This window comes from Streptomyces sp. NPDC002676, assembly GCF_053592455.1.
The window spans coordinates 1-53,813 of record NZ_JBSFVT010000031.1 but is presented as its reverse complement, the minus strand read 5'-3'; the positions used below and the strand labels follow the sequence as shown (position 1 = coordinate 53,813).

At 68.9% G+C, this 53,813-nt stretch carries 37 protein-coding genes and 9 pseudogenes; 18 read left to right on the top strand and 28 right to left on the bottom strand.

All coding sequences use genetic code 11. The features are described from left to right. Positions 1 to 511, bottom strand: a pseudogene (locus ACWD3E_RS40250) (hypothetical protein); the annotation flags it as partial. A gap of 449 nt (positions 512 to 960) precedes the next feature. Here ACWD3E_RS40250 and ACWD3E_RS40245 point away from each other — a divergent pair. From ACWD3E_RS40245 to ACWD3E_RS40235, 3 genes and pseudogenes are all read left to right on the top strand, one after another. Continuing rightward, a pseudogene (locus ACWD3E_RS40245) lies at positions 961 to 1,077 on the top strand (transposase); the annotation flags it as partial. A 422-nt stretch (positions 1,078 to 1,499) separates the two neighbouring features. Then, positions 1,500 to 2,462, top strand: coding sequence for a transposase (locus tag ACWD3E_RS40240; protein ID WP_451392444.1), 963 nt, complete (start codon positions 1,500 to 1,502; stop codon positions 2,460 to 2,462). A gap of 223 nt (positions 2,463 to 2,685) precedes the next feature. Beyond that, positions 2,686 to 2,817, top strand: coding sequence for a hypothetical protein (locus ACWD3E_RS40235; protein WP_451392443.1), 132 nt, complete (start codon positions 2,686 to 2,688; stop codon positions 2,815 to 2,817). Between the two features lie 686 nt (positions 2,818 to 3,503). Here ACWD3E_RS40235 and ACWD3E_RS40230 read toward each other — a convergent pair. Continuing rightward, positions 3,504 to 3,686 carry a hypothetical protein gene (locus ACWD3E_RS40230; RefSeq protein WP_451392442.1) on the bottom strand — a complete coding sequence of 61 codons (183 nt, stop codon included), beginning with the start codon at positions 3,684 to 3,686 and terminating at the stop codon, positions 3,504 to 3,506. A gap of 234 nt (positions 3,687 to 3,920) precedes the next feature. On the opposite strand from ACWD3E_RS40230, the gene ACWD3E_RS40225 reads away from it, so the two are divergent. Continuing rightward, on the top strand, positions 3,921 to 7,382 hold the full coding sequence (locus ACWD3E_RS40225; protein ID WP_451392441.1) for a hypothetical protein: 3,462 nt from the start codon (positions 3,921 to 3,923) through the stop codon (positions 7,380 to 7,382). A 219-nt stretch (positions 7,383 to 7,601) separates the two neighbouring features. On the opposite strand, the gene ACWD3E_RS40220 is transcribed toward ACWD3E_RS40225, so the two are convergent. Further along, a complete protein-coding gene (locus ACWD3E_RS40220) occupies positions 7,602 to 8,216 on the bottom strand; it encodes a hypothetical protein (RefSeq protein WP_451392440.1) in 615 nt (204 codons plus the stop codon). A 223-nt stretch (positions 8,217 to 8,439) separates the two neighbouring features. Here ACWD3E_RS40220 and ACWD3E_RS40215 point away from each other — a divergent pair, with 223 nt between their 5' ends. Continuing rightward, the gene (locus ACWD3E_RS40215; protein ID WP_451392439.1) at positions 8,440 to 9,033 is read left to right on the top strand and encodes a hypothetical protein; all 594 of its coding nucleotides are present in this window, start codon (positions 8,440 to 8,442) and stop codon (positions 9,031 to 9,033) included. 542 nt (positions 9,034 to 9,575) lie between these two features. Here ACWD3E_RS40215 and ACWD3E_RS40210 read toward each other — a convergent pair. From ACWD3E_RS40210 to ACWD3E_RS40195, 4 genes and pseudogenes are all read right to left on the bottom strand, one after another. Further along, positions 9,576 to 9,803 (bottom strand): annotated as a pseudogene (locus ACWD3E_RS40210) (IS110 family transposase); the annotation flags it as partial. A 471-nt stretch (positions 9,804 to 10,274) separates the two neighbouring features. Further along, positions 10,275 to 10,538, bottom strand: a complete 264-nt coding sequence (locus ACWD3E_RS40205; protein WP_451392438.1) for a hypothetical protein — start codon at positions 10,536 to 10,538, stop codon at positions 10,275 to 10,277. Positions 10,539 to 10,733: 195 nt separating this feature from the next. Then, positions 10,734 to 15,305 carry an aKG-HExxH-type peptide beta-hydroxylase gene (locus ACWD3E_RS40200; RefSeq protein WP_451392448.1) on the bottom strand — a complete coding sequence of 1,524 codons (4,572 nt, stop codon included), beginning with the start codon at positions 15,303 to 15,305 and terminating at the stop codon, positions 10,734 to 10,736. A 230-nt stretch (positions 15,306 to 15,535) separates the two neighbouring features. After that, positions 15,536 to 16,090 carry a hypothetical protein gene (locus ACWD3E_RS40195; protein ID WP_451392437.1) on the bottom strand — a complete coding sequence of 185 codons (555 nt, stop codon included), beginning with the start codon at positions 16,088 to 16,090 and terminating at the stop codon, positions 15,536 to 15,538. 1,588 nt (positions 16,091 to 17,678) lie between these two features. Here ACWD3E_RS40195 and ACWD3E_RS40190 point away from each other — a divergent pair. Next, a complete protein-coding gene (locus tag ACWD3E_RS40190; RefSeq protein ID WP_451392436.1) occupies positions 17,679 to 18,047 on the top strand; it encodes a hypothetical protein in 369 nt (122 codons plus the stop codon). A gap of 21 nt (positions 18,048 to 18,068) precedes the next feature. On the opposite strand, the gene ACWD3E_RS40185 is transcribed toward ACWD3E_RS40190, so the two are convergent. The 8 genes from ACWD3E_RS40185 to ACWD3E_RS40150 form a co-directional block, all read right to left on the bottom strand. After that, positions 18,069 to 18,443 (bottom strand): LysR substrate-binding domain-containing protein, encoded by a 375-nt coding sequence (locus tag ACWD3E_RS40185; protein WP_451392435.1) that lies wholly within the window; start codon positions 18,441 to 18,443, stop codon positions 18,069 to 18,071. A gap of 21 nt (positions 18,444 to 18,464) precedes the next feature. Next, positions 18,465 to 19,208: a DUF6182 family protein gene (locus tag ACWD3E_RS40180; protein WP_451392434.1), complete on the bottom strand. Its 744-nt coding sequence runs from the start codon at positions 19,206 to 19,208 to the stop codon at positions 18,465 to 18,467. Beyond that, a complete protein-coding gene (locus tag ACWD3E_RS40175) occupies positions 19,205 to 20,392 on the bottom strand; it encodes a hypothetical protein (protein ID WP_451392433.1) in 1,188 nt (395 codons plus the stop codon). The genes ACWD3E_RS40180 and ACWD3E_RS40175 overlap by 4 nt, the downstream gene beginning before the upstream one ends. Continuing rightward, on the bottom strand, positions 20,392 to 20,589 hold the full coding sequence (locus ACWD3E_RS40170; RefSeq protein WP_451392432.1) for a hypothetical protein: 198 nt from the start codon (positions 20,587 to 20,589) through the stop codon (positions 20,392 to 20,394). Before ACWD3E_RS40170 ends, ACWD3E_RS40175 begins: the two co-directional genes overlap by 1 nt. A gap of 79 nt (positions 20,590 to 20,668) precedes the next feature. Continuing rightward, positions 20,669 to 21,526 (bottom strand): class I SAM-dependent methyltransferase, encoded by an 858-nt coding sequence (locus ACWD3E_RS40165; protein WP_451392431.1) that lies wholly within the window; start codon positions 21,524 to 21,526, stop codon positions 20,669 to 20,671. Further along, a complete protein-coding gene (locus tag ACWD3E_RS40160; RefSeq protein WP_451392430.1) occupies positions 21,523 to 23,226 on the bottom strand; it encodes a GH3 family domain-containing protein in 1,704 nt (567 codons plus the stop codon). The genes ACWD3E_RS40165 and ACWD3E_RS40160 overlap by 4 nt, the downstream gene beginning before the upstream one ends. Beyond that, positions 23,213 to 23,908: a hypothetical protein gene (locus ACWD3E_RS40155; protein WP_451392429.1), complete on the bottom strand. Its 696-nt coding sequence runs from the start codon at positions 23,906 to 23,908 to the stop codon at positions 23,213 to 23,215. The genes ACWD3E_RS40160 and ACWD3E_RS40155 overlap by 14 nt, the downstream gene beginning before the upstream one ends. 458 nt (positions 23,909 to 24,366) lie before the next feature. After that, positions 24,367 to 24,711, bottom strand: a complete 345-nt coding sequence (locus tag ACWD3E_RS40150) for a hypothetical protein (protein WP_451392428.1) — start codon at positions 24,709 to 24,711, stop codon at positions 24,367 to 24,369. Position 24,712: 1 nt separating this feature from the next. On the opposite strand from ACWD3E_RS40150, the pseudogene ACWD3E_RS40145 reads away from it, so the two are divergent. After that, positions 24,713 to 25,358: pseudogene (locus ACWD3E_RS40145) on the top strand (IS5 family transposase); the annotation flags it as partial. Positions 25,359 to 25,425: 67 nt separating this feature from the next. On the opposite strand, the gene ACWD3E_RS40140 reads toward ACWD3E_RS40145, so the two are convergent. After that, on the bottom strand, positions 25,426 to 27,693 hold the full coding sequence (locus ACWD3E_RS40140; RefSeq protein WP_451392427.1) for an MMPL family transporter: 2,268 nt from the start codon (positions 27,691 to 27,693) through the stop codon (positions 25,426 to 25,428). A gap of 175 nt (positions 27,694 to 27,868) precedes the next feature. Between ACWD3E_RS40140 and ACWD3E_RS40135 the strand changes: the two genes are divergently transcribed. The 6 genes and pseudogenes from ACWD3E_RS40135 to ACWD3E_RS40110 all read left to right on the top strand — a co-directional run. Continuing rightward, positions 27,869 to 29,041 carry a sensor histidine kinase gene (locus ACWD3E_RS40135; protein WP_451392426.1) on the top strand — a complete coding sequence of 391 codons (1,173 nt, stop codon included), beginning with the start codon at positions 27,869 to 27,871 and terminating at the stop codon, positions 29,039 to 29,041. Then, positions 29,016 to 29,678, top strand: coding sequence for a response regulator (locus ACWD3E_RS40130; protein ID WP_451392425.1), 663 nt, complete (start codon positions 29,016 to 29,018; stop codon positions 29,676 to 29,678). Before ACWD3E_RS40135 ends, ACWD3E_RS40130 begins: the two co-directional genes overlap by 26 nt. A gap of 279 nt (positions 29,679 to 29,957) precedes the next feature. Next, a pseudogene (locus ACWD3E_RS40125) lies at positions 29,958 to 30,392 on the top strand (IS5 family transposase); the annotation flags it as partial. A 354-nt stretch (positions 30,393 to 30,746) separates the two neighbouring features. Then, positions 30,747 to 31,214 carry a VOC family protein gene (locus ACWD3E_RS40120; protein WP_451392424.1) on the top strand — a complete coding sequence of 156 codons (468 nt, stop codon included), beginning with the start codon at positions 30,747 to 30,749 and terminating at the stop codon, positions 31,212 to 31,214. Positions 31,215 to 31,350: 136 nt separating this feature from the next. Further along, entirely contained in the window at positions 31,351 to 32,337 is a 987-nt protein-coding gene (locus ACWD3E_RS40115; protein ID WP_451392423.1) for an NAD(P)H-dependent flavin oxidoreductase, read from the top strand. Between the two features lie 60 nt (positions 32,338 to 32,397). Continuing rightward, positions 32,398 to 33,128: pseudogene (locus ACWD3E_RS40110) on the top strand (IS5 family transposase); the annotation flags it as partial. Between the two features lie 96 nt (positions 33,129 to 33,224). Here ACWD3E_RS40110 and ACWD3E_RS40105 read toward each other — a convergent pair. Next, positions 33,225 to 33,620, bottom strand: a pseudogene (locus ACWD3E_RS40105) (integrase); the annotation flags it as partial. A gap of 242 nt (positions 33,621 to 33,862) precedes the next feature. Next, complete coding sequence (locus ACWD3E_RS40100; RefSeq protein WP_451392422.1) at positions 33,863 to 35,593, bottom strand: glycoside hydrolase family 6 protein; 1,731 nt, start codon at positions 35,591 to 35,593, stop codon at positions 33,863 to 33,865. A gap of 479 nt (positions 35,594 to 36,072) precedes the next feature. Here ACWD3E_RS40100 and ACWD3E_RS40095 point away from each other — a divergent pair, with 479 nt between their 5' ends. Then, a complete protein-coding gene (locus tag ACWD3E_RS40095) occupies positions 36,073 to 37,191 on the top strand; it encodes a GH12 family glycosyl hydrolase domain-containing protein (RefSeq protein ID WP_451392421.1) in 1,119 nt (372 codons plus the stop codon). 77 nt (positions 37,192 to 37,268) lie between these two features. Here the strand turns inward: ACWD3E_RS40095 and ACWD3E_RS40090 are convergent, their stop codons facing one another. From ACWD3E_RS40090 to ACWD3E_RS40080, 3 genes are all read right to left on the bottom strand, one after another. After that, positions 37,269 to 37,979: a polysaccharide deacetylase family protein gene (locus ACWD3E_RS40090; protein ID WP_451392420.1), complete on the bottom strand. Its 711-nt coding sequence runs from the start codon at positions 37,977 to 37,979 to the stop codon at positions 37,269 to 37,271. Between the two features lie 79 nt (positions 37,980 to 38,058). Further along, on the bottom strand, positions 38,059 to 38,742 hold the full coding sequence (locus ACWD3E_RS40085; protein WP_451392419.1) for a glycoside hydrolase family 11 protein: 684 nt from the start codon (positions 38,740 to 38,742) through the stop codon (positions 38,059 to 38,061). A gap of 240 nt (positions 38,743 to 38,982) precedes the next feature. Beyond that, complete coding sequence (locus tag ACWD3E_RS40080; protein WP_451392418.1) at positions 38,983 to 40,038, bottom strand: LacI family DNA-binding transcriptional regulator; 1,056 nt, start codon at positions 40,036 to 40,038, stop codon at positions 38,983 to 38,985. Between the two features lie 466 nt (positions 40,039 to 40,504). Here ACWD3E_RS40080 and ACWD3E_RS40075 point away from each other — a divergent pair. Together ACWD3E_RS40075 and ACWD3E_RS40070 are read left to right on the top strand one after the other, a co-directional pair. After that, positions 40,505 to 40,825 (top strand): annotated as a pseudogene (locus ACWD3E_RS40075) (carbohydrate ABC transporter permease); the annotation flags it as partial. An 8-nt stretch (positions 40,826 to 40,833) separates the two neighbouring features. Next, positions 40,834 to 42,231: pseudogene (locus tag ACWD3E_RS40070) on the top strand (GH1 family beta-glucosidase). Positions 42,232 to 42,239: 8 nt separating this feature from the next. Here ACWD3E_RS40070 and ACWD3E_RS40065 read toward each other — a convergent pair. The 7 genes from ACWD3E_RS40065 to ACWD3E_RS40035 form a co-directional block, all read right to left on the bottom strand. Next, positions 42,240 to 42,662, bottom strand: a complete 423-nt coding sequence (locus ACWD3E_RS40065; RefSeq protein WP_451392417.1) for a hypothetical protein — start codon at positions 42,660 to 42,662, stop codon at positions 42,240 to 42,242. Beyond that, positions 42,646 to 43,701, bottom strand: coding sequence for an endo-1,4-beta-xylanase (locus ACWD3E_RS40060; RefSeq protein ID WP_451392416.1), 1,056 nt, complete (start codon positions 43,699 to 43,701; stop codon positions 42,646 to 42,648). The genes ACWD3E_RS40065 and ACWD3E_RS40060 overlap by 17 nt, the downstream gene beginning before the upstream one ends. A 61-nt stretch (positions 43,702 to 43,762) precedes the next feature. After that, positions 43,763 to 45,994, bottom strand: a complete 2,232-nt coding sequence (locus ACWD3E_RS40055) for a beta-glucosidase (protein WP_451392415.1) — start codon at positions 45,992 to 45,994, stop codon at positions 43,763 to 43,765. A 52-nt stretch (positions 45,995 to 46,046) separates the two neighbouring features. Next, a complete protein-coding gene (locus tag ACWD3E_RS40050) occupies positions 46,047 to 46,811 on the bottom strand; it encodes a carbohydrate ABC transporter permease (protein ID WP_451392447.1) in 765 nt (254 codons plus the stop codon). Between the two features lie 80 nt (positions 46,812 to 46,891). Beyond that, positions 46,892 to 47,884: a carbohydrate ABC transporter permease gene (locus tag ACWD3E_RS40045; protein ID WP_451392446.1), complete on the bottom strand. Its 993-nt coding sequence runs from the start codon at positions 47,882 to 47,884 to the stop codon at positions 46,892 to 46,894. 6 nt (positions 47,885 to 47,890) lie between these two features. After that, complete coding sequence (locus tag ACWD3E_RS40040) at positions 47,891 to 49,198, bottom strand: extracellular solute-binding protein (protein ID WP_451392414.1); 1,308 nt, start codon at positions 49,196 to 49,198, stop codon at positions 47,891 to 47,893. A gap of 126 nt (positions 49,199 to 49,324) precedes the next feature. Then, entirely contained in the window at positions 49,325 to 50,398 is a 1,074-nt protein-coding gene (locus ACWD3E_RS40035) for a LacI family DNA-binding transcriptional regulator (protein WP_451392413.1), read from the bottom strand. Between the two features lie 564 nt (positions 50,399 to 50,962). Here ACWD3E_RS40035 and ACWD3E_RS40030 point away from each other — a divergent pair. Then, a complete protein-coding gene (locus ACWD3E_RS40030; protein ID WP_451392412.1) occupies positions 50,963 to 52,438 on the top strand; it encodes a GH39 family glycosyl hydrolase in 1,476 nt (491 codons plus the stop codon). 452 nt (positions 52,439 to 52,890) lie between these two features. Continuing rightward, a partial coding sequence (locus tag ACWD3E_RS40025) for a non-reducing end alpha-L-arabinofuranosidase family hydrolase (protein ID WP_451392411.1) occupies positions 52,891 to 53,813 on the top strand: 923 nt, incomplete at its 3' end.

Here is a 53,813-nt window from a genome sequence, read left to right as displayed (position 1 = left end):
TCCCGTTCCATGACGCGGTGTAGACGAGGCCGTCGGCGCCGACAGCGAAAAGGTCCATGAAGTCGTCGTTGCGTGACAGCGCCGCGATGGGGGTCGTCGTGGGGAAGGTCCTGGTGCCGATGGGGGCCCAGCCCCGCCAGGGATTCCCGTTCCATGACGCGGTGTAGACGAGGCCGTCGGCGCCGACAGCGAAAAGGTCCATGAAGTCGTCGTTGCGTGACAGCGCCGCGATGGGGGTCCTTTCCGGAAACGTCCTCGTGCCGATACGGCCCCCGCTCCGCCAGGGATCACCGTTCCACCACGTACTCCAGACCGCACCATCGAAACCAACTGCGAACAAATCCATGAAGTCGGAGTTGCGAGAAAGGAGAGTAGCGGGATTCCCGCCGCCGGAGATACTGGTGCTCGCCCGATACCAGCCGCGCCATGGATTACCGTTCCACCAGTTGCCCCAGATTTTGTCGTCATTGGCCACCGCGAACAGATCCATGTGATCGTCGTCGCGGGACACGGCTGATATGGCAGCGCCGGTGGGAAATTGAATACCGTTCATGGCCTGTGTGGTGCGAGAAAACCGGAATCGACCAGTTATTTTCAGCATAGACTCTTACGTCTTCCTCGCAACCCGCGGGGCTGCTCACTCCCGCTCCGAGGCCACCTGAGCTTGACTCTGTCGGGGATCTTGGAATTTCCCGGTGCGTCAGCATGATCAGCGGGCATGCTCGGGGCTGCTTCGAAGACCGATGCAGTTGTCGAGGTGTCCGTTGTCACTCCGTCCCCGTTCCGGTGAGCAAGTCCCGTCTCTGACCGCGCAGATCGCGCGGGCGAGCAACCCGGGTGGTACAACGGCGATGTGGGTGAGAGACCGCCTCGACGGGCTGTGGTGCGACGAGGACTCCGCGGGCTGGTACCCGCGCGACGGACGCCCCCGCATCTCGCCCGCCCAACTGGCGACCGTGTGTGTTGCAGTTCCTGCTCTGCCTGTCGGACCGCCAGGCAGCGGAAGCGGTCCGCTGCCGCATCGATTTCAAGTACGCCCTGGCCATGGAGCTGGACGATCCGGGCTTTCACCACGGCGTGCTGGCCGACTTCCGCGAGCGCCTCGCCCAGGACGGCCGCGCCGACCGTCTTCTCGATCTGGCGCTCGCGCGCCTGAAGGAGTCCGGGCTCGTGCGTGAGCGCACCACGCAGCGCACCGACTCCACCCACGTCCTGGCCTCAGTGCGCGACCTGACCCGGCTGGAACTGGTCACCGAGGCCGTCCGTGCCGTGCTGGAAGAAGTGGCCAGCACCGCTTCGCACCTGCTGACCGGCCTGGTCGACGAGAACTGGGGGGGCGCCGATACGGCCGTCCGGTCCGCCTCGGCAAGAACCCCACCCGGCCCAAGACCAGGATCCTCGCCGCCGGTGACGACGCCTGTCGTCTGCTGGAGCAGCCCCACCGGCACGGATCCGGCTACCGGCCCGGCCCACAGGCCGAGGCTCTGCGGCAGATCCTCGTGCAGAACTACTACCGTGATACGGCAGGCCGCCTGCGCTGGCGCACCGCTGACGACGGCGGGCTGCCGCCCTCCTCCTCGGCGATCGTCTCTCCCTACGACACCACGGCGCGTTACGTCCGTCACGGGCACATCATCAGCTGGAAGGGGTTCGCCACGCACGTCACCGAGACATACGCCTCCGACAGCGTCAGCGTGATCACGGACGTGGCCACCACCTCGGCCCCCACGAACGACGCCCAGGCACTGCCCGGCATCCACACCCGCCTGGAGCGTCGTGGACTCCTGCCTGCCGAGCACCTGGTCGACGGCGGCTACACCTCTCTGGTCCATCTGGAACGAGCCGCCCGCGAACACCAGGTCACCGTCAGCGGGCCGCTGCCGGGCAACCCCACCCGCCAGCACCGCAGGAACGAAGGCTTCGACCGGGACGACTTCCACATCGACTTCGACCGCCGGCAGGTCACCTGCCCCCGGGGCCAGGTCAGCCAGGGCTGGCACGGCCCCTACCCGACCTCCTCGCCCACCGCGGCGCCCCTGATCGTGGCGTGGTTCACCAAGAGCCAGTGTCAGCCGTGTCCGGACCGTCCTCGGTGCACCAGCTCCCGCGAGGGCGCCCGGAACGTGGGCTTCCCCCCGCGAGAGCTGCGCGACCTGCAAGTCCGTGTCCGCGCTGAGCAGCAGACGCCCGACTGGAAGGCCCGCTACCCGGTCCGCTCCGGAGTGGAAGGCACCATCAACGAGTTCGCCCACGGACACGGCATGCGCCACTGCCGCTACCGAGGACAGCCGAAAGCCCACCTACAACACGTACTCACGGCCGTCGCCGTGAACATCGAGCGACTCAGTGGCCGGTCAGTGACCGAGGAAACCTCTTCCCCGAGACCGCCGACCGCCTTCCAGACCTTCCTGGACCAGCAGGGGATCCCCCGGTCGAAGTCCTGGCGAACCCTCGGCAGCTGACCTCGTCTGTCAAGATCCCCGACAGAGTCAAGCTGAGGTACGCGGCCTTTCTCGAATGATCTGTCAGATCACCCTTCCGGCCGAGTCGGACCAACTGACCGGCCCTCCTGTGCCGTCCCGCGCTGCCGACTTCGACCGGGGCGGAGGAGGGGCTGTTAGAGGTCTATTTGAGCAGGTGGTGATGATTGCGGCGGGTGCGGGTGCCGGGCCTGGGAAGGAAACCATGAGCATCTCGAAGCGGATTGCCGCGCTGGTGGCGACGGCTGTGGCCGCGCTCGGCCTGACCGTCGGCGCTGTCGCCCTCCAGGGCGGCGACACCTCCGCCCAGGCGGGCGTAATCGTCTCCCGTCCGTAGCGGGCGCTGCACGCGGCGCGGTCCTGGCCCTCATCGGCCGCGACCGCGCCGAGTTGCGGGCTCCCGGGAGCCCGGTCACTGCGGTTGCGGGCAGGCCGAAGGCAACGCGGCGCATGAAGTCTCCATGAAGCGTGGGGGGTTGGAAAGACACACATGAGAAAACCGCAGCCTCGGCACCCTCCGCTACGCGCGTCGACCAGCCCCGACAACTCCCCCACGCCACCTTCATCACCACCAGGGCACGGGCCGGAGGCAGGGGCAGGCACGCCGAACCATGGTGACCAGCCCCGCCGCCCACAGGCCCTACCCGGCTGGCAGAGCAGTCCCCCACAACTACGCGATGCCGGTCCGGCAGGCCGGCAGAGGCGTCCAGCTCCGCATGGTTCTTCCAGCTGACCGACGGCGTCGTGGCGAACTGTCCCCGGGCGCCGCGGACATAGGTGACCTGGCGAGCACGGCCTGTTGGTTGCGTTCGCCCACGGCGCCGAGAAGTTCGTCATGCTCTACGAGAGCCCGACCACCGAAGGAGCGAAGTCGCTCAGCGCAAACCGTGGATCGACTTCCCGGGCGACGCCCCCCACCTGCCGGACGAAGCAACCGCGGCGCTCCGGTGCAGCCTCAGACGGGCTCCGTCCTGAGACCATTGAACGGGCGCTCAGACCGTGCAACGGCCATAGGGACACTGGTCACGTGTAGGCGGCGATGGCGGTGAAGTAGACGCCCAGGGCGCTAGCTGCGGCGCCCGCACCGGTGAGGATCGCCTGAGGGATGCCCGCGCCGGAGCAGCGGGCCAGCAAGCTCGCGGTGATGGCGACGTTGAGGGCGGTGGACAGGGCGAGCAGCAGGGACAGGATCTGCAGCGGGCTCATCGTTGTAACTCCCCGTGATGGTGACGGCCCGGGGTGGGCCGTGCGGGATGTGTCCCAAACTGTCTGTCCAGGGGGCCGTCCTACAGGAGTCCGATGGCAGATGGGACACAACGGGCCCATGCGGGCTGATCGGCGCTAAGGTTCACACCGCGGCAGGGCGGGTGTCCGTCCCGGGTGTCCAGGGGCGGTGTGGACACCCGAGCAGGGCAGGGGCCGGTGGCGGGGGGGGTTGTGATGGGGGCATCGGCGGGCCAGGAGCCGACTTTCGACGCGTTGATCGCCGAGCTGGTCGCTTTCCGTCTGGACTGCCTGCAGGGCCGGCCGTCGGACCGCGTGCTGGCCGAGGCTGCCGATGTCAGTCCCACGACGATCGGGAACTGGCTGCGCAAAGGCCAGTTCCCGCAGGTGATCGACCCGCTGCTGGCGCTGGTGCGGGCCGTGCAGGTCCAGGCCGAGAGCGCCGGGCTGGCCAGCGAGCCGACGGCGGTCACACTGCTCGACGTGCAGCGGTGGCGGCGCGCCCATCAGGCCGAGGCGCGTCGGCGTGCGGACACCACGCGCAGTGCGGTCGAGGCCGGGCAGGGCCGGGCGGTGCTGGAACGGATGCGGCCGGGCCGGCCGCTGGCGGAGGTGACCGACCCATTCCAGCTGGAAGTGCACCACGCGATCGACTCCCCCGTCGTGGGTCTGCCGGTGCTTCCGGCGTACGTGCCGCGCGAACACGACCGGGCCCTGGCCGAGGTGGTGGCAGGGACTGTCGCCGGGGACAGCCGGATCGCGGTGCTGGTGGGCGGATCGTCCACCGGCAAGACCCGTGCCTGCTGGGAGGCGCTGAAGCCGCTGCGCGAGCGGGACGAGCCCTGGCGGCTGTGGCATCCGATCGACCCCTCCCGCCCCGGTGCCGCCCTGGCCGGACTGGCCGACCTCGCCCCGTACACGGTGATCTGGCTGAACGAGGCCCAGTTCTACCTGGCATCCGACCAGTTCGGTGAGCAGGTCGCCGCGGGCCTGCGGACCCTGCTGCACGATACGGCCCGTGCCCCGGTGCTGGTCCTCGCCACGTTATGGCCGGAGTACTGGAACACCCTGACCACCCGCACCAGCCCCGACGGGCACGCCCAGGCCCGGGAACTGCTCGACGGGCACAAGATCAAAGTGCCTGATGCCTTCACCGGCGACGACCTGGCCGCACTGGCCGGCAACGCCGGCCGTGATCCCCGGCTCGGCGAGGCCGCCGAACACGCCGCGGACGGGCACATCACCCAGTACCTCGCAGGCGGCCCCGTCCTGCTCGACCGTTACCAGGACGCCCCACCGGCCACCCGGGCACTGATCGATGCCGCCATGGACGCCCGCCGCCTCGGCGCCGGAGCACGCATCCCCCTGGCATGGCTGGCCGATGCCGCCCCCGGCTACCTCACCGACACCGAGTGGGACCACACCGGCGAAGACTGGCTCAAGCAGGCCCTCGACTACGTCACCACCCCCTGCAACGGCATCCCCGGCATCCTCACCCCCGTCAAAACCGGAGCCCCCCGCAACCAGCGCAACCGCCGCACCACCGCTGGCCGCGCCGGCGGCCATCCCACCCCGAGCGGGCCGGGGCCGCTGTACCGGCTGGCCGACTACCTCGACCAACACGGCCGCCACCACCGCGCCGACCACATCCCACCCATCGACTTCTGGACCGCAGCCGCCACGCACGCCCACCCAGGCGACCTGCACACACTCGGCGACGCCGCCTGGGACCGCGGCCTCTACCGCGACGCCGCCCAACTCCTCAAACACGCCACCATCCACGGCAACCTCTACGCCGCGGAAGCCCTCGTCGCCCGCCTGCACAGCCTGCACCCCACCGACCACCGCCCCGCCCAGCACGTCACCGCCCATAGCCCCTTCAACGACCCACACGGCGTGAACCGGCTCATGAACGGGCTGCTGGAGGCCGAGACGCAGAAGCAATCCGCAGCGCTGCTGGCCCGCAGCCTGGCCACCGACATCCCCCTCGACAACCCGGACGCCGTGTACTGGCCGCTAAGCGCACTTCGGAAGACCGGGGCACGCGAACAGTTCATGGCCCTGGCCGAACGGGCCGCCACCCACGCACCCCTCGACGACCCGGATGGCGTGGCCCACGTGCTCAACGGGCTGCGAGCAGCGGGGGCGCAGGAACATGTGGCCGCGCTGCTGGCACGCAACCCCGCCACCCACAGCCCCCTCGACGAACCGGACGCCGTGATCTGGCTGCTGGACAGTCTGTGGGAGGCCGGGGCACACGAGCAGTTCATCTCCCTCGCCGAACGGGCCGCCACCCACATCCCCCTCGACGAGCCGCGCAGCGTGTTCGGGCTGCTGATGGCGCTGCTAAAGGCCGAAGCACACGAGCAAGTAGCCACGCTGCTGGCCCGCAATCCCGCCACCCACGTCCAACTCCACGACCCGCCCAACGTGTGCGGGCTGCTGATCGGGCTGGGGAAGGCTGGGTCGCAGGAGCAGGTCAGGGCTCTGGCCCAGCGATTCACCGCTGACACCTCCTTCGACAAACCGAACTACGGGAGCTGGCTGCTGCACTGGCTGCGGAAGGCCGGGGCGCACGAGGAGGTCACGGCCCTGGCCCAGCGATTCACCGCCCGCATCTCCCTCGACGATCCGGCTGGCGTGATCAGGCTGCTGGACGAACTGGTGGCAGCCGGGGTGCACGAGGAGGCCACGGCCCTGGCCGAACGGGCCGCCGCCCACATGCCCCTCGACGAACCGGCCAGGGTGGGCTTGCTGCTGGACAGGCTGCGGGCAGCTGGGGCGCACGAACAAGTGGCCACGCTGCTGGCCCGCAACCCCGCCGCCCACGTTGCCCTCGGCGATCCATACCACGTCGGCTGGCTGCTGCACAGACTGCGGAAAGCCGGGGCACACGAACAAGTGGCCACGCTCCTGGCCCGCAACCCCGCCACCCACTTCCCCCTCGACGATCCACGCGCCGTGGGCTCGCTGCTGAACAGACTGCGAGATTCCGGGGCACACGAACAAGTGGCCACGCTGCTGGCCCGCAACCCCGCCGCCCACGTTCCCCTCGGCGATCTACGCGCCGTGGGCTGGTCGCTGAACAGTCTGTGGGAAGCCGGGGCACACGAGCAGGCCACGGCCCTGGCCGAACGGGCCGCCGCCCACGTTCCCCTCGGCGACCCGGACGGCGTGGGCTTGCTGCTGAACAGTCTGCGGGAAGTCGGGGCGCACGAGCAGGCCACGGCCCTGGCCCAGCGAGCCGTCGCCCACATCCCCCTCGACAAACCGAACGCCGTGGCCCATCTACTCACCGGGCTACGCGAGGCCGGGACGCACGAGCACGTGGCCGCCTTGCTGGCCCGCAACCCCGCCATCTACGCCGCACTCGACGTCCCGGACGCTGTGGCCAAGCTGCTGAACGGGCTGTGGGAGGCCGGGGCGCGCGACCAGGTCAGGGTCCTGGCCCAGCGAGCCGCCGCCCACGCCCCCCTCGACGGCCGCTTGGACAACCTACTGGAGGCGATGCGGCGGGCCGGGGCAGACGAACAGGTCACAGTCCTGGCCAAACGGCTTCCTGCCGCAAGGCGCTTCCACATGTTCATGGGGATCGATGACCACCAGAACCGATTCAGGTTCGGGCGCGAGCCCGACGGGAGCGCCGCTGCCCCCTGGACGTGGGAAGACCTGGAGTGATCCAGCAACCAGCATTCGAGGGGCGCGCAAGACGGTGACGTCCCCGAAAGCCAGAGAGAGGTCGCCGGCGAGCGAGGTGCTTACCTGGGGTGCCCAGGTCGGCTCGGCACGGTTCCCAAGGGCCTCCAGGGCGCGCCGGTCAGGGCATCGACCAGGGCCAGGACGCGAAGCGTCCAGCCGGTACGGCTCCACAACGCCACGCGGGGCGGCCCCGCAGGGTCAGCCGATTCCGGTGACCTGCAGGGCCGTGGTCCAGCTGGTCTTGATGGCGCTGCGGGCGGCGGACGGGGTGATGGTGCCGGCGCAGACGGCGTTCTTCAGCTTCGTCTCCACTCCGTCTTTGGAGTGCGCGGTCGGGGAGCCGGTGTAGGGCTCGGGCCACAGGTTGCCGGGGTCGCGGGGCGCGCCGCCGAGTTCGAGGGGGACGAGGTGGTCTTCCTCGTAGTCGGCCATGTTGGTGTCTGTGCAGACGTAGTCGATGATGCCCTGGGCCTTGAGGGGGTTGGTGTAGGTGGTCGAGGGGTGGACGGTGGCGGTCCAGCCGGACACGCAGATGGTGCTGTGGATGTTCGACTGGGTGACGTCCGGGTTGTAGGAGCCCGGCGTGCAGGAGGAGTCGGGCAGCGGCAGATAGGCGCGGGAACAGGCCGAGGCCTGGGCGGTGCCGGCCGAGGCGGCGATCAGACCCGCCGCGCCGAGGACAGGGCGCTGAGGGTGGCAGTGACACGACGCATGGGGTTCTCCCGCAGAGTCGGACGGACAGTGGGGTGCCGGGCGGCTGACGGCATGACACCACCACCCGCTTCTATGCGGGTAGATCCGTTGAGTGAACAAGAAACGACCTGCGCGATATTGCCTCTGCCCGGTCAGGACTTTCCGAACTTCCGTGTTTCGCCGCAGAGTTGGACGTCTGCCCGACGGCGCGGCGGCCGAGCCACGGAGCGTGGTGGACGCGGCGGGACCGACGCGTGTGACACCGAAGGGTGACCGGGGGTGTTGTGGCCCGATGAGTAGAAGTACTCATGACGCCCACCGAGCTGCGGGGAAGGATCGGGGGATGACGACGCCAAGGAAGACGAGAACCCGGCTCGGGATGCTGCCGTTGGCGGTGACGGTCCTGCTGGCGGCGGGGTGCGGAACGCAGCGGGCAGGGGATACCGCCGGCGCGTACCGGCGTTCGCATCCCACGCCGACCGGCATATCGACGCCGAGTACACCCGCGGACTTCCCCTGCCCCGGCGAGAGCCCCAAGCCGACGGCGCCCACGGCCGCCACCACCCCGAGCTCAACCGTGCCGCCGAGTGACCACTACGCCGAAAACCACGGCTTCCGAGTTCCTATCCCGCTCCACGGCCAGAACCGCTGCGCCGGCCTCACCGCCGTCACACGCGTCAAGAATGCGCTCGAACCGCTGCGCCGGCGCGGTGACTTCTCTCCGGACAGCGTCCGCACCGCGCTCACCGGCCTCGGCTACTTGGCCGGGAAGGTGCAGGCGTACCAGGACGGGACCGCCAGGGTCGGCTTCCTCATCGACATCGGCGCCTCTCCCTGGTGCGTGGAAGGCACCATGAGCAGTGACTCCACCAAGGCAGATGCCTTCGGCGGCTACCCCGACGGCACCGGCTGCGAGCCCCCCAGCGGCGGCCACTGACCACAGCCCCCGCCAGAGACAAACCACCAACATCCGCCGTCACGAACGGGCAGGACAGCCCGACGTCGTAGTGGACGTCGCCCGTGACAGCGCCAGACGATGACGGCACCCAGCCCGGCCACACCGCATCCGTACGGACGTCAGCGTCCATGATGTGCCGCAGTTCGGCGAAGAGGACCGTGGTACCTCGTCATGAGCCTTTCCGGGCCATGGCCGCCTCAGCGGCTCGGCGAAACCATGTCAGTGAGTTCCTGCCGCAGATCCAGGCAGCAGCGCACAAGCCCCCGACCAGCTAGGCCATTCCACTCGCACGCGCGTGTGAGAGAGTCACGCACATGATCGAGCCCTGGACCCTCAGCGACGGCACCGCGCCAGCGTCGCCCGCTGCGGCTCTGGTGCTGCTTCGAGAGCGAATCGCCACAGGGCATCTGGAGACATGGCTGACCAGTTCACGTGGTCGTTCGCTCGCGGTGATCACCAACAGCGAGCGCGTGATGTTGATGCTGCTTGACGACCACGACGACCCTGGCGAGCACGCCGTCACGCCGCTTGCCGGTCCGCAGCATGGCAACGAGCAGGCCGCGGGACGTCTCGATCGCCACCGAGATCGGGTTCTCCTCGGTGTCACCGTGCTCGGCGAGCAGCTCCATCAGGACCTTGTAGCCGGCCGCGTCGTCGGTGATATGCCGCTTGGCCACCAGAACGCCGGTGTCGTCGACCAGGGCGACATCGTGGGCGCGTTCCGCCCAGTCGATTCCACAGTAGATCAAGCTGTCCCTTCCCCTTCATGCAGGCGTTTGCGCTGGTCACGAGCGCATGCGGGCCACGCGAGCGACCTAATCCAAGGCCTCAACCGCAGATGAGTTGGGCCGACACCTCACTAGCCGTTCGTGGCACAAGCGCACCCCACGGGTCTCGGTCTGCACAGGAGCTCGGAGGGCTCTGGCATTGCGGGAGGTCGCCGTGCGGCGGGCTCGCACCACGGAGTCAACGAGCGAGCACAACTGTTGGTGGTGGCGGCCACGTGGACGCCGGACGCCGCACGGCCTGTCAGGAGGCTTCAGAGAGCCAGGACGAACGCAGGCATCCGCCGACACCCCGTGACCGCCACCACCCTGAGCATCAGACCGCGCTCCGATCTACGCCGAGACGTTCACCGCCCGGATGGTCATAGATGTCACGGTCTGCCAATCGAACATCCCGAGAACCACCTGCTCCCTCGGGACGCCTTTAGTAAGGGATTAGGCTCCCGGCGTGTGCCCCGGCTGGGGTGGGCTTCTCAACGCCCTTCTCGGCAGGACATCCATGCCGAGGTCGTGCATGGCTCGGGAGAGCTGCCGGTGCCCGAAGCGCTCCCAGTCGGCCGCCTCCTGCAGCAGGAGCAAGTCCGGCTGACCCATGCTCAGGATCCGCTCCGCCAGCGAAGGCCACCGGTCCTGCGGATCTCCGCTGCCGGTACGCAGCCCGCCATGGCTCAGGTTCTGCACCACGATCGTCAGCTCCACGCCGCTCCCCTCCCCCGGTGTCCCTCTCTGTAGGACCGCATTTCGCGTGTCCTTTTCTCATTGACGATGGCCTCTGCCCGGCCCAAGGGACAGCACGGTGAGACGAAGCCCTGGCGTCGTTTGGGATGCCGATTATTCCGCTGGGGTGTCGCTGCCAGCTTGTCGAAGCGGGTGAGAGTGACGTCGTTCGCACAACTAGAGCGTGTCTGCCACGGGTACGCCGGGGAGATCGGCGGCGCCGTCTGGGACGCCGATCCACGCGGCAAGGGCGACTGGGTCCGGCGGTGTACCTGTGACAGCGGCTACACGGGCATAGACGGCCCGGACGACCTCCGGACGGTGGGTCAGTGACTGCGCTGCCATAGCAGTGCTGGGATTCCGGAAGGATCCCGCGGCACCGGGCCTGCGCAAGGCGAGTCCGAGCCGAATCCAGGGCTCGTGTCGCTGTGGCCACCGTGCCACCTGGTCGGCAGACAGATGGCGTGCCCACTCGACCTCGCCCAGGAGGCGGGCCACGTCGGCGGAATCGAAAACCTTTTGGGGTGCCCCCGAGACACCGAAAGCAGTGGATAACCGATTCAAGTCGGAGAGGTCGGTAGCTGCTCGGCACAGCAGTTCCGTGTAGTCGTGGAGGGAGGGCACCGTGCGGTCGGGGCGCAGGGCGCTGACGACGTCCCGTATGGGCGGATGGGGCACGCTGGATGACCATGCCTCGGCGAGTTCCGCCACGCTGGCGGATTGAGGGCACAGGTGATGCAGCCGCCATCGCGTGCGGTGGGCCACCACGGCTTCTGTGGCGAGTGTCGTCACGTCGTCGGGCGGGGCAGGATGGTAAGTCCAGGTCGTGGCACTGTCGCCCATCATGCCTGTGAATTCCCGGCCTGCCGCGGTGAGACGGGGAGAGGAGCGCAGCACGGTGTAGGCGTCCCAGGTCTGCATGCGCCAGTGGATCAGCTGGAACTGGGCACGCCGCAGTGCGTCGCCCGTCGCCTCGTAAGTGAGTCGCCGCCAGAAGTCGACCACGCCGAAGAAGGCGAAGACTCCGTGGAAGAAGCCGGATAGGGGGCGTGGGTCGTCACGCCACGGGGCGTAGTACGACTCAGCCTCTGATTCTTCGTCCTCGTTGCCGTACAGGTCCGTGACGTCCAGTACGGCGTTCAACTTCATGTGCCGGAATTCGTGGACCAGGGTGACGGCGAGTTCCACAGCATCCGAGGGAGTGGTAAGGACAACTCCTCCGAACGCGTCAGTGGACGATACGGAGTTCATCACGCCGCTGGGCGTCGCGGGTCGGGGCGTGAGGGTGGTGAGGGCCGCCGCCATTGCTTCGGCCTGCCGAGGGTCGGTACGTGCCAGCAGGTTTCCCGCTTCACGAGTTAGCTGTCGCCAGCGGGTGACCTCTGCCAGGTCCAGCCGGGACGGCGCTACAGGGCCGTCCGTCTCTCGGTAGGGATCCTGGTCGTCCAGGACGAGGTTGAAATGGCTGGGCCCTATGGGCTTTGGCATGCGGTGTATGGGGATCCAGCCATGGGGTGTTCGCTCGGCCGGGCTGGGCAGCCGCACCTCGGTGTTAGCGCTCCTGACCACGGCTGAGCCGTTTGTTGCCACGACCTGCGCCGTGGTGGATCCGGCGGCGCGCAGGTCGGCGGTGCCGAGGGTGGGCAGGAACGCAAAGCCGTCGCGCAGCGGGACTGGGAGGGTGAACGAGAGTCCGGCCCTGATAGCCGTCGCCGCTGCGACAGCGTGTAGGTGCGGAATGTCGGCGGACGGTGGGCCGGATCGCGCGGAAGGCCCGCTGGGGAGGGACTCAAAGGCTCGTAGCGTTTGGCTCATCCACCTGCCTACGGTCGGATGGAGCAGAACCGTGGTGACTGCCTCAGGATCAGCGGAGTCGGCCCGCAGAAGGAGGTCCCGCACCTGCGAAACCACGGGTGTCATGTCCGTGCAGCCGACTGTGACCGCGTCTGCCTGGCGCAGGAGTTCACCCAAAGCCAGCACACGCACGCCGCGGTGGTGAGCCCGCAGTCCTTCGATCAGGGCGAGGTCCTCGTTACCGGTCGCGAGGTCCCTTATGGCGTCGGGGCTGGGGAAGGAGGATTCGGACCTGCGCCTCCGGCCGGTCCGCTCGAAGCGGGGAACGGATGAGGGGCGGTAGGTCTGAGAGGACGGCCTGCCATGGTGTGGAGGCGAATAGCGCCTCTCCGGCACGCTGGTTCCTGAGGAATAGTCTCCGCCCGGGTCTTCGCCGGTACTGGTCTGATGGGGCCGGATGAACCGGGCCAGGATTTTTGCCGTGGCAGGGGAAGATTCGTCGTCGTGGCGCTCGGGTGATAGGGCCTGTTTCAGTGAAAGCTCTGTCAGGTCGGGGGCGGCGGACGCTGGTTGATTCTGGACCTGCCACGGGTTACCCATGGGGGTGGCTCCTCGACCTGGGGCGGCGTCGTCAAGGTTGTCGCGAGTGTCCTCCGTAGCGGGCGGAGAAGCGGCTCGCTGGGCGAGTTCATTGAGCACCATGGTGAGGTTTTGCGCGCAGATGGCGACATTGGGATGGTGGTCGCCCAGCCGTCGCTTACCGGCCTCCAGTACGGCCTGGAAATGCTCGGCGGCCAGGTCGGGGCGGCCGAGGAGGTGCCAGACGGTCGCGAGTTCGTGCCGGGTGGCGATCGTGCCCGGATGGTCCGGCCCGAACTGGCGCTCGTTGGTCCGCCAGATATCGGTGAACTCGTCTCTCGCCCGTTTGAGGAACTCCGGCTCCGACTCGTGGTCCCGGATGATGCGGGCACGCTCGTGGCGGGCGACGAGCACATAAGGATGGTCGGGCGCCAGCACCTTGAGATGTTCGCGTACGACATCCTCTGCAACGCGCTCGGCTTCTGCGGCATGACCTGCGTCGCGCAGGGCTCGCGCGAGGCTGATCCCCATGGCCAGCGCGGCGAGGTCGCTTTCCCCGGCCAGTGCCAAGGTCAGCCTGCGGACGTCGCGCAGCTCGCTGACTGCTTCTTCGAGGTGACCACGTTTGTGTGCGAGCCTGGCCAGGTCGTGCCGAATGCGCAGGATGCCCAGTGGGCCGGCCTGCGGGTTGCGGCGACGCATCGTGAGGGCCGCGCGCAGCTCTGCCTCGGCAGCCTCGTACTGCCCCATCTCCCGAAGTGTGCGCGCCCGACCCGTCCGGGCCGACTGGAGGTAGGGATGCGCGTCCGGCAGACTGCGCTCGCCCACGTCCGCCAGGTAGCCGTACAGGACGTCCGCTTCCGTGAGGTCGCCGTTTTCGCGCAGTGCCCGGGCCAGCTGCAGCCGGGCGGCGATCGTGGCGGGATGCTCGTCACCAAGCAGACGCGCCCGGGCCTCACATGCGGGTGCGAGTTCAGCGACGGCCTCGCCGTACATGCCCACGTAGATGTGGTACTCGGCAGCGCCTACGGCAGGTTCGGTGGCAGCGGCAACCAGAACCGCATCCGTGTCCTCGCCGACGCTGTTCTCGTACGCGGACAGCAGAAGGCGAGCGGCGGCACCGTGGGGTGCGATCGCCCGCCACACCGACCAATACGCAGGATTGCCCGCCTTCAAGGGGCTGGTGACCCGGTGCAGAAGAGCTGCGACGAGACGGAGCATGGCCGGAGCCTGCGCGACGAAATCGGCATGTGCACGGCTGGCGGCCCGGACCATCGGGTGAATGGTGATCCATCTCAGCGGGTCCCCGTCGGAGGCGTCGTGCGTCACTTCGATGGTGATCAGCTTGAGCCCCGCCAGACCCTTCAGAGCCTCCCGGATCTGGGGCTCTGTCGGGTCGCTGAATAACTCGCTCTCGGCGAGCAAGTCCGGAGCGAGCAGTTCCGGGGATGGAATGGGGGCCGGGCCGAAGGCGGACAGCAAGCGCAGGAGAGGGCGGGCCAGGCCGGCGCCCTGCCGGTGAAGCAGATCGAGGGAGAGCTCCCAGGTGCTCATGATCGCCCGACGGCTCCGCTCGGCCGGCCCCAGGTCCGTGTCCGGATCGGACGCCATGTCGGCGAGGCGTACGTTGAGGCTGCGGCGATATGCGGCGAAGGTCACGGGCGTCGACGGCGACGGCAGAGGGTCGTCGACCGCCCGCGCGAGATAGGAGCCTGCGAGGTCGAGCGCCAGCGGGAGGCCCCCAAGGTGCTCGGCGAGTTCCCGGGCCTGAGGTACGGTTCCCGACTGCGGCGCCAGGTCACACAGCACCTGCGCGCCGTCCTCACGGGAGAGCAGGTCGACGCCGACGATGTGTACCCATTGCTGCCCCCAGCGTTCTGCGCGGGACTCACGGCTGGTGATCAGCACCGTCCCCCAGGGGCGCGCAGGCTTCCGAAGCCATCCGACGCCCTCGGCGGTTCGGGCTGGTGCGGCTGCCAGCACTGCGGGATCGTCGACGTTGTCGAGGACTAGAAGCCATGGTGTGGTGAGGGCATCGAGCTGTTTCCACAGCACGTCCGCGGGGTGAGCCCCGCCGAAGTCAGCCGTTCTGGCACCCGCGGCGAACGCCACCGCGCGCAGCGCCCCGGACAGGCCCTCGCCGTCTGCTCCCGATACCCACCACACCTGAGCAGAGGAGCCCGCCAGCCTATGAGCCGTTTCCAGCGCGACCGTCGTCTTGCCGCACCCGCCCATTCCCGACAGCAACCACACGCCCGGCACTCCCGAGTCACCGTCGGCACGCCGCGTCACCGCATCGGTCAGCTGGGCCACCAGTTCCTCGCGCCCCCGCAGTCGGTCCGGTGCGACCCTGCGCTGCGGCACGGCCAAGGGCATGCTCACGGCAGGGACCGTAGGCGCCGCTTGCGGGAGCCAGGGCAGCGTGCCGACCTGGTCCAGAGAGGAGGACCACTGCGATGGCTCGATGTGGTTGTAGGTGACCTGGGCGCCTGGGGCCATCGCGCCAATGGAGAAGCTGCCTTGATCTGCCCGCGCTGTGACGTGCGTCAACTCGGTCTTGGCGGAATGCGTTCTAGTGGGTGGTGGGCCTGGGGTGGCCGGTCCGTTCAGCCCTGGGACGGATCCGGCTCCGTAGGGGTGCCGATCCGGGCACCTCCGTTGATCACGGCCGCGGCGATCGAGTGGTCGCCGGCGTGGATGCCGCCGCCGACAACCAGGCTGCCAGGCCCGGCAGTTGCGCTGCCCTGGTACGTGTACCTCGCGAGCACATCACGCAACCGCGCGGCGGCCTGGTCGCGCTCCGTGCCGTCCAGAGCTTCGAACGCCGCCTCGAAGAGAGCCTGCCAGGAAGCCTCCTGACGAATCCGAGCCCGTTCCAACTCACCGGGCTCAGCGGTCTGCAACGCCGTTGCAGTCCGGTCCAGCCGCTCCAATTCCGCCCGCTCGCGCTCCGCGTCGCCCCGGCCGAACCAGCGTGCCACCGCCTGGCGCAGCTCGCTCCATGCGTCCGTACCGGCCGCCGTGACCACGGCTGTACCGCCGGACGCGGCTAGCGCCAGCAGCACCTCGTCGACCATCATGTCCTCCCCCGAATCACGGATGTCCACCACGGCGGCAGCGCCGAACCTCAACTCGTTGCAGAGCCCTACTTCAACGCCCACCATAGAATTTGTGGCATTGTTTCGATGCTCATCATCACGCCACTCTGTCGTGTGGCTCTAGAAGCCATTCGCGCGTCCAGCACAGCCCGCCTGATCGCCAGGCCGCGCACGCGGTGCGGGCTTGCGTCGGCTGCAAAGAATCATCGGCTGTCGCAGCCCCGTCGTCTACGAAGCCGCCTTGGCGGCCTGATCACCACATCGACGGTGTCCGTCGAAGCGGATCAAGCCCACCTGTAGGCCCAGGGGACAAGATCGTGAGACAGAATGGCGTAGCCCTTGAATGAGACGGACGCGGTAAGTCCAGGTCGCCGCAACGGAATGGGCCATTCCGAATGCGAACCTACAGCTCTCACCGTAGCCATGGCACCACGCCGCGGTGGCCGAAGGGCTGGCAGCGTCGGATGCCGTTGCCGGCAGTGCGGGCAACCAGGGCGGGGCTCGAAAGGTGACGACGTCCGGCCATGGGCGCCTGTGCGCGGCGTTAGGAGACCGGCGTGCGCTCGGGTGCACGTTGAGAGGGCCAGCTGCGATCACTTGACGGCGCGTTAGCACAGGTCAGCGAGGTTCCAGGGCGAGAGAGATACCAAGATCGTCGTTGCTGCGGGGTGGGTCTTCGGAAAGAGATCCGAAAATCAAGCCAATCGCCCGTACGAAGTCTACGAAAGTGTCCGATCAATTCCACGTTGTGCTGTAGATGGGGGCATTTGACCGAATGGCAGCGAGCAGAGGGTGTCACTACAGTCACGGAGCGCGAACCCGCGCTTTTCCACGACCCGGGCTCGCGCTCCACAGCATCTCGACCTACGAGAGCCCTTGCCTGCTTCCCCCTTCGAGCGTGGCACCAAACGCCTTCGGCGTCGGTCCGCGCATGACCATAACAGGGCTGCTGTCCAGGCCGACACGCCCGGCAACAGTGAGGCAACACCCGGCAACACCCGCGCGGTGTCCCCCGCCGGGGCCCTGATCACTCCGGTGCTCATCGTCTTCCCCGGCTCCCCGGACTGGGTAGAGCTGGCAACGTCCCTGGTCGCAATGGCTGCATGGGCGGTCATGGCCCGCCGCAGCCGCCGCGGCGACCCTCTGGTGTCCTGACGATCCGAGGACCGAAGCCCCCTCGGCCCTCGCACTCTTCCCTCGGCATCCGTGCGACGAAACGGGTGCACCCACACCGCTCTTCGTATCAAATCCCGGGCGCCGATCCCCATTTCGTCGCCCGGGCATGGCACCGGAAAAGGAAAAAAGCCACAATGGGGAACACTTTCGCTCAGCCCACCTGCAAACAGTGCGGCAAAGAGCGTCGCCTTCAAGCCACCGGGCGTCCCGGCGAGTACTGCAGCACCCGCTGCCGCCAGAAGGCACGCCGGCAACGGCAGGCAGCGACGCCGCCGGACACCGAGATGTTCGACCAGGCTCTGGGCAGGGGCTGATGACAGGTGGTGCAGATGCCGGTCCAACGCCCGCCTCGTCGACCACAAGTCCGGGAGCAGGGACACCATCCGCTTCGACATGCTGCACGTCGTGCCGCCCCAGTCGGCACCCGACTGGCTCAAGGCGAGTCCGCTGGCCGTGCGCGGACCCCGGCGGCTACGTGGAGATCGACAAGCACACCATGCGTCATGTGCGTTACCCCGACATCTTCGCCCTCGGCGACGCCGGCTCGTCACCCAACTCCAAGACCGGAGCCGCGATCCGCAAACAGGCACCGGTCGTCGCCCGCAACGTGAGCGCCGGCCTCGCCGGTGCCGAGCCGCTGCCCGCCTCGTACGACGGATACTCCTCCTGCCCGATCACCACTTCTCGGCACACCATGCTGCTCGCCGAGTTCGACTACACCCTGCGACACCGTCCCACCTTCCCCCTCATCGACGCGACCCACGAACGCCGCGACATGTGGTACCTCAAGCGCTACGGCCTGCCGTTCCTCTACTGGAACCTCATGCTCCGCGGACGCGCCTGAAACCCGGCGCAGGCCCTGGCATCACCCGCTTGCGGCCACCGGGCTCGCGGCCTCCGCAGCGGCGATGAACCGCGCCACCTGCCCGGGCAGTTCCGCGTTCCGGTACCAGGCAAGGCAGACCGGGGCGGGCGGCAGATCATGGACGGGTACGACCCGGACGGCCGGCGGCGCCATGTCCGCCAACGACGCCACGAAAAGGTGCACCGCGTCCGACTCCACCACCAGGGCCATCATCTCCGGAATGCCGTTCACCCGGTGACGCCTGTGGATCGGCCGGCCCTGTGGGGTACGGCGCGGCACGATTTCATCCCACAGGTACTCGGGGAAGTCACCGGGGCGTTCGAAGACGTCGTATGCGGCGATCTCCTCGACGGCGCGTGACTCGAAGTGCAGCACCTTGCTCGTGACCGGGTGGGATCAGGCATCGCGGATTTCCTCGGTGAGGGCGGCGTAGGCGCGGAGGCGGTCCGGGCGATCGTGTGTGCCGTCGATCCGCAGGGCCGCGAAGGGACCGGCCGAGGCCGGCAGCCATGGCGCCTGGCGGACGACCAACTCGTCCCCGGGGCCGACGATTTCGTCCAGTACCGCTTCGACCAGCAGGTGGTTGAGGTGGACCAGACAGTCGGCGATGGTCACCCCGGCGGTGGCCACATGCAGCTCCCGTCGGACCGGAGCGCGCCCTCGCGGATCCTGGCCGGTCAGTACCGGCACCACCGCGGAGGGCCGGGTCGGCAGTCCGGCCGACCCGTCGAAGAGTTTCAGCAGCCGGCGCAGGGCGGTGCTCTCGTCGGCGGGTGCCGGGCCCTGCCAGGCGGCCGACCCGTCGTCGGCCACATGACCGAAGGCGAACCGGTCCTCGAGGTTCTCCGGGTTCCCGGCGAGAAAGACGGTCCTGGTGAAGTCGCGGCGCCAGTCCGCGGCTGCGGACCGGTCGATGCGGGCGGCGAACGCGCACGTGGCACGCACCCAGGCCGGCAGGTCGAAGTCGCGCAGCACACAGACCGCCAGCACCTTGGCATCCTGCGAGGCCCGGGTGATCTCCCGCTTCGCGCCGAGCAGCCCGTCGGTGGTCAGCAGGTCGAAGCGCGCCGCCAGCTCGGGCCGGGCGCTCACGATGCGCCGAGCCACTTCTTCACGGAGCAGTTCCTGGGAGGTGGTCACAGGTAGACCTCCGAAAGCAGGTCGGAACTCGGCGCCGGCCGGTGTCTGGCCAGCAGACTGGACGTCAGCCGGTACGGATTGACGTACAGGTGGTCACGGCGGTGCCGGGAGAGGACCTCCGGCAGCGGTGCCGGGTCGGTGGCCCTTCCCCGGGACAGCAGCCGGGCGGCACGCGCCAGACTCTGACGCAGCGCCTCGGCGCGGAAGGACTGCTGCTGGCCCTGGCCCAGCACGGCGATGAAGTACAGTCGCATGCCCAGCCGGAGCACCGGATCGTCGTACTCGGCCGCGGCCCTGCTCAGCAGGGCGCCGGTGGTGTGGTCGTGCCAGCCGCCATGACGCGCGGAGCGGATCACCCCGTCGATGGGCACCCGGCCGAGAGTGACCCTGCGGACGGTTGCTCCGAACGCGGACAGCGTGCGCTCCAGCAGCAGGTAGTCGGGTTCCAGCTCACGGTCGTACAGCAGCACCGTCTCGTCGAACCGTGGTGCCAGCGGTACGAGTTCCCGCAGGGCGCACGCCAGGTAGTTGGGCCGGCCCTGGGCGTCGACGATCTGGCGCAGCGGCAACCCGTACCGGGTGGCGTCGAGGAAGACCGGGTTGCCGTACGCGCGCTGGTCGAGACACATGCCGATGGCGCCGAGGCGGTCGATCACCTCCTCCAGCCCCAGGCCGGGCGGCTGGTGTGCGAGCAGCCCGGGGTCGTGCATGCCGAGGCGCGCGTAGTGCGCCGCCCACAGCTGAAGGACCCGGGCGCTCGCCGGGTGAACCCAGCCGTGCAGTTCGACGGCCTCCGCGTACGGACGCAGGGCGGCGAGGCCGGCCCGTTGTCCCTCGGACCGGTAGCCGACGTACAGTTTGCCGATGCCGTCCTCCGTGAGACCGGAGTAGTCGGTGTCCCCGACCGTGCGGTCGAGGTATTCCCAGAAACCGAGGGTCTGCTCCGTGAGGTGGTAGGTGGTGGGGCTGTACCGATAGGTCACCTCGGCCAGCTGCGCGGTGGCCCGGTACATCACGTCGGTCCACAGCAGCCCCTTGAGATGGCTCGGTGTCAGGGGCTTGGACGGGGTCACGGTGATCGGGGCCAGTAGCACCCGGCGCCGCACCGCACCGGGGGGCACGGCTTCGGCATGCGGGAGCCGTGCCCGGTCGCGCACCGAGGGGGCCTGCAGGATGGTCTCCACTACGCTCCTTCCGCTGCCGCGATCAGGTGGAGGAACTCGTCCCGGCTCGGCACCGCGGGCAGCAGCGCCGGATCGATCGGGAGCGCCTGCTCCACCCGGGCCCGGAACTTCTCGTCGCCGAAGGCCGCGGCCGGAGTGCTCAGCCCCATGATCACGCGGGTGACGGAACGCCAGACCAGCCCGTCGGTGAGTGTCACGGCCCGCACCTGCGCTGGACCAGGGGAAACGGTGGGCCGGTGCCAGCCCCCTACGCCGACTACTGTCGCGCTCGCCATCTCAGCTCCGTCGCCCGTGGACGAAGAACACCCGGCGCACGTCGGCCTCGGAACGGTCCGGTACCGGGTCGGGCCACCGTCCGTAGTCGGCCGCCGGGTCGCCCGGCTGGGTGGCCTCCACGGTGAAGCCGTGCGCGGCGAACAGTGCTTCCGGCTCGTCCGTGCCGAACAGCCACGGGCAGCCCCAGTCGGCGAACACGTCGAGCAGGTCACGCATGTCCGGCAGGGTCAGCGACGCCGCGTTGACGATGTCGGCGGCTATCCGGCTGCCGGGTTTCATGATCGCCGCCACCCGGTCGAGGATGCGGCGCGTGTCGTCGCGGGGGATGTAGTAGAGCAGCCCCTCCAGCAGCCAGGTGGACGGCTGCTCCGGGTCGTAGCCGGCAGCCGTCAACCCGCTCTCCCAGTCGGGCGAGGTGAGGTCGAGGGCGATCGAGCGATGGTCGACCCGGGGGCGTACGTCCTTAAGCCGCTCCTCCTTGTAGGCCAGCACCGCGGGCCGGTCGGCCTCGAAGTAGCGGATACGGGAGGGCCAGTCGAGCCGATAGGCGCGGGAGTCCATCCCGGCGGGCGCCAGCACGATCTGGTTCATCGCCGGGTCCTGGGCCGCTTCCTGGAGGAAGTCGTCGAAGAACCGGGTGCGGATGGCGTTGTAGTCCGGGGTGCTCGGGACCGTGCGGTCCGCGTCCTTGGGGAAGGTGGCCTGGCGGATCTCGCGGAGCAGTCGCAGACCTCCCTCGCCGGCCAGCCGGGCCGCGTAGGGGTCGTTGTAGAGCCGGTCCTCCCGCCCGGTCTCCGCCGCGCGCAGCGCTGCCGTCAGGAGTGCGGTCCGCTCGACGGCATCCAGTTCCTCGGTCATGCCCTGCCTCCCCCGCTGACCGGATCAGTGCCGGTCAGCCGCTCCCAGAGTGTGTGGTCCTGTCGGAACAGCCGGTCCTTGACCTGGGTCGGCCGGATGCCGGTGGCGACACTGGCGTGCCAGTCACGCAGGAAGGCGTCGCCGTCCAGGCGCCGCACGGCCAGGGGGTCCAGCCGGCCGGCCGAACGTGCCGTCCGATAGGCCGCGGCCTGCCTGCCGATGGCTGTGTCCAGCTCGGCGGCGAAACGACCGGTCTCCTGCTCGCTCCACCCGCCGCGGGCCGCGACGGCGAACTCGTAGTGCGGGGCGGCGCCCTCGGGCCCGTCCGCCACCCGACAGGCGGCGTTGCGGACGTCGAGGCCGGTGGCCTGCGCGGCCTCGGCGAGCGCGCGGATGACTTGGGCGTCGCGCAGCCGCTCGCCGACGGCGTCCGACCGGGTACTCCGGCCCGCGTACTCCACCCGAGGCACGCCGCCGACCCGGTCGACGACCCGGACCACGTCGCCGACCGCGTAGCGGTACAGGCCGCCGATGTGGCTGAAGATCACGTGGTAGTCGCGGCCCGGTTCCAGCTCGTTCATGGTCAGGGTCGAGGAGTCGGGCCTGATGTCGGACTCGGCGTCCAGGAACTCGTAGGCCGACGCGGTCACCACGAGGGAGCCGGCGGAGCCGTGCCGGTCGAGGGCGACACCGACGGGCCCCTCGGACGCGGCGACCGGCGCCGGCAGCGCGGTCACGCCGGGACCGAACTCCTCACGCAGCCGCTCCAGGTAGAGCGACGCCATACCCGTCGTCCAGAAGAACAGTGCCCGCATGTGAGGCCAGACATGGGCCGGGCGCACCGTCCCGAAGTGGTCGGCCAGCCGCTCCAGCGTGGCCGCTCGCTCCGGGTTGGGACTGCCGTACGGCACCCCGCCGAGCGTGCCGTCGCGGATCTCCTTGACCAGCCGGGGCCACCAGAGGTTCAGCTGGTAGGGCAGGGCTGCGACCATCGCCGGGTTGATCCCGATGACGCAGCGGACATCTCTCTCGGCCGCGAGGCGCAGCCGCAGGTAGGTCTTCTCCAGGTGGTCGTTCTCCTCGACGGGCACCGGGAGCGTGCCCCACGACGCGAACGTGCCGGGCTCGGCGGACAGCGGCTCGCCGAACCTGGTGCCGAGGTCGACCTGGCTGGCGCCGACATGGGGCCGGCCCGAGGCGGTGGTCGGGGGCGCGGGACGTGGGTCGTGTTTCAGGTTCAGGACGGCGTCCGGCCGGTCGAGCACATCGGGGAAGTGCTCGATCAGCGGGGCCCAGGCAGCGTAGTAGAAGGGGAAGAAGGTCCGGCGCATGAAGCCCGCGGTGACCGGGATCTTCTTGTGGGCGCCCGTGGTGCCGCTGCTGGTGAAGTACACCGCCGGGTCGTCCGCGCTCAGCAGGTTGCTCTCGCCCGCCGCCATCCGCTCGATCCAGGGTGCCAGCGCCGTGTAGTCGTTGATCGGCACCGCTTTGCGGAAGTCGTCCAGGGAGCGGATCGCGCCGAAGGAGTGGGCGCGGCCGTACTCGGTGTCGGCGTTGTACTCCAGCAGCTCGGTCAGGACGCGGCGTTGGTGGCCGTCCGCGTCCGCCAGCGCGGCTCCGATGCTTTTCCGTTCACCGAGGACACGCTCCCGGTAGCTGCGTATCCGGGCCGGATCAGTCCACACATCAGCCGATTTCACGGCCCATCACCTCTCCTAGTATCTGCACGGTCCGCGATATGTGTGCCTGCTCCCCGACGACGGTGACCGGAAGGTGCCGGACCTCTTCCCACATGGCCTCGCGCAGGTCGGACTGGAACTTCTCGAACGACGGCTGGTCGGGCTGCTCGCCGTAGTACTCCAGGGAGTTGGTGCCGGCTCCTTCACCGCAGCGCTTCCAGGCCTGGGCCGTCGACACCTCGAGGAAGATCACCCGGCGCGGCTGAGGGAAGGTGCGCCACCAGTCGAACACGGGATGGCTGTCGACTCCGGCCAGCCGGCACTTGGCGAGGATCTTGTAGTAGTAGGAGTCGACCAGAACCGGTGCTCCGCCGGGGCTGCGCTCGATGCTGTCGCGCAGATGGACCGTCGCTGTCTGCAGCAGGCTGACCATGAAGTCGAGGGAGTAGCCGTGGTGCAGGTCCGGCAGGACGTCGGCGATCAGGTTGCGGCGCAGTCTTCCGATCAAGGAGTGGCCGGGCTCCAGGAACTCGTCGTCGAGGGAGACGACGCGCCAGGAGGGCGCGCGGTCGGCGAGTTCCGTCAGCGCGGACGACTTGCCGGCGTAGTCGGTGCCGAGAAGCACGACGAACGGGGGTGTGGTGCGCAGCGCACCGGCCCCGGAGCCACGGGGGGTCGTAAGGCTCGTGGTGCCCCGCGTCATCGGCCGCGCCGTACGTGGTATTCAGATGCGGGAACCGGCCGGTTTCTGGAATAACTCAATAGGTCAGGGACAGTGGGTCGTAAAATGAAATCTGCGGAATTCGACACGCTTTTCCCCCTGATCGTGGCATACGGTTCCATCGACTCATGCAGTTCACCCCGCCCCGCCGAGCCCGCGGCTTTGCCGACCCGACCGACATTAGTTCGCCTTTCGTTGTCGATCAAGCCTTGACATTGCCGATTGGATGGACCACCCTGCCCTCGATGCGGCGACCGGACCAGCGGATTGATTTATTCCGCAACATGGGAATGTTGTCGCGCGGCCAAGTAATTAGCCTGCCGGGCGGCCCGCCCATTTCACCGCAGTGCGTCATTCCCTTGGCGCACCTCGAACGTTTCGGCGGATGTGCCGCACGGCCGGAGGAACCCGCCGTGCGGCACATCGCGGTGACCGAGCGGTTACGCGGCCGCGGGCCGCCGTGCCGTCACGATCAGGTAGCCCAGCTCGGGCGTCTCCAGGTTCTCCCCCTCGGCCGGCTTCAGCTTCGCGAAGACCTCGGGGTCGACCTTGGCGGCGAGCTGCTCCATGTTCTTGGCGAGCGCCTCGCCGAGCCGCTTGACCGACTGCCGGGTGGTGTTGTCGCTGACGTCGATGATCTCGGCGCAGCGCAGACCCGCCTCGCGCAGCATGGACGGGTAGGCCTCGAAGGACGCCGGCGACTGCGTGAGGTACCGCTTGAGGATGCCCTCGATCACCGGGCGCCGCTCGTCCGAGATGGTCTCCCGCTCGTAGTTGTCGGTCACCGCTCTGGAGGAGGCTGCCACGAGGCGGAGAAGGCCAGGTCAAAAGGGGCGACTGCGACGAACGAACCGGGCAGGAGGCCGAAGGCGATCCCGAGCGGGAAGAGCGAAGGCGCATCCGGCGCCGACGCAAACTCCGGCTGAAGGCCGCCCTGCTCGGACGTTCCAGGGGCGGGCAGACCAGCAAGATCCATGTCGCCGGCGACCGGAAGTGCCGCCCGCTGGCATTCATCCTGACCACGGGCCAGGCCGCCGACAGCCCGCAGTTCATCCCCGTACTCAAGAAGGTACGGGTCCGCGGGCCCATCGGCCGTCCCCGCACCCGGCCCGACGCAATCGCCGGAGACAAGGCGTACTCGTCCCGCGGCAACCGCGCCCACCTGCGCAAACGCCGCATCAAGACGGTCATCCCGGAGAAGAAGGACCAGGCCGCCAACCGGAAGAAGTAGGGCTCCAGAGGAGGCCAGCCCGTCAGTCACGACGCCGGTCTTTACAAGGAGCGGAACACCGTCGAACGCCTGATCAACAAGCTCAAAGCATGGCGAGGCATCGCCACCCGATACGACAAGACTCCCGACAGCTACCTCGCCGGTCTCCACCTGCGCGCCTCGATGATCTGGATCAAGGACCTCACCAAGACCACCCGATGATCACGACTCGATATGCCCCTAGGTGACGCGCTGAGGTGCCGGACGCCAAGGGCGGGCAGGAGTTGAGTCAACGGTCAACCAGCCGTGGACGCGGGGCCTCACCCGTGGATTCCGCGTCGGTGTCGTCGGTGCCGACCGGGCCGCGGGGAAGCATCCAGTCTAGCCACTTCGGCAGCCACCAGTTGGTCCGGCCGAGGAGTGTCATGGTCGCCGGTACCAGCACCATGCGTACGACCGTGGCGTCGATGAAGATCGCGGTGGCCAGGCCGAGCCCGAACATTTTGGTGGAGGGGTCCTCGGCGACGGCGAAGGACAGGAAGACCGCCACCATGATGAGGGCGGCCGAGGTGATGATCCGAGCGGTGCGCGAGACGCCCTCCACGATCGCCGTGCCGTTGTCGCCGGTGCGCAGGTACTCCTCGCGCACGCGCGAGAGGAGGAACACCTCGTAGTCCATCGACAGGCCGAACAGGATGGCGAAGAGGAACATCGGGATGAACGACACGATCGGAACCGTCGCTTCCAGCCCGATGAGTGCGCCTCCCCAGCCCCACTGGAACACCGCGACCATGATGCCGTAGGCCGCTCCTATGCTCAGCAGATTCAGCAGCACCGCCTTGAGCGGGACGAGTATCGAGCGGAAGACCAGCATCAGCAGCAGGAACGACATCGCCAGCACGGCGGCGACGAACACCGGCAGGCGTTGGCTGGTCCGTTGGCCCACATCGGACAGGCTCGCGGCGGCGCCGCCGACGTGAGCCCTGGCCGGGCCGTGCCCGATCGCCGTGGGCAGCACGTCGGTGCGCAGCCGGGCGATGGTGTCGGCCGTGGCCTTGTCCTGAGGGCTGGTGGTCGGGAACACCACGAGGGTCGCGATGCCGGTGGCTCGATCGATGTGCGTCGGCGCGACGGATGCGATGCCCGGATCCGCCGCGACCGTTGCGACGAGTCGGTCCAGCACTCCCGGATCACCGGCGGGGTCCGCGGCGATGACGAGGGGACCGTTGGTGCCCGGGCCGAACCCCTCGGCGACGAGGTCGTAGGCGCGGCGCTCGGTACGGCTGTGGGGCAGTGAGCCGTCGTCGGGCAGGCCGACGCGCAGGCCGAGCACGGGCAGCGTCGCGGTCAGCAGCAGCCCCGCCGCGCCGACCGCGTACGGCACCGGGTGCCGACTGACGTGCCCGATCCAGCGACGCCACCCGGCGGCGTGGGCGGCGCCTGCCGCCGGGTCCCGCCGCCGTGCGAGTCGGCCCAGGTTCCTGGTCTGCAGAGCCCGGCCGATCCGGCCGGCCCGGGCCAGGCGTGGGCCGGCGGCGCCGAGGAAGGCCGGCAGCAGCGTCACCGACGCGACCACCATGGTCAGAACAACGATCGAGACGGCGAGCCCGCCCACCGTCATGAACGGCACGTTCGCGACCGCCAGGCCGAGGATCGATACGACGACGGTGCCGCCGGCGAAGACCACGGGCCTCCCCGCCGTGGCCACCGCTCGCCCCGCCGCCTCGCGGGGATCGAGCCCGCGCGCGAGGTACTCCCGGTGCCTGGCGAGCACGAACAGCGCGTAGTCGATGCCGACTCCGAGCCCGACCATGCTGCCCAGGACCGGTGCGAAGGTGGGGACGTCCGTCACCCCCGCCAGGACCGTCATCGTGGCGACCCCGACGGTCAGCCCGAAGACCGCCATGCCGATCGGCAGCGCGGCGGCGACGAGCGAACCGAACGCCAGGAACAGGATCGCGGCCGCGGCGAGGAGGCCGATCAGCTCGCTTGCGCCGCCGTCGGGGTCGGAGAAGGCGTAGAAGAGGTTGCCGCCCATCTCGATGCGCAGGGGCAGCTCGGCGCGCAGCCGGTCGCCGAGATCGACGAGGGCGTCGAGGTCTTTGGCCGACAGCCGGCTCTGGTCGGGGTACTGCACCCGGACGACCGCGATCCGCCCGTCGGCCGAGACAAGGCCGCCGCGCACGGTGGTGTCCCCGCCTGCGTCGAGTGCCCCCGCCGGGTCGCTCGTGCCGAGCACGTGCGGCAGCCGCTTCACCTCGGTCTGCAGCCGCGTGAGAGCGGTGCGCGCGCTGCCGTCGAAGAACGTCGCACCGTCGTCGAGGGGGGTGACGACCACTTGGGCGGTCATCCCCTCCTGGCCGGTGCCTGCCCGCTCGATCAGTTCCGCGGCCCGTTGGGAGTCCAGTCCCGGAGCGGTCATCGAGTCCGCGGTCCGCCCGCCGATGGCGATCGCGGCGAGGACGGCGAGCGTGGCGGCGATCAGCCATGCCGCGATCACCCGCCAGGGATGGCGGGCGGCGCTTGCGCCCAGGCGCAACAGGGCTTTCGAGAGCATCGGGTCCTCCAACCACCTCGGCGGCCGTCCTTGTACGGCCGCCGATGCCGAGGCTCCTCGCCACGGCGCTCCGCGGCATCGGCCCGCGGGCCGCGGATCCGTCGGCCCCAGGGCGGAGTGACGACCCGTCCTTTCGGCCGATGCGCGGCACGGCGCGGTCCCTAGGCTGAGAACCGTGCTCCGAGACGACCTGCGAACCCTGTGGACCGAACCCCGGCCGCCCGACGCGCCCGCCCGGGTGTGGCGGGACTGGGCGCTGCTCGCCGCGGGCCTTGCCGGTGTGGTGCTGGAGGCCACCCTGCGCGAGAACGTCGTGTGGCGGCCGGTGGCGGTGGTGTTCGCCGTATGGCTGTGCGTGCTGCCCCTGTGGCGCCGGACCCGCCCGCTGACAACGGTCACGCTGGCGTTCGGCGCGATGATCGTGCTCCAGGTGGCCTCGCTCCTCGCCGCACCGCGCGAGCCCGTCGGCCTGAACACCGGCGCGGTCGTCCTCCTGCTGGTGTACGCGCTGCCCCGGTGGGGATCGGGACGCGAGATCGTGCTGGGCGGCGCGGTGATCCTCGCGGCCGGCGCGCTGTGTTCCGTCACGGACGATACCCCGGTCGTCGAGAACGTCGTGGGCTTCGTCTTCCTGCTTCTGCCCGGCGTGGTCGGGGCTGCCGTGCGGTTCCGGGTGACCGCTCGCGAGCGGCAGTTGGAGCAGGTGCGCTCCCGCGAGCGCGAGCAGCTCGCCCGGGAACTGCACGACACGGTGGCCCACCACGTGTCGGCCATGGTGATCATCGCCCAGGCGGGCCGGGTGCTCGCGGGCACCGACCCGTCCGCCGCCGTCGAGGCGCTGGAGGGGGTCGAGGAGGAAGGGGCGCGCACGCTGGAGGAAATGCGCGCCATGGTCGCCGCGCTGCGCGACCGCGGGGTCGGCGCCCAGCTGGCGCCCCCTGCCGGAGTCGCGGATCTGGAGCGCCTGGTGCGCACCCCGGGTGGTCGCCTCAGGGTCGACTTGGGGCTCGACGGTGAACTGGACGCGCTGCCCCCGGCCGTGGACGCGGCCGTCTACCGGATCGTGCAGGAGTCGGTGACCAACGCGCTGCGCCATGCGGTCGACGCGACCGAGCTCGTCGTTCGGGTCGCCGCGGAACGGCACTCGGTACGGGTGAGCGTGCGCGACAACGGCCGGCGCACCGGCCGGGGTCGCGACGGATACGGACTTACCGGACTGCGCGAGCGCGCGACTCTGCTCGGGGGCACACTACGAGCCGGCCCGGGTATCGACCGGGGCTGGCATGTCGAAGCCGAACTGCCGAGAGCGAGGAGCGAGAGCGGTGTCCATTCGCGTCCTCGTCGCTGACGACCAGACGATCATCCGCACCGGGTTGCGGATCATGCTGAACGCCCAGCTCGGCATCGAGGTGGTCGGCGAGGCCGCCGACGGGCGGGAAGCGGTACGTCTGGCCCGCGAACTACGCCCAGACGTCTGCCTGTTCGACATCCGCATGCCCGTACTCGACGGGCTCGAGGCCACCCGGCTGGTCGCCGGCCCGGGCGTCGCCGACCCGCTGGCCGTGGTCGTCATCACCACGTTCGACCTCGACGAGTACGTCTACGGCGCGCTGCGTGCCGGCGCCCGCGGATTCCTCCTCAAGGACACGGGACCGGACCTTCTGGCGCAGGCCGTACGGTCGGCGTCCGACGGTGAGGCGCTCATTGCGCCCAGCGTCACCGTCCGCCTGCTCCAGGCATTCGCGGACCTGCCCGCCGGCCGGCCCGTGGCCCAGCCGGTCTCCCCCGTCACCGCCCGCGAGGAGCAGGTGCTCCTCGCCGTCGCTCGCGGGCTGACCAACACCGAGATCGCCGATGCACTGCACATCAGCCTCAGCACGGTGAAGACGCATCTGGCCAGCCTGATGGCCAAACTCGGCGCCCGCAACCGGGTCGAGATCGCGATGTGGGCCTACGAAACGCGCCGTATCCTCCCCGGAACCTGAGCCGGGTGCCGGGCCATGTCCCATGAGTCCCCGCCCGGACATCAGTGCACCGGTCGGCTCACGTCGGCTCCACGTGCCTCACCCGCCCCAGAGCGTGACGTACCAGGAGGCCGGAACCGGGACGGTGAGACACCCGATACGACAAGACTCCCGACAGCTACCTCGCCAGTCTCCACCTGCACGCCTCGATGATCTGGATCAAAGACCTCGCCAGGACCACCCGATGATCACGACTCGATACCCGCCCTAATCGTTCGCTTGATTCGATGCCTTTGCGGGCGGGGCAAGCCGGGTTCCAAGATGCACGTCCTGTCCGACGCGAACGGAGTGCCCCTACGCGTCGGCCTCTCCGCGGCCAACACCCATGACAGCCTCGGGCTGAAGCCGATGGTCGCCCATTTCCACATAGGACACGAATCCCACAGCGACCATTCCAAGCCCCAGCGACTGCATGCCGACAAAGCCTACGATGTTCCTGACCTGCGACAATGGCTGCACAGCCAGCACATCGGCGTCCGCATCGCCCGCAAAGAAATCGACTCAAGCCAACGACTGGGCCGCCGACGGTGGGTCATCGAGCGCACCATCTCCTGGCTGACCGGCTACCGCCGCCTGTCACCCCGCTACGAGCGGCATCCCCGCAACTACCTGGCCTTTCTCGGCCTCGCCGCCGCCCTCTGCTGCTACAAACGCCTCTGCAAACTGACCATGTAGGACACGGTGTTAGACGTCGTTGCATTTGGCGTGCTCGGTAGCCTTCGGCTCCTGCCGGTGATCTCCTGCAAGGGTGCGCCGAATATCAAGGGCCTGGGCAATCCGTTACGTCGCTGAGCAGACCTTCGCCCTGCTCCGCCAGTTCATGCGCGTCGCCGTCCGCCGGGAATGCCGACCCGAACTCCACGACACCTTCTCTCGTTGGCACGCAGCCTCAATGCTGGATGCGACTGAAGGGGCACCGATCAATGAATATCTGGAGCTTGACTATTCCGCACCGGACCGCACGCTAGGCTGAACCGTCTGGTTCATTGCGTCATCCCCTGATGGTCTAGCAGGATAGGAGTGATTGTGATGCCCATGCCGGCCCACCCGCCGAAAAACCCATCAAGCCCCTTTGCGTCCTTCAGTGGTCACCATGTTGGTATCCGCGTTCCCGACTACGACGAGGCGAAGACTTGGTACACGGAGAAGCTGGACTTCCGAGTGCTCCAGGAGTGGACCTACGGTGAGCTGAAGCTCGCGTACCTCTGCCCGCCCAACGATGACAACTTCCATGTGGAACTGCTGGCTGGACCCGTACCCTTCCCGAACGAGGTCCTCGACGACCTGGGAGTCAGCCTGCAGCACGGCGGCTACCAGCACATGTGCGTCCGCGTCGACGATGTCGACGAAGCACGTGCGGAGCTCGCTAGCCGTGGTGTCGACCTTATTGGTGAACCCTTCGAGATCGAGGACATCAGCCGGCGACTGGCGTTCTTCCGTGACCCGTGGGGCAACATGATCGAGCTGTCGCAGAAGCTGCCCGGCGCTGGTTCCTGATCACACTCACAACATCAGCATGCGCGCACACGGCGGTCAGGCGCTCCGCGGTGCCGCTTTGCGATCGAATAGCGTCGCGCGGGCGAGACGGCGCGCTTCTGGTGGGCCGGGCCACTGTGTTCGCTAACGTCTATCCATGTTGCACACGAGATTCACCGAAATGTTCGGCATCACCTACCCGGTGATGGCAGCCCCGATGGGCATGCACAGCGGCGGAACACTTGCCGCCGCCGTCTCCGCGGCCGGTGGGCTCGGCTCCTTCGGGGGTACACATCCCTGGAAAGGGCCTGCCTGGATCCATGCGGAGATCGCGACCATCCGCGCCACGACTCATCTCCCGTTCGGAGTCGGCTTCATCACTCCGTTCCTCCCCTTCACCGAACCGCAATTCGAGGCCGCCCTGGAGGAACGACCAGAGGTCATCGCGCTGTCGTTCGCCGACCCGCAGCCGTGGCTTGCTCGCTCCAAGGCCGCGGGAGCCCGGGTGATGTGCCAGGTACAGAACTACGATGACGCACAGGCGGCCGTCGCCGCGGGTGCCGATGTCCTCGTGGCGCAGGGTACGGAGGCCGGTGGCCATACCGGGACGATGGGCCTCCTGCCGTTCCTGGCCGGGATCGTGAGGCGCTACCCCGATGTTCCGGTGCTGGCCGCGGGGGGCATTGGCGATGGCCGAACACTCGCGGCCGTCCTTACCGCCGGGGCGGACGGCGCCTGGCTGGGCACGGCGTTTCTCGCCACGCCCGAAGCGATCGAGGTGAGCGATGCCCACAAGCGCCTGATCGTCGAGAGTGATGGCGGCGACACCGTATGGACGCGGGCCTATGACATTGTGTCGGGGCTGCCGTGGCCGGCGACCATCGGTGAACGAGTCCGCCGCAATCGGTTCACCGATGAGTGGTCGGAGCGCGAGGCGACGCTGCGGGACCGCAAGGAGGAATTCGCGCCCCCGAAGGACGTCAGTCCCGTTGAGGGCCCGCCCGACCCTGACACGAGCGCGATTCTCTATGGCCAGTCGGCGATCTTCGTCGATGCCGTCCGTCCTGCCGCAGAAGTGGTCCGGACGATCGGTGACGAGGCCGAGGCAATCCTGGCCTCACGTCCTCGATCGCTGCTGACTTAAAGCTCCTAACAGAAGCCGTTGGTCATGTGATTTTCGGCTTGAGTAGTCGTTGGTCTGCTCGTGGGGAAACGTCAGTCGCGACCTTGGATCGTGTCGGATGAACTGTGGTCGCTGATCGAGCCGTTGCTGCCTGAACCGGGTCCGAAGCTGGTGGAGGGGCGGCCTCGGATCCCGGACCGGCAGGCGCTGTGCGGAATCCTGTTCGTGCTGCACACCGGGATCCAGTGGGAGTACCTGCCGCAGGAGCTGGGCTTCGGCTCGGGGATGACCTGCTGGCGCCGTCTGGCCGCGTGGAACGAGGCTGGTGTGTGGGACGAACTGCACCTGGTGCTGCTGAAGAAGCTGCGGTCGGCGAAGAAGCTGGACTGGTCGAGGGCGGTGATCGACTCCTCCCACGTGCGGGCGGCCCGGCGGGGCCCAAAAGCGGTCCCAGCCCGGTCGACCGCGCACGGCCGGGCAGCAAACACCACGTCCTCACCGACGGGCAGGGCATCCCGCTCGCGGTGTCGCTGACCGGCGGAAACCGTAACGACGTCACCCAACTCCTGCCCCTGCTCGACAAGGTCCCCGCCGTTGCAGGCGCCGTCGGCCGGCCCAGACGCCGATCGGATGCGCTTCTCGCGGACCGCGGCTACGACCACGACAAGTACCGCCGACTGCTGTGGCGGCGCGGTGTCCGTCCGGTCATTGCCGAACGAGGCGCACCCCACGGCTCTGGCCTCGGCGTCTTCCGCTGGGTGGTCGAGCGCACGATCGCCTGGCTGCACGGATTCCGCCGCCTACGGATCCGCTGGGAACGACGCGACGACATCCACGAAGCCTTCCTCGGCCTCGCTACCTGCCTGATCACCCACCGACACGTCCAACGCCTTTGTCAGGACCTCTTAGTGGATCCGCCGGTAGCCCCACGAGGCATTCTCCCGCGCCAGACGCACGACCAGGGCCCGGATCGACCGGATGGTCGGCGGACGTCCGCGGCGCTTCAGCACGCAGGCCGCAGCGTGGCGCCGCTTGAGCAGGTCGCGATGCCAGCGCAGGAGCGTGCCCGGGCGGACCAGCAGCAGAAGGTGTCGCAGCTTGTCCATGGGGAGGTGGTGGAGCAGGCCGGCGAGGACAGCGCGGTCGGCGTCGGTGAACGTGGGCTTGCCGACCTGGCGCTGCAGGACCAGCAGCTGGTGCCGCAGCGCCAGGATCTCCACGTCCTTCTCTCTGTCGCTCATCGACAACAGGCGCAGGAACGCGAAGGTGTGGGTCACGGCGAGATACGCAAGGCGCAGCAGCACGAAGATCATGATGCCGTCGATGCCCTGCGCAGACGGAGACAACAGGGTGAAGGCAGGCGCGGCCGGAGATCGGCGATCAAGCGCCGGACCTGGACGGATGATTTATCGGCACCCGCACTGTCGCCGCGAGATCCAGCGCCGCGTCTTCGGCTGAGCCGAAGACCTCGGGGCCGGCAGACCGGTCCGCCGGGTCCGGCCCTCGGCGAGGACCGGACCCGGCGGGCACACACCACGCCAGAGGACTACTGCAGCGGCGGGTAGGCGTTCTGCATCAGCTGCTGGAACTGGGCGGAGAACCAGTGCCCGGCCAGCGGCGCGTTCGGCAGGGCGCCGCTGGGGTTGTTGCCGTTGCGGGCGTTACCACCGTACGTGGGGTCGCACATCCGGTCGAAGCCCTTGCCCTCGTCGTTGGGGATGGCGGTGCTGGAGCCGTCGGACTGTCCCGGCGGCTTGACCCAGACGTAGGCGTCGACACCGGCGGCCGGGGCCGCGGTGGGCCGCTGCCCGAGTCCGGCGCCGCTCTGGTTGCACCAGTTGCCGACGTGGACGCGCCGGTCGATGCGGCCGCCGTTGACGTAGGCGTCGACGGAGGTCAGCGGGCCGGGGCCGGTGGGCCGGGCGGTTCCGCCCCAGCCGTCGCGGGAGGTGTCGATCAGCATGCCGAGGCCTGAGTCGAACCCGGCCGCGATCAGCTTGTCCCGCAGACCGAGCGCATACGACTGCTCGTCGACGTACTGGTTCCAGTCGACCCACTTCGACTGGCGCACGGTCTGCCCGTTCACGGTGTCCGTGACCTTGACGTTCGGCTCCGTGACGGGGCCGTAGTTGGCGGTGTTGACGATGAAGCCGGCCACGTCGTTCACGCTCGCACCGTTGGAAGTGGCGACCTTGGCGAACTCCTGCACGGACGGGCCGAGGTTGGTGTCCCAGCCGAGCCAGCCGTGGTGGCCCGCGTCGATGTAGTTGTAGACGTTCGGGATGGCGCCGAGCTTGCCCAGGGCGTACGAGACACCCTTCTCGTAGTTGCCGTTGCTCTTCATGGTCACGCAGGCGTCGGTGGTCGTGTTGGTGCCGCCCGCGTTGGTGACCAGGTTGGGCAGCGAGTCAGGCTCGATGACCGTGGCGATGCGCAGGCCCGCGTACTTGGGGTCGGCGAGGATCACGGCGATAGGGTCGATGTACTGGCTCTTGTACTTGTCGAGGTCGTTCGGCCCGAGTTCACCGTTGGAGGCGAGGGCGGCGCAGTCGCGTCCTGGCAGGTCGTAGATGACGAGCTGGATGACGAGGTCGCCGGAGCCCTTCTGCTCGAGTGCCTCGTCCAGGTGAGCGCGCAGGCCCATGCCGCCGTTGACGCCGTCGATCGCGGCGATCCGGTCGAGCCAGACGGCGGTGGACTGATGGGCGATACGGCTGCCACCGGGTTCGGCGGCGGCCTTGCCCGACCACTCGGGGTCCACATACCCCTTGGCCCCGGCGTAGGGGTTGTCGACCCGGTTGCCGGTGCCCCCGTCCCCACCTCCGCCGCCTGTGCCACCACCACTGGAGCCACTGCCGTCGTCGACGTTGCAGGCGACCCCGTCGAGGGTGAAGGCGACGGGTAAGGCATTGGTACCGGTGTAGGTGCCGTTGAAGCCGAAGCTGACCGAACCGCCGCTCGCCAGCGTGTTGTTGTAGCTCTCGTTGGTCACAGTGACAGCGGCGCCGCCCTGGGTGATCTTCGCGTTCCAACCGCTGGTGACCTGCTGGTCGCCGGCGTACGACCACTTTAGCGACCAACTCGACTTGGTGGCCGCATTGTTGGTGATCGTCACGGCGGCGGTGAAGCCGGTGTCCCACTGGTTCTGCACCTTGTAGTCCACGGAGCAGGGGATCGAGGAGGTGGCGGCGCCCGCCGGTGCCGCGAGAAGCGCCGCCCCGGAGGATCCGGCGAGCACCGCCAGTGCGACGAACAGTGACAGGTGAGTACGTCTCATGAGCGTGGATTCCTTCCCCTTGAGGGGTGATGACGGAGTGCGGGTGGCCAGGTGATCGCACAGGCCGGTGCCGAGGGAGTGGGGTGCCGTCGTGGGCGGAGGTCAGAAACCCCCGCCGGATCGGATCGTCACGGAGCCCCGGACGTCCCTGGCGATGGCCGGTGGCGAGGAATGCGGGGGATGTCGCATGAGCGAGCCCTTGCATCCGGGCGCGCCGTGACAGACGCGTCGACTGATGGAAGCGCTCCCACTGGTGCGAAGGACCGTATCGCCAACTCACCCGACTGCACAGGGGTGTTGCTTCACTTTCTTTATTTGGCACGGCTCCAATGATTCAACTTCTCAACACCTTGACCTCGCCCGCACGCATCCCCACTATGGGAGCGCTCCCATCTGTTCAAGCCTTGACCACCTTCGAGTTACCCCTGCCTCGGAGGAACAAGCACCACGGCTCCCCACACCCCACACGGAGGATCCGCATGCACCGGTCAGCTCCCCAGCCCCGAAGAGCGCACGCCTTGCTCAGCGCGCTGCTCACCACCCTCGTCGCGGTCGCGGCGCTGCTCACCGCCGCTTCGACATCGCACGCCGACACCGCGGTCTGCGAGCAGTTCGGCTCCACCACGATCGGCGGACGCTACGTCGTACAGAACAACCGCTGGAACACGAGTGAGCCCCAGTGTGTCTCCGCCACGGACAACGGCTTCCGGGTCGTCCAGGCCGACGGTTCGGTGCCGACCACTGGCGCCCCGAAGTCCTACCCGTCCGTGTTCAACGGCTGCCACTACACCAACTGCTCCCCCGGGACGAACCTCCCGGCCGTCCTCAGCTCCATCGCCGCAGCACCCACGAGCATCTCCTACAACTACGTGAGCGGAGCCATCTACGACGCCGCCTACGACATCTGGCTCGACCCCACGCCCCGCACCGACGGGGTGAACCGCACCGAGATCATGATCTGGTTCAACCGTGTGGGGGCTGTGCAGCCGGTGGGCTCGCAGGTGGGTACCGTCACCGTGGCCGGCCGCCCGTGGCAGCTGTGGTCCGGTAACAACGGCTCCAACGACGTCCTGACCTTCGTCGCGCCGTCGGCGATCGACAGCTGGAACTTCGACGTGATGGACTTCGCCCGGCAGGCCGTCGCCCGCGGGCTCGCCCAGAACAACTGGTATCTGACAAGCGTTCAGGCAGGGTTCGAGCCGTGGCAGAACGGCGCGGGACTCGCCGTCACCTCCTTCTCCTCGACCGTCGACCTCGGCAGCGGCACACCCAGCGGGCCCACGGCGTGCAAGGTGGCCTACAGCACGAACACATGGCAGGGCGGCTACACCGCGGACATCACGCTGACCAACACGGGTTCCTCCCCGGTCGACGGCTGGCATCTCGTGTTCACCCTGCCTGCGGGGCAGCAGATCACCAGCACATGGAACGCCGGCATCTCTCCCTCGTCGGGAGCCGTGACAGCCGCCAGCCTCGCCTACAACGCGTCACTCTCCCCCGGCGCCCAGGTCTCCTTCGGGTTCCAGGCCGCCTACAACGGCAGCTTCGCCAAGCCGACGGCCTTCAGCCTGAACGGCTATTCCTGCAGCACGGCTTGACCTGTCCGCAGCAGGCTGCTGGTGTCCCGCCGAGTCCATCGGTGACGCCACCGCCACCGGGCCCCGGACGGATGATGTCAGCCGTCCGGGGCCACCGCACGGCCTGTCCGCGGGGAGATCATGCCCGCACACAGGCCGCGGCCCGCCAGGCCCTGCGCGATGCGTGGGATCGCGGCGCGTGTGTTGGCGGCCCAGTCGTGCATGAGGATGATCTGGCCGTTGGTGAGCCGTGCCGCTGCCTGCGCGATCGCATCGGTGCTCGCGCCGTTCCAGTCCTGCGAGTCGACGTCCCACAGGATCTCGGTCAGGCCGTACTTGACCTCGACGCTCCTCACCGTGGCGTTGGTCTCGCCGTACGGGGGACGGAACAGCCGGGGTGTGCCACCGCCCGCGTTGCCGATGGCCTGCTGGGTCCGGGAGATCTCGGAGTCGATCTGCGCCTGGCCGAGTTGGGGCAGGTGGGGGTGGGTGTAGCTGTGGTTGCCGACCCACATGCCGGCGGTGACCTGTGCCCGTACCAGGGACGGGTTGGCGGCGGCGTACTGCCCCTCGTTGAACATCGTGGCTCGCAGTCCGTTCTGCCGGAGCACGTCGAGCAGCGCCGGCGTGCCGGCGGATGGGCCGTCATCGAAGGTCAGCCCGACGTAACCGGTGCAGGCGGCGGCCTGGGCCGAGGCGCCGGGGTCGACGGCGAGGGTGCACGCGCCCACCGTCGCGACGACGGCCAGCTTCGCTATGAGGGAGCGCGACGAGTGATGTGGTCGCGTGCTTCCCGGTCGGATTCTCATGCGGATGCTCCTTCAACCTGAGGCGGGGGTGGGGAGGGGCCTGCCTGCCCGACGCGACGGGCGGGCAGACCCAACTCACTCAGACCACCGTGACGTTGGAGCTGCCGCTGCTCTGGTAGCCCTCGGTCGCCAGGATCATGTAGTACTTGAAGCTGCCCAGGCGCATCCCGGCGCGGCCCCATGCGTCGAAGTGGTTCCCGGTGGTGATGGATCCGCCCGTGCGCTTGGACTGTCGGACGCTCCAGTACTGGTCGAAGGTGCGGTTGCCCTCGACGGACGGGGCGTTGTACCGCGTCGTGCGGTACATGTCGTAAGTGCCGCCGTCACTGGTGACGGTGCCCTGGTACGCGCCGGTGGGCCGGTAGGTGCCCCAGTTGTCGACGATGTAGTACTCGACGAGCGGGTTCGTCGTCCAGCCGTAGAGCGACAGATAGGCGTTGCCGGAGGGGTTGAAGGAGCCCCAGTAGTTCACGGTCCGCCGGGAGCCGTTGGCCCAGCCCTTGCCTGCCACGAAGTTCCCCGTGTTCCGCCACGAGGTGCTGTAACTGCCGCCGGAGGACAGGGTCATGGAGACGGTCCCGGGGGCGTCGGTCCAGAACGAGTAGTAGTAGCCGTTGTCGGAGCCGGTCTGGTTGGTCGTGATGGTCGTGTCCGCGTACGCGGTGCCCGGCAGCGCCAGCGTGGCCGCGCCGACCGCCAGGGCGCCTGCCGTGCCGATGAAGGTGCGGCGGTTCATGGGGGGTATGGGGGGTTTGTCGCGCATGTTCATGCGCCTCCTCGTGGTGGGGCCTGCGAGAGGCTGCACAGCCATTGAGGTGCCTGTCGACGTCGATAGGTTGGTGCCGGGCCTGTGGACTGTCAACTCTTTCGACAAAGAGTACGAAACTTTTGAGTTCTGATGACGCTGTTCCCGAACGTCAACTTCCCTGACCACAGGGCCCTTTGGCGCACGTCACAACAGACTCGGCTCAGCGAGGCGCGACGCAGGCAACATGACGAAGTGTCAGTCAGAAGGAGTGCCCGAAACTCTTTCGAAGGAGGGCGCCGCCGTGCTCTGCCGCACGACCAGGCTCGTCGTCAGTTCGAGCCGGGTCGCCACCGGCTCCTGCGACCGCAGGCGCAGCAGCATCTGGGTCGCGCCCTCGGCCATCTCCCGCAGCGGCTGGTGGACCGTCGTGAGGGCGGGGCTCGACCACTGGGCCAGGGGTACGTCGTCGTAGCCGACCACGGACAGATCGTGCGGGACGCGCAGGCCCCGCAGCCGGGCGGCCTCCAGGACGCCGAGGGCCTGGAGGTCGCTGCCCGCGAAGATCGCAGTCGGCGGATCGTCCAGATCGAGCAGCTCGGCCGCACGCTCGCGCCCGCCCTCGACGTGGAAGTCGCCGTACCGCACAAGCTCGGGATCCGCCACCAGACCCGCCATACTGAGCGCCGAACGGTAGCCGTCGAGGCGAGCCAGCGAGCAGAGCATGTCCTCCGGACCCGTGATGATGCCGATGCGACGGTGACCGAGCTGGACCAGATGCCTCGTGGCGGCCAGGCCCCCGTTCCAGTTGGCGGAGCCCACCGAGGGCACGTCAGGGTCGGGGTCGCCGGCCGGGTCGATGACGACGAACGGGATGGAGCGCAAGCGCAGCCGCTGCTTCACCTCCGCGGGCAGCGTCGAGAAGACCAGCACCACACCGCGCGGACTGCGCTGCAGCACGCCCTCGATCCACTCGGGCCCCGGCGCCTGGCGGGTGCCGCTCTCGGTGAGCACCACGCTGGCGCCGTTGGCCTTGGCAACCTTCTCCACCCCACGGACCAGCTCCAGCGCCCAGACGCTCTCCAGTTCGTGGAAGACAAGCTCGATGAGAGGCGCCTCGCGGGCAGCCCGGGTGGTACGGCGGTACGCGTTGTCGTCCAGGACGCGCTCCACTTTGGCGCGGGTCGGCGCGGCCACGTCCTGTCGCCCGTTGAGCACCTTCGAAACTGTCGAAATGGAGACCCCCGCCAGCTGGGCCACCTGCGCCAGGGTGATGCGACCAACGCCCTCGTCCTCTCGCATGCCCAGGAGCATAAGGCACGGTCAACTACCCGCACCGGGTGATGCGTGGATCGTTCGAAAGGTTTCGACGCGCGGCTCGGGTGCCTTTGGCGCCTGACGACATCACCTCGCGGCGTCCGCGTCCCAGAGCCACAGCGTCCAGGGTGCGGACGTGTCCAGGCGACCGACAGGGCTCCGGTGACCTCAGATGGTGAAGCGCTTCGACTCGCTGAACTGGTCGTCAATGGCCACTTGCCGAGGGTCATCTTCCCCTGAGGTCTAGCGCTTCGACAGTCCGACGACGTATCAGCCACGCCAGTTGACAAACATCCGGATGACATACGAACCCCCGACGGAACACGGGCCTTCCGCCGGGGCCGGCCACCCCGACCGAGCAAGGGCGATCACCGTGACAGCAGTAACTCCGCGGGCCGTGATCCCGTTCACCGTTGTCTGCGCGCTCGTCGCGACGGCGGCACTCACCGGCTGCACGCAACAGGAGGCCGCCGAGGTCGACGGCGCGGGCAGGCTGCGCACGTTCATCCAGGTCGTGCTGCCGATGAGCCGCAACTCACTGATCACTGCCGGCCTGTTCGCGTTCCTGTACGCGTGGAGCCACTTCATGTTCGCGCTCACCCTCAACACCACCGACGACGTCAAGCCCGTCACCCTCGGCATCTACCAGTACATCGGCGCCCACGTCGGCGACTGGGGCTCCGTCATGGCCCCCTCCGTCCTCTCGGCGATCCCCGCCGCCGTGCTGCTCGTTCTCGCCCAGAAGTACATCGCCGCCGGCATCACCGGCGGCTCCGTCAAGTAAGGCCCCTCATGAGCGACTTCCCCGGCACCCCCGGTCTGCCCGCGTTCCCTCCCGGCTTCGTATTCGGTGCGGCGACGGCCGCGTACCAGATCGAGGGGGCGGTGAACGAGGACGGGCGCGGCCCCTCCATCTGGGACACCCACAGCCACACCCCGGGCCGCGTCGATCGCGGCGACACCGGGGATGTGGCCTGCGACCACTACCACCGCCACCCCGAGGACGTGGCTCTGCTGCGCGGCCTCGGCGTCGACTCGTAGCGCTTCTCGATCGCCTGGCCCCGCATCCAGCCCACCGGCAAGGGCCCGGCCAACCGGAAGGGCCTGGACTTCTACTCCCGTCTCGTCGACGACCTCCTCGACGCCGGGATCGAACCGGCCGCCACCCTCTACCACTGGGACCTGCCACAGGCCCTGGAGGACGAAGGCGGCTGGCAGGTCCGCGAGAGCGCCGAGCGGTTCGCCGAGTACACGGCGATCGTCGCCGAGCGCCTCGGCGACCGCATCCCGCGCTGGATCACCCTCAACGAGCCCTGGTGCAGCGCCCTCCTCGGCTACGCCGTCGGCCGCCACGCACCCGGCGCCCAGGAGGGCACCGACGCCCTCGCCGCCGCCCACCACCTGCTCGTCGGCCACAGCCTGGCCGTCGGGGCACTGCGCGCGGCCGGGGTGCGCGAGGTCGGCATCACGCTCAACCCCGACTTCGACGTCCCGGCCTCCGACAGCACCGCCGACCGGGGCGCCGCCCTGCGCGCCGGCACCCAGCACAACCTGGTGTGGACGGACCCGATCCCCGCGGGCCGCTACCCGGAGTCGGAGACGGACACCTGGGGCGAACTGATCACCCGCCAGGACTTCCGGCGCGACGCCGACCTCCCCCTCATCGCCGAGCCACTGGACTTGCTCGGCGTCAACTACCACCGGCCCACCCTGGTCGCCGAGGCACCCCACCGGGAGGCCGACCCGGCGCTGCGCGTCGCCACCGACACCCGGTACGCGGAGCGCGCCTGGCCGGGCGTACGGCGCAACGCGATGGGCTGGCCGGTCGTCCCCGACACGTTCACGCGGCTGCTCACCGGCCTCAAGGACCGCTACGGCAACGCGCTGCCGCCGATCCACATCACCGAGAACGGCACCGCCGAGCACGACGACGTCGCGGACGACGGCAGCGTCCACGACAGCGGCCGGGTCACGTACCTGGCCGAGCACCTGTCGGCGCTGCGGGCCGCCATGGACGCGGGTGCCGACGTACGCGGCTACTACGTCTGGTCGCTCCTGGACAACTTCGCGTGGGCCCTTGGCTACGCGAAGCGGTTCGGGATCGTCCTCGTCGACTACGACACGCTCACCCGCACCCCGAAGGACAGCTACCACTGGTACCGGGAACTGATCGCCGCCCACCGGGGCTGAGCGCGGGGTCAGTGCGGCGCGTACGCCGTCGGGTCCGGCCGCACCTCGCGGACCACGCGGGCGGCCGCGCCGCGTGCCGCGTCCGCCGCGGACGACAAGGCGCGCAGCCGACCGCTGCCGGGCATCCACATATCCGACGCCACGCGCGCCATCAGCTCCTCCTCCGCGGCCGATGCCAGCCAGGGCACCAGGAGGAAGCTGGTCGCGCGCCCACTGTCGCCCCGGTCGTGGCTGGAGCCGAACCACAGGTCGGCCATCGCCGCCAGATTCGCTTCGTTGTCCGCGCCGACCGGCAGGGCCTGGTGGGCGCGACGCAGCTCCGACAGCGCCTGTGCGAACAGGTCCTCGACGGCCAGCCGGTTCCAGCCGAGGTTCGGTGCCTGCGGGGAGGCTCTGGCTGCGCGCGCCCCAGGTCTACCGCAGAGCCTCACGGATCGCGTCGTACGCGGGCTTGTGTGCGAGGTTCTCGTCCCAGGGCAGGGCCGCGCCCTCGCCCGGGAAGACCGCGGGGATCCACGAGTGCTTGTCGGAGTAGCCCCACAGGGTGATGCCGACGCAGCGCTTCATGGCGAGGCAGGCGTCGGTCACCTTGCCGTACCAGTCGGCCTGTTGGGCCAGTTTGGCCGCGTCGGACGGCAGGGTCATGCGGATGTCCAGCTCGGTGATCGCGACGTCGACGCCTAGGTCGGCGAAGCGCTGGATGTTCTGCTGCATCTGGTCCGGGAATCCGTACTGCAGCGCCAGATGCGCCTGCATGCCGAACCCGTCGATCGGGACGTGGTCGGCCTTGAGCCGCTTGATCAGCGTGTAGTAGGCGTCGGACTTGGGGCCTACGGCCTCGACGTTGTAGTCGTTCAGATAGAGCTTGACCTTGGGGTCGGCGGCGTGGGCCCAGCGCAGCGCGTCAGCGATGTAGGACGGGCCGATCGTCTTGTAGAAGATGTTCTCCCGGTAGGTGCCGTCCTCGTTCATGATCTCGTTGGCGACGTCCCAGGCGAAGACCTTGCCCTTGTAGTGCTTGACGACGTGCGTGATGTGGTTCTTGAGGATGGAGCGCAGTTCGTCCTTGGTCCAGGTGCCGGACGTGAGCCAGTCCGGCAGCTGCTGGTGCCACAGGAGGTTGTGGCCGCGCACCTTCAGGCCCTTGGCCTTCGCGTAGTTCACGATCTCGTCGCCCGCGGTGAAGTCGAAGACGCCACGCAGCGGTTCGGTGGCGTACCACTTCATGCCGTTGCCAGGGGTGGTGGCGTCGAACTCCTTGCCGAGCAGGTCGGCGTACGGGGTGTCGGCGAGTTCCGGGTTGTCGACGGCGGCGCCGAAGTAGCGGCCGGTGCGTTCGGCGAGTTGGCCGAGGGTGGGGTCGGCGGTGTGCCGGTGGGTGCCCGCGTGGGCGGCCGGGGCGACGGCGAGCCCCGCCAGAAGGGCTGCCGCGGCGGCGAGCGCGGCGGTTCGGACACGAGTGGAGCGCATCGTGGATCTCCTCAACTAGCTTGCGGCTACGGTGGTTGACCTTGCGCTTGAGCCGACGCGGCTACTTGACACGCACCTCGCAGCGCAGCCGCCGCTCGTGCCCGACCTCGCAGACCGGGCCCGTCAGGGTGAGCGGCACGGTGTGGTGGGCGTGTGCGCTGGAGTTGGCGAGGCGCAGTTCGAGGGCGCCGGGTTCGACGACGCGGCGTCCGTCGGCTCCGGTGTACGCGGCCAGGTCAGCCGGGAAGGTGGCGTGGACCTCGGCGGACGCCCCCGCGTCGAGCGGCACCCGGGCGTAGCCGACGAGCCGGACATCGGGCTGGGCGACGGTGGCGAGCGGGTCGTGGAGGTAGAGCTGGACGATCTCGGTGCCCGGCCGGTCGCCGGTGTTACGGACAGTGAGGCGGATCGAGGTCTCGCCGTCGGTGGGGAGTTCGGGGCTCTCGCACTGGGGGGCCTCCCAGGCGAAGGTGGTGTACGACAGGCCGTGGCCGAACGGGTAGAGGGGGGTCGGGTCGACCGTGCTGGGGAAGCCGTTCCGGGCGAGCGGCGGCGCGAGGTACGGGGCGGGCTGACCGCCGGGGCTGCGCGGCACCGCGATCGGCAGTCGCCCCGACGGCTCCACACGCCCGGAGAGGACGCCGGCGACGGCCGGGCCGCCCTCCTGCCCCGGGAAGAACGCCTGGACGACGGCCGCGGCCCGAGCGGCCCAGCGGCCCAGCGCGTAGGGCCGCCCACTGAGGACGACGACGATGAACGGAGCGCCGGACGCCGTGATCTCGTCCAGCAATTGCCCCTGCCCGTAGGGCAGTTCCAGGTCCTCGGCGTCGCAGCCCTCGCCCGACGAGCCGCGTCCGAACAGGCCGGAGCGGTCCCCGACCACGGCGAGCACCACATCCGCGCCGGCCGGCTCGTCGACGAACTCGGCGCCCGGGAATTCCGCCTGCAGCGCCTGGGCCAGCGTCAACACCTCGACACCGACGGGGAGTTCGGGGTGATGCACGCCCACGTGCCTGGGGAAGGTGTAGCAGCCCATCATGGCGGCCTGCTCGTCGGCGAGCGGCCCGACGACGGCGATCCGCAGCCCGTCACTCAGTGGCAACGTTCCGGCGTCGTTGGCGAGCAGCACGACCGACTCCTCGGCGACCCTCCTCGCCAGCTCCCGCATGTGCGGCGGGTTCAGGTCGACGGGCACACCCCCGGTGCCGGGCTCCCCGTCGGCGTCGAGCAGCCCCAGTTCGCACTTCTGGGTCAGGACGCGCAGCGCGGCCCGGTCGAGCAGACCCTCGGGGAGCGGGTCCGTCAGGCTGAAGCAGCGGGCGGCGGGCAGCTCCACGTCGACGCCCGCGGCGAGGGCGAGCCGCGCCGCGCCGGGCTCCCCGTCCGCGACCCGGTGCGCCTCTTCGAGGAGCGAGACACCGTAGTAGTCCGAGACCACGGTGCCACCGAACTCCCATTGTTCGCGAAGGATGTGAGTGAGCAGCATCTGGTGAGCGTGGGCGGGCAGGCCGTCGATGTCGTTGTAGGAGGGCATCACGGAGCGGGCGCCGCCGTCGCGGATCGCCATCTCGAACGGCGGCAGGATGACGTCCGCGAGTTCGCGCGGCCCGATCGACGCGGGCGCGTGGTTGCGGGCGGCTCGGGAGGCCGAGTACGCGGCGAAGTGCTTGAGCGTCGCAACGATGCCGGCAGTTTCCAGGCCGCGTACGTACGCGGAACCGATCGTGCCGACGAGATAGGGGTCCTCGCCGATGGTCTCCTCGGTGCGGCCCCAGCGTGGATCCCGTACGACGTCCAGGACCGGGGCGAGGCCCTGGTGGATGCCGACCGCGCGCATCGATGTACCGATCGCCTGGGCCATGTCCGTGATCAGCGCGGGGTCGAAGGTGGCGCCCCAGGCTAGCGGGGTCGGGAAGACGGTGGCCTGCCAGGCGGTGAAGCCGGTCAGGCACTCCTCGTGGGCGAGCGCGGGCAGCTCGAACCGGTTGCCCGCGCGGATGGTGCGCTGCAGTTCGGCGAGGCGGGCGGCGCCTTCTGCCGGATCCACGGGAACGGTGCCGAAGGGGCGGGTCAGCTGGCCGACCCCGTACGGGAGCAACGTGTCCAGGGCGGCGCTGCGGTTGGCGTACGCGTTCTGGCCGGGGGCGACCTCTGCGCCCGCTGTTTCGTCTGCGGAGCTGCCGAGCCAGACACTGGACAGCTGGGCGGTCTTCTCCTCGCGGGTCATCCGGGCGAGCAGGTCCGCCGCCCGGGCTTGCGCGGACAGGGTGGTGTCCTGCCATGGCTGAACCATGGAACTCCTCAAGTATGCTGTGAATAGGGGGTGTTGACGACCGACTGCGGTGTCAGCCCTTGGTCGCGCCCACTGTGATGCCGCCGATCAACTGCCGTTCGGCCAGCGCGTAGAAGGCCAGCGCAGGTGCCATGGACAGGACCAGGTAGGCGAAGATGCGGGCGGTGTCGCTGGAGTACTGGCCCTGGAACTGCTGGACGCCGACCGGGATCGTCCACCAGGTGGGTTCGCTGAAGACGAGCAGTGGGAGCAGGAAGTTGTTCCAGCTGGTCACCACGGCGAGGACGGAGACGGTGCCGAGCGCGGGCCGCGCCATCGGCAGCAGGACCCGCCAGAAGAAGCCGAACGCGGAGCAGCCGTCGAGCGTGGCTGCCTCCTCCAGTTCGCCGGGGATCTCCCGGAAGAAGTTGCGCAGGATGACCACGGTCATGGGCAGCCCGAACGCGGCCTGCGGCAGGATCACGCCCCACGGGTTGTCGAGCAGTCCGAACGTGCGCAGGAGCACGAACAGCGGCAGGATCGCCACCGCGAACGGGAACATCAGGCCGACCGTGAAGAGAGTGAAGAGCGCCTCCCGTCCCCGGAAGGCGAATCGGGCGAGAGCGAACGCGGCGAGCGCAGCGGCACCCACCGTCAGCACGGTGGTCGCGACGGCGATCAGGGTCGACGAGCCGAGCATGCGCCAGAACGCGCTGTCCTTGAGGATGTCGGAGTAGTTCTTCGTCACCCACGGGGACGGCAGGCCGAACGAGTTGCCGGAGAGCTGGTCGGTGGACTTGAAGCCGGAAATGAGCGCGTACAGCAGCGGCGTCACCATGACGACGCCGATCAGCCATACCGTCACGTACAGGGGCAGGGACTTGAAGCTGCGTCGCCGTGCAGCCGGAGCCGGGGCCGTCATCGGGATCCTCGCATGTTCGTGAGGGCGCCTTCGGTGTCGCGGCGCAGCACATAGCGCTGGTAGAAGAGCGCGAAGACGAGGCTGATGAGGAACATGACGATCGAGATCGCGCTGGCGTACCCCATCTGGTAGCGCTTGAAGCCGAACTGGAACATCGTGACCGCCATGGTCTCGGAGTGGTGGTCGGGTCCGCCCTGTGTCACCACCCACACCAGGTCGAAGAGCTGGATCGCGCCGATCACGGACAGGAAGATGCTCATCCGGATCGTCGGTCCGAGCAGGGGCAGGGTGATGTGGCGGAAACGCTGCCAGGCGTTCGCCCCGTCGAGGCGGGCGGCTTCCGTCAGTTCGGCCGGAATGCCCTGGAGCCCCGCTAGGAGCAGCATCATGTGGAATCCGAAGTACTTCCAGGTCATGACCAGGAAGAGGGTCGCCAGGACGGTGTTCTGGCCGGCGAACCAGAGGCCGCCGGCGCCGTCGAGGCCGACGGCGCCGAGCACCTTGTCGGCGAGCCCGCTGTCCGGCGCGAAGATCATCGAGAACAGCACGCCGGTGATGACTTCCGACAGGACGTACGGGGCGAAGAACAGCATCCGGTAGACGGCGCGGCCGCGCAGTTTCTGGTTGAGGAGCACGGCCATGCCAAGCGCGAACGGGAGTTGCAGGCCGAGCGAGAGCCCCACCAGGAGCAGGCCGCGCCACAGGTCGCCGAGGAACACCGGGTCCTGGAACAGGCGGGTGAAGTTGTCCACGCCCACGAAGTCCGAAGGCGAGCCGAAACCACCCCAGTTGAAGAAGGAGACGTATCCCGCGTACAGGATCGGGATCGCCACGAACACGAGGAACAGAGCGAGCCCGGGGACGGTGAACAGGAAGGCGGTCAGCCAGTCGCGCACCCGGCGGGCCACCGGCCGCCGGTTCCTCACCTGACCGGTCGGCGCCCCCTCTCGCAGAGCGGGTCCCGCGTCCTCGATCTGGGTCGAAGTCATCGTCATCTACTGACTCTTCGCAACCTGGGTGATGGAACGGGCCACCTGTTGCGGGGACTTGGAGCCCGCGATGAGCGCGGCCACCGAGTCGTTGACCTCCTGGCCGACGGCCGGCGGGTAGGCCTGGTCGAGGTAGAGCTGGAAGGCCGTGGCGGCGTTCAGCAGGTCGGAGACTGCCTTGAGGTTGGGATCGGTGAGGGCGTCCCGGGCCTTCGTGTTCACCGGGATCATCCCGCCTTCCCTGACGAGCCTGCTGTCGCTCTCGGGGCCGACGAACCACTTCAGGAAGTCGAGGGCCTCCTTGGGCCCGCCCTTGCGCAGCGCGTAGCCGCCGCCACCGCCGAAGACGTCGGTGGACTTGCCCTTGCCGCCGCCCACCGCCGGGAAGGGGAAGAAGCCGAGGTCGGAGCCGATGCCCTTGCCCTCCGACTTCTGCGTATTGGGCGCCCACTGGCCCATCAGTTCCATGGCCGCCTTGGCGTTGCCCATGGTGGCTGCCTCACCGGTCGGCCCCGGGTACGCGGCACCCAGGAAGCCCTTCTGGAACGGCTGCAGCTCCACGAGTTCCTTGAGGTGCTCGCCCGCCTTGACGAAGTCGTCGCCGCTGAAGTCCTTCGCCTCCGCGGCCTTCTGCATGCCGTCGACCCCGGCGATACGGATCGCCAGATACGCCCAGTAGTACATGCCGGGCCACTTCTCCTTGCCGGCGAGAGCGATCGGGGTGATGCCGGCGGTCTTGAGCTTCTTGACGGCGTCGAGGAGTTCGGCCCAGGTCGTGGGCGGGGCGGCGATCTTGGCCTGCTTGAAGAGCGCCTTGTTGTACCAGAAGCCGACGGCTCCGATGTCGACCGGAACGGCGTAGGTCCTGCCGTCGAACTCGTACGCCTTGCGCGAGGCGGGCACCAGGTCGCCGATCCAGTCCTTGACCTGGTCGGTGATGTCCTCGGTGAGACCTGCGTCGACCTGCTGCTTGAGGACGCCACCGCCCCAGGTGTTGTACAGGTCGGGCAGCTTTCCCGTAGCAACGAGGGCTGTCATCTTCGACTTGAAGGCGTCGTTCTCCAGCGGCACGAGCTTGATCTTGACCTTGGGATGCGCCTTCTCGTACGCCTTGGCCTGCTGGGGCCACAAGTGCTTGCCGGGCTCCGTGGTCTGGATGTGCCACCACTCGACAACGGTCCTGCCCTGGCTGTCCTTGCCGCCGCCGGAGTCGGAGCTCCCGCACGACGTGAGCACGGCGGTGCCCAGACCCGCGACGGAGACCACTCCGAGGAAGCGGCGACGGGAGAGAGAAGAAGGGGCAGTGTCAGGCATGGCACACCTTCCGGAAGAGATCCGCAAATTATCGGGGAGGTGGCCACGGAAATTACGGGCATGCGTCGGGGGTGTCAACGGCCTTGACAAAAAGGGCCGTTGACACCCCCGGAGTATTATGTTCCGTTACGCTTGGCGCGGCGCTGCCGTACTGGCCCTGACCACGAGTTCCGTCGCCAGTTCGACCCGTGGCGAGGCGGGGGCGACCGAGCGTGCGAGATCGAGGACCGAGCGTGCCGCCAACTTGCCCATGTCCGCGAGAGGTTGGCGCACTGTCGTCAGCGGCGGCGCCGACCAGCGCACCTCCGGCAGGTCGTCGAAGCCGACGATGCTCATGTCCTCGGGCACCCTGAGGCCGCGCCGCCGCAGTGCCTCGATCGCGCCGAGCGCCATCTGGTCACTGGCCGCGAAGATCGCGGTCGGCGGGTCGGCCAGGTCGAGCAGGCGGCCCGCGCCCGTGAAGCCGGACTCGTGGTAAAAGTCGCCGGGCACGATGAGTTCGTCGGCGGTCGGCACGCCCGCGACGTCGAGCGCGGCCCGGTAGCCGTCGAGCCGGGCCCGGGAGCACAGCAGCCGCGGCGGGCCCTCGATGAACCCGATGCGCCGGTGCCCGAGGTGCAGCAGATACTCGGTGGCCGCCATGCCGCCCGCCCAGTTGGTGGCGCCGACGGTCGGCGCCTCGGTGGCGGGTGATCCGGCCGGGTCGATCACCACCAACGGAACGCCCAGACGCCGCAGTTCGTCGTGCAGGCCCGGCTCCAGGGCCGAGGTCACCAGGATCACGCCGTCCGAGGCGCGGGCCCGCAGATTGGTCATCCACTGGCGCGCGGCGCCCGCCCGGTCGTGGATCGCGGAGACGACGGTGCCGACTCCCGCCTCGTGGGCGACCTCCTCCACGCCCCGGATGATCTCCACGGCCCACGGGCTGTCCAGATCGTTGAAGACCAGGTCGAGCAGGGCCGCCCGGTCGCCCGTGGGCCTGCGCCGGTAGCCGTGCCGGTGCAGCAGGTCCTCGACCCGGGCCCGGGTGGCGGGCGAGACGTCGGAGCGCCCGTTGACGACCCGCGAGACGGTCGGCACCGAGACGCCGGCCTCCCGCGCGATCTCGGTGATCGTCACCTTGGCCGGCCCGTCCGGGCTCCGCGTGGCTGTCTTGCGCTGAGCGCCCTCCCCGGCCACATTCCCCTCCTCCGTCGACATGTGCTCCCGGAAGGTCTACGCCCTCCTTCCGGAAACCGTAGGACATGCCGTCGACCGGTCGCCGGTCAAGCCCTCCGCCAGTACGACCCGCCGAACATCGGCCTCGAATCTACGCGCCGGGCGGCTTCAGGATCCCGCGCAGGCCGACGCAGATGCGGGCGGGGGCCTGGGCGCGCCGGGCGAAGGGGAGCCTCCTCGACGTACCCGAGCGTGGGGTAAGCGGCGCATCGGGGTGCGCGGCGGATGCCAGCGGCTCGTGCCAGAAGGTGTCGAAGTCATCCGATTCGTCGAGCGGCGGCCGGTGTCACTCCGTTTCGCTCGGGGGCAGGCCGAAGGCGGTCACCAGGCCCCCCATGGAGGTCAGGAACGCTGCGGCATCGGTCCGGGGGTGTGAAGGCCTTTCGGCATTCCGGCCAACTCCCGTACGTACGCGCCCCATTGACAGGGTCCGGGAGCGGTCCTAGGTTGCAGTGTTGTTTCCGGAATATTCTCGGAACTTCTCGGTCCTCGTTCTCGATACCGCCTTTCCCGGCTGCGCACTGCCCGTGAGACGAAAGGCCCAGCATGAGTTCCTCCTCCACCATGATCGCCGCCGCCCCGTGGCGGACCTGCGTCGGCACGGGCCGCATGGACCTTGCGCTGCGTCGCGACCACCGGGAGTCCCTTGCCCTGGTGCAGCGCGAGATCGGCTTCGGGTACATCCGGGGGCACGGGCTGCTCAGTGACGGCATGGGGGTGTACCGCCCGTACGAGTGGCAAGGCGAGCGGCGGGTGCACCATGCGTTCACGTACGTCGATCAGGTCATCGACAGCTATCTGGAACTCGGCATCCGGCCGTTCCTCGAACTCGGCTTCATGCCAGGCGAGTTGGCGTCAGGCGACCAGACGGTGTTCTGGTGGGGCGGCAACGTCACGCCGCCGTCCTCGTACAGGGAATGGGTGGACCTCGTACGGACGACGGTCCGCCATCTCGTGGACCGCTACGGGCTCGACGAGGTACGCACCTGGCCGATCGAGGTGTGGAACGAGCCGAACCTCCCGGACTTCTGGGAGGACGCCGACGAGCAGGCATATCACCGCCTGTACGAGATGACCGCGCACACCATCAAGGCGATCGACGCGTCGCTGCAGGTGGGCGGCCCCGCCGTGTCACCCGGCGCGGACGACTGGATCGGGCGGTTCGCCGCGTTCGCCGAGGCACGGGAGGTGCCGGTCGACTTCGTGTCCCGGCACGCGTACACGTCGGGGCCAGCCCAGTATGTGCCGTTCGGGGTGCATCAGACGCTGGGCCCGGCGCAGGGGCTGCTCGACCAGTTCGGTCAGCCCCGGCGCGCCCTCAAGGACACGGGACTTGCCCACCTCCCGGTCCACATAACCGAGTTCAACTCCTCCTACCGGCCGGACAACCCGATCCACGACACCGCCTTCCATGCCGCGTACCTGGCTCCGGTCGTCGCGGCGGGCGGGGAGTACGCGGACTCCTTCTCGTACTGGACGTTCAGCGACATGTTCGAGGAGACGGGCGTACCGACCGCGCTGTTCCACGGCGGGTTCGGGCTGCTCACCCACCGGCAGGTGAAGAAGCCGACGTACCACCTCTATGCGTTTATGGCGCGCACGGGCGAGGAGGTACTTGCGCGCGGTGCCGACCATCTCGTGACGCGGCACGCCGACGGGCGGGTGGCGGTGCTCGCGTGGGCACCGGTGGACATGGACGGGCACCGGGTACGCCTCTCGGTGCCGACCGGTCCGGGCGAGGTGTTCACCCTGCGGTCGTCCGTCGACGAGGAGCGCGGCAACGCGTACACGGCGTGGCGGCGCATGGGCAGCCCCCGCTCCCCGGACCTGCGCCGGCTCGACCGGCTGCACGAGGCCGCCGAACCTGCGCGTACGCACAGCCGGGAGACCGCGCGGGACGGCATGGTCGACCTCGATCTCGCGCTGGCCCGCCACGAAGTGACGCTGGTCGAGTTCGACCCGGTCCGCGACGAGACGCCTCCCTGGTGGGACGAGAGCCGGCTCCTCGGCAGTGCCCCGTGAACGTGCGCACGGCCGAGCTGGGCACGGGCCCGCTCTCCCGGGCCCACGGCAGCCGCCGTCATCGCTGCCATTCAGTTCACCGCGCTATGGACCCGTTGCCCAACGGTGAGCGAGGCATCCCGGGCGCACGGCGTTTCGCCGCCAACGGCGCAAGCCGGCCAGGATGTTGGCGCGGGCCGGATTCCAGCAGGTATTGACGCTGCTCTTTGGTTCCCTACCATCCAAGTTGCTCGATATTTCAACCTTCGTTCGAGATATCGAACCCAGAACCAAGAAGTCACTCCACTCGCACAGCAGAGCACCGCGGGTCGCACCACCGCAACCACCGAGCCGCAAGGGGCATGCCGCACGACGCCTATGACATGCCCGCATCCATGTGTTTCGCGTCAACAGTCCGGGCAGTCCCTGACGGGGCCAACCGGAGCCGCTCACGCAAGGATGACGAGGTCCCCATGCCCAGACGAGTTTTGAGCCGCAGACATCTGCCCGCGGTGTTCGCCGCCAGCGTCGCGGCCCTGCTCCTGCTGGCGGCGACGCTCGTCGCCTACCCGGCTCAGGCCGCCACCAGCGGCGCCTTACGCGGTGTGGGTTCCGGCCGGTGTCTCGACGTACCGAACGCCAGCCAGGCCGACGGCACCTACCCGCAGATCTGGGACTGCTCGGGCGGCACCAACCAGCAGTGGACATGGACGGACAGCAACCAGCTGACCGTGTACGGCAACAAGTGTCTGGATGTTCCGGGCCACGCCACCGCGGCCGGTACCCAGGTGCAGATCTGGACTTGCAGCGGCGGTGCGAACCAGCAGTGGCGGGTGAATTCCGACGGCACGCTCGTCGGCGTGGAATCCGGGCTGTGCCTGGACGTCACCGGCGCCGGTACGGCCAACGGCACGGCGGTGGAGCTCTGGACGTGCAACGGCGGAAGCAACCAGAAATGGACAGGCCTGTCCGCGACGCCGGGCGGCGGCACCTGCTCTCTGCCGTCGACGTACCGATGGACGTCGACGGGTGCGCTGGCACAGCCGGCGAACGGGTGGGCCTCTCTGAAGGACTTCACCAACGTGACCTACAACGGCAAGCACCTGGTCTACGGGTCGAACTACTCGGGATCGGCCTACGGCTCGATGATGTTCAGGCCCTTCACGAACTGGTCGGACATGGCGTCGGCCCGCCAGACCGGCATGAGCCAGAAGGCGGTTGCGCCCACCCTGTTCTACTTCGCGCCCAAGAAGATCTGGGTGCTGGCGTCCCAGTGGGGTCCGTGGCCCTTCATCTACCGCACGTCGAGCGACCCCACCGACCCCGACGGCTGGTCCGCGCCGCAGCCGCTGTTCACCGGCAGCATCCCCAAGACTGAATCCCCCACCGGCCCGAT

Excerpts from the sequence above, each read along its gene's own strand:
- ACWD3E_RS40235 (WP_451392443.1), top strand. The coding sequence starts at position 2,686 with ATGAGCATCTCGAAGCGGATTGCCGCGCTGGTGGCGACGGCTGTGGCC.
- ACWD3E_RS40230 (WP_451392442.1), bottom strand. The coding sequence starts at position 3,686 with ATGAGCCCGCTGCAGATCCTGTCCCTGCTGCTCGCCCTGTCCACCGCC.
- ACWD3E_RS40225 (WP_451392441.1), top strand. The coding sequence starts at position 3,921 with ATGGGGGCATCGGCGGGCCAGGAGCCGACTTTCGACGCGTTGATCGCC.
- ACWD3E_RS40215 (WP_451392439.1), top strand. The coding sequence starts at position 8,440 with ATGACGACGCCAAGGAAGACGAGAACCCGGCTCGGGATGCTGCCGTTG.
- ACWD3E_RS40200 (WP_451392448.1), bottom strand. The coding sequence starts at position 15,305 with ATGCCCTTGGCCGTGCCGCAGCGCAGGGTCGCACCGGACCGACTGCGG.
- ACWD3E_RS40165 (WP_451392431.1), bottom strand. The coding sequence starts at position 21,526 with ATGACCGAGGAACTGGATGCCGTCGAGCGGACCGCACTCCTGACGGCA.
- ACWD3E_RS40155 (WP_451392429.1), bottom strand. The coding sequence starts at position 23,908 with ATGACGCGGGGCACCACGAGCCTTACGACCCCCCGTGGCTCCGGGGCC.
- ACWD3E_RS40140 (WP_451392427.1), bottom strand. The coding sequence starts at position 27,693 with ATGCTCTCGAAAGCCCTGTTGCGCCTGGGCGCAAGCGCCGCCCGCCAT.
- ACWD3E_RS40120 (WP_451392424.1), top strand. The coding sequence starts at position 30,747 with ATGCCCATGCCGGCCCACCCGCCGAAAAACCCATCAAGCCCCTTTGCG.
- ACWD3E_RS40115 (WP_451392423.1), top strand. The coding sequence starts at position 31,351 with ATGTTGCACACGAGATTCACCGAAATGTTCGGCATCACCTACCCGGTG.
- ACWD3E_RS40100 (WP_451392422.1), bottom strand. The coding sequence starts at position 35,593 with ATGAGACGTACTCACCTGTCACTGTTCGTCGCACTGGCGGTGCTCGCC.
- ACWD3E_RS40095 (WP_451392421.1), top strand. The coding sequence starts at position 36,073 with ATGCACCGGTCAGCTCCCCAGCCCCGAAGAGCGCACGCCTTGCTCAGC.
- ACWD3E_RS40090 (WP_451392420.1), bottom strand. The coding sequence starts at position 37,979 with ATGAGAATCCGACCGGGAAGCACGCGACCACATCACTCGTCGCGCTCC.
- ACWD3E_RS40085 (WP_451392419.1), bottom strand. The coding sequence starts at position 38,742 with ATGCGCGACAAACCCCCCATACCCCCCATGAACCGCCGCACCTTCATC.
- ACWD3E_RS40080 (WP_451392418.1), bottom strand. The coding sequence starts at position 40,038 with ATGCTCCTGGGCATGCGAGAGGACGAGGGCGTTGGTCGCATCACCCTG.
- ACWD3E_RS40060 (WP_451392416.1), bottom strand. The coding sequence starts at position 43,701 with ATGCGCTCCACTCGTGTCCGAACCGCCGCGCTCGCCGCCGCGGCAGCC.
- ACWD3E_RS40055 (WP_451392415.1), bottom strand. The coding sequence starts at position 45,994 with ATGGTTCAGCCATGGCAGGACACCACCCTGTCCGCGCAAGCCCGGGCG.
- ACWD3E_RS40050 (WP_451392447.1), bottom strand. The coding sequence starts at position 46,811 with ATGGTGACGCCGCTGCTGTACGCGCTCATTTCCGGCTTCAAGTCCACC.
- ACWD3E_RS40045 (WP_451392446.1), bottom strand. The coding sequence starts at position 47,884 with ATGACTTCGACCCAGATCGAGGACGCGGGACCCGCTCTGCGAGAGGGG.
- ACWD3E_RS40040 (WP_451392414.1), bottom strand. The coding sequence starts at position 49,198 with ATGCCTGACACTGCCCCTTCTTCTCTCTCCCGTCGCCGCTTCCTCGGA.
- ACWD3E_RS40035 (WP_451392413.1), bottom strand. The coding sequence starts at position 50,398 with ATGTCGACGGAGGAGGGGAATGTGGCCGGGGAGGGCGCTCAGCGCAAG.
- ACWD3E_RS40030 (WP_451392412.1), top strand. The coding sequence starts at position 50,963 with ATGAGTTCCTCCTCCACCATGATCGCCGCCGCCCCGTGGCGGACCTGC.